This window comes from Ezakiella sp., from assembly GCF_034180565.1.
Lineage (GTDB): Bacteria > Bacillota > Clostridia > Tissierellales > Peptoniphilaceae > Ezakiella.
The window spans coordinates 57,672-115,342 of sequence record NZ_JAXFOB010000008.1 but is presented as its reverse complement, the minus strand read 5'-3'; the positions used below and the strand labels follow the sequence as shown (position 1 = coordinate 115,342).

Sequence of the window (57,671 nt, the reverse complement as noted above, 5' to 3'; positions counted from 1 at the left end):
AATGTTTTGCCTGATCTTCTCAACTTTACGGTTTCTGTTGCTACAACAATTGTTTTATATTTTATATTAAGACACTTTCTTTTTAAACCGATACAAGAACTTCTCCAAAAGAGAAAGGATTATATAGATGGAAATTTACGTGAAGCAGAAAACAATCTTGCTGAATCTAACAAAATCAAAGATGAATACCAAAAGAAATTGCTTTCATCTAAAGAAGAAGCTAGAGACATTTTAAAAGATGCACGTAAAAACTATGATAGTATTGTATCTGAAGCTAAACAAGATGCATTAAGCGAAAAAGAAAAAATTCTACAAACTGCTGAAAATGAAGCAAAATCAATGAAATCAAAAGCTTTGTCAAGCTTAAAAGATGAAATCATAGAGATTGCAATCGGTGCGGCAAAGGATTTATCCGGTGAAGAGGTTAATTCAAAGAAAGCTGCTGAATTCACAGAAAAAAGATTGAACTCTTTAAAGGATTCAAAATGGCAAGAATAGGATTAACATATGCAGAAAGTCTTTTTTTATTGTCTGAAGACAGAAAAGAGACTGAAAAAGTTTTTGAAAATTTCAAAGGTTTTATTGACGCAATGAAAGAGACTGAGGACATTAAGAAGTTCCTATACAGTCCAATCTTTTCAAAAGAAGATAAAAAAGATTTGCTTGATAAGCTTTTAAAAGACGAGTCAGTTACTTTCAAAAATTTCCTTAAAGTCGTTGTAGACAAGGGAAGAGAAAGATATTTAGATGAAACTTTTAGTGAATTTAAAAAACTTTATCTTGAAAAATCAAAGAAGGTTATTGCAAATGTGGAAACTGCATTTGAATTATCAGATGCTCAAGTTGAAAAAATTAAGCAATTTATCCTTAATAAAACCGGAAAAGAAGCAATTGTTGAACAAAAGATAAACAAGAATCTTATTATGGGGGTTAGAATTTTTGTTTTGGGACAAGAAATCGACTTATCACTAAAAGGTTCTTATGATAGATTAGAGCAAAATTTAAAAAATAGAATTGAGGTGAGTGGATAGTGAATCTTAGACCGGAAGAAATTACTTCCGTTATTAAACAAATGATTGACAAATACGACGATGATATTTCCACCTCTGAAGTTGGTACTATAATTGAAGTAGGGGACGGAATCGCAAGATTATACGGTTTGGATAACTGTATGGCGGGCGAACTGCTTGAATTTGAAAACGGAGTTTATGCGATGGCTCAAAACCTTGAAGAAGACAATGTCGGTTGTGTTCTTCTTGGAAGCGACGCAGATCTTAAAGAAGGTACTAAAGTAAGAAGAACCGGTAGAATTGTAGAAGTACCGGTTGGAGATGAATTAATCGGCCGTGTTGTGAATGCCTTAGGACAACCTATTGACGGTAAAGGTGAAATTAAAACTAAGAAATTCAGACCAATTGAACAAAAAGCACCGGGTGTAATAGAAAGAAAGAGCGTCAGCGTTCCTCTTCAAACAGGAATAAAGGCAATAGATTCAATTATTCCTATAGGCCGCGGTCAACGTGAACTTATAATCGGGGACAGACAAACCGGTAAAACTGCAATTGCCGTTGATACTATTATCAATCAAAAAGGCAAGGATGTTATTTGTATTTATGTAGCAATTGGACAAAAGATGTCCACAGTTGCCGGAATCGTAGATACTTTGAACAAATACGGAGCTATGGATTACTCGATTGTTGTTAATGCAAGTGCGAGTGAGCTTGCACCTTTGCAATATATTGCTCCATATTCAGGCGTTGCTATGGCAGAAGAATTTATGCACCAAGGCAAAGATGTTTTGATTGTATATGACGACTTATCTAAACACGCTGTTGCATACAGATCTATGTCATTGCTTTTGAGACGTCCACCGGGAAGAGAAGCATATCCTGGAGATATTTTCTATCAACATTCAAAACTTCTCGAAAGAGCTGCAAGACTTGATGATAAATATGGTGGAGGCTCAATAACCGCACTTCCAATTATTGAAACACAAGCGGGCGATATTTCAGCATACATTCCTACAAACGTTATTTCTATTACAGACGGACAAATTTTCCTTGAAACAGAATTATTCTTCTCAGGTCAACGTCCGGCTGTAAACTCAGGACTTTCTGTTTCACGTGTAGGGGGTAGCGCTCAAATTAAAGCCATGAAGAAAGTTTCGGGCGGTATTAAACTTGAACTCGCTCAATACAGAGAATTGAAGTCTTTTGCACAATTCGGTTCGGAACTTGATCAAGATACACAAAACAGACTTAACCATGGTCAAAAAATATTGGCAGTTTTAAATCAACCTCAATATTCACCAATGGACGTAAGCGATCAAATTTTGATTCTTTTTGCAGTTACAAAAGGTTATTTGGCAGATGTTCCGGTAGAAAATGTTAAAGAATTTGAAAAAGAATTTATAAATTATATTCATGATAAACATAGAGCTCTTCTAGAGAAACTCGACGAAAAGAAAGAGCTTACTGATGATATTTTAGATGAACTTGTAGAAGCGATTAACACATTTAAAAATAATTATAAATTTTAGAGGTGTATAATGGCTGAACAGATGAAAGATATAAAAAGAAGGATAAATTCAGTTTCAAGTATTAGGCAAATAACAAACGCTATGGAACTTGTCAGTACTTCTAAGATGAGGAGAGCTCGTCTTAGGCTTGAATCTACCAGGCCTTATTATACCACTGTTATTGATAATATAAGAGAATTATTAACAGTAACCAAAGGCACAAAGACACCCTTAACAGTTAAAAGGGAAGTTAAAAACCGCCTGTATGTTGTTATTACCGGCGACAGAGGTCTTGCCGGAGGTTATAATAGTAATTTACTCAGATATGCGGAAGAAAATATAGTTTCTAAAGAGGATAAGATAATAACTATAGGTGTTAAAACCTACGATTATTTTAATAAAAGAGGCTATAATATATACGATAAATTTTTTGGAGTCAGTGAGGATTTCACTTTTACGGACGCAAAGCATGTTGCAGAAATTGTTTTAGATTTATATAAAAAGAAAGAAGTTGATGAGGTTTATCTAATTTATACAATTTTCAACAGTGCACTTAGTCAAAATCCTACATCTTTAAGAATTTTACCGGCTGAATTTACCGAAAATGAAAAGCAAGAAAAACTAAAGAGTGATGGATACAACGATTTGATTGTTTTTGAACCATCGCCTCAAGTTATGCTTGATTATTTGGTTGAGGAATTTGCCGCAATATCCATATACGGAGCGTTAATCGAAAGTTCATCCAGTGAACAGGCTGCGAGAATGCAGGCTATGAAGAGCGCTACGGATAACGCAAACGAGATGATAGATGATTTGAGTCTCAGATACAATAGAGCAAGACAAGCTAATATCACTCAAGAATTAACTGAAATTGTCAGTGGTGCAGAGGCTTTAAAGTAAGGAGGGCATATGACAGAGAATATCGGGCATTTGAGTCAGGTTATCGGACCTGTTATCGACATAAAGTTCGCAGATAAGATGCCAAATCTTTTAAATGCTATAAAGATAAAAAATAATGATGAAACCATAATTGCTGAAGTCACACAACACATTGGAGATGATGTAGCAAGGTGTATTGCGATGAGCTCTACAGATGGTTTAATTAGAGGAATGGAAGCTATTGATACAGGAGCTCCTATAACTGTTCCTGTTGGAGATAAAACTCTTGGAAGACTTTTTAATGTTCTAGGAGAAACTATAGACAATGAAGCTCCAATAAAAAAGACACCTACGCTTCCTATTCATAGAGAGCCGCCGGCATTTGAGGACCAAATACCTGCTAAAGAAATTTTTGAGACGGGTATCAAGGTTATAGACCTTATCGCTCCATATTCAAAGGGTGGTAAGATCGGTTTGTTCGGTGGTGCAGGTGTTGGTAAAACAGTTCTTATTCAAGAGCTTATAAATAATATTGCAACTGAACACGGCGGATTGTCAGTTTTCGCAGGTGTCGGTGAAAGAACAAGAGAAGGTAACGACCTTTATTATGAAATGAAGGAATCGGGAGTTATCGATAAAACAGCTTTGATTTTCGGTCAAATGAACGAACCACCGGGAGCTCGTATGAGAGTTGCTCTTTCGGGTCTTACAATGGCTGAATATTTTAGAGATGAAAAGAAACAAGACGTTCTATTGTTTATCGATAATATCTTCAGATTTACTCAAGCTGGTTCTGAAGTATCAGCTCTACTTGGACGTATTCCTTCAGCTGTTGGTTATCAACCTACGCTTGCGACCGAAATGGGACAATTACAAGAAAGAATCACATCCACTAAACAAGGTTCTATTACATCTGTACAAGCTGTTTACGTTCCTGCGGACGACTTGACGGACCCGGCTCCGGCAACGACATTCGCTCACCTTGACGCTACAACAGTTTTGTCAAGATCGATTTCGGAACTTGGAATCTATCCTGCAGTTGACCCGCTTGATTCAACCTCAAGAATTCTTGACCCAAATGTTGTAGGTGAAAGACACTACAATGTTGCAAGAAGAGTTCAAGAAATACTACAAAGATATAAAGAATTACAAGATATTATTGCTATCTTGGGTATGGATGAACTTTCCGATGAAGATAAGATTACAGTTGCAAGAGCTCGTAGAATTCAAAGATTCTTATCTCAACCGTTCAGTGTTGCAGAACAATTTACAGGCATAGATGGTAAATATGTTCCGCTTCAAGAAACAATTAAGGGATTTGAAGAAATCTTGGACGGTAAACACGATGATTTACCTGAAAGTGCATTTTTATTTGTTGGTACTATAGAAGAAGCCGTAGAAAAAGCTGAAAGTATGAAAGGTTAGAGTATAGCTATGCAATTTTATTTAAAGATTGTATCCCCTGACAGATTATTTTACGATGGCTATGTTGACAGTATTGTTGTAAAGGGAACAGAGGGAGACTTTGCAGTCTTGCCGAATATGGCTCCGTTTGTAACAAAGGTCGCTATCGGAAAATTAAAAATAACAGTGGACAAGAAAGATAAATATGCAGCTATAAGCGGTGGTTATATAGACATTAGAAACAATAAAGTCACTATGGTGGCAAATGCTTGCGAGTGGCCTGAAGAAATTGATTCTGAAAGGGCTGAAAAAGCAAAAGCAAGAGCACTAAAGAGAATTGAAAATAAAGAAGGCGATATTCTTAGAGCTGAAATTGCTCTAAAGAGAGCAATAAATCGTCTTAGCATTTCAAAATAGACTCGAAAAATCGAGTCTATTTTTGTAAAATACAAATTAAATATAAAATTATTATTAGAAGTTTTTTGCAAAAAATCATATAGAAAATATTAAAAACTATATAATATAATTCAAATCAAGCCAATTTAGCCATCATTATTTCATTTTTATTAATATTAATACGAAAAAGAAATAATATAATTAAATATTCTTAATAAACGCCGAACCACGCAACATTCAATGCTTACAGAAATTATTAATTCTTTTTAACATTCTTACGGTCGTTTTATCCATATTTTTCGTTTTAGATTTGGTATAATAATACTAGTCGATAAATTGGAGGGCATTATGAACATCGGAGAATATGGACTACAAATTAATAATATCATGCATAACAAACCTATTCTTAAAGAGTCCGGACGGAAAGTAGAAGCCTGTATTGATTTATTTGATGTGGGGTCATCTGTCACTTGTTGCACTGTTGAATACAATATATATAGACATTTTATTAAGGATTTTACAAAAGTTTTAAGAAACTATGGAATTGGCGAAATGAGTGCTACAAATATTTCTCATTATTTACATGAAGACATTAATCGATTTGATTTCTTGATAAATTTTTATGGATTCAAAAAAGGCTCGTTTGATGTTGATGCTATAAATGACCTTGAACAAATTGCACTAGATGAGCAAAAATTATGCGATTTACATTATAAAAAGTATTTGTACGAATTTGAAGGCGAAGATTCTAAGGTTAGAGAGTTAAAAAAACATTTATTTAATAAAGTCATGGACAATGATTTTATTTCAAGGGATAAGAAACAAATGTTAGATGATTTCTTAAGAAAAACATTAAAACCTTCGATTATGGATATTAATAATAAGTTGGCGACACAATTTGTTATTATAGACGGTAAAATTATTCCTGAAGAAGATTATTTAACAAACAATCAATTGTTTAATATTTATCTTGATGTAAAAAAATTATTTGAAAAATATATTGACAATCAATACTTTGATTCGTATTTTAAAGCCGTCAACAAGATGGTTTTAAATAGATACAAATAATTTAGGAGGTTCTAGAGATGAATAAAAAAACTTTAGACAAAAAAGTAAAAGCATTCACACTTTTGGAAGTTTTAATTGTACTTGTAGTAATTTCCATTTTGCTGCTTGTCGGACTTCCGAGCTTGACAAAGTTCACAAACTCAGCAAAAAAAAGAGCGGACGATCTTAACATGATGACTATTAAAGAAGCTACGGCTTTATATCTTGTAGAAGATGCGGACGCTCAAGCGAAGACCGGAAGTTTTACCGTAAACACGAGTGAACTTATAACAAAAGGATATCTCGATGTTAAACAATTAAGTAAGGTTTCGGAAGGCGATAAAGCAGATGCGTTAAAAAGTCCGCTTACAAACAAGGCTTATACTGTAACTGTCAATGTACCTACAGGAAGTGGAGATGCTAAGCCATTTATTGAAGTATCGAACGGAGAAACTTCAAAAGATACCGGTACTACAGGAAGTGGTACACAAGGTAAATAGTGAATAATATGTATTTGTTTTCAAGAATTATAATAGCTGTTTTGCTATTAATTGCATCTCTTGAAGATTTTAAAAACAGTTCTATAAAATTGAAATTACTTGTCGGAATTGTATTTTGGCAAGTCGTTTCTTTTTTTATAAATTTTATTAACGGTTACAAATATTTACTATTGGAAAGAGTAATTTTAGCTTTAGTTGTTCTTCTAATTTATTTTTTGTTTATTAGAAAAAGAAATTTATTAGGAGAAGCCGATGTTATATTTGTTTCTATGCAGCTTATATCTTTAAGAGCGAACGACTTTTTGATATTTTGGTTTTCTCATTTAATTTTGGCATTTATATTCAGCCTATTATTTTATAAAAAATTTCAGGGAAGAACGCCGATGTATCCTATATATTTTTTGTCTGAGTCAATATTGATTCTAGGGAGATTGTTATGAATAAAGAAGAAATAATTTTATTGACCAATAATTTTATATCTTATTATGAAGATGGACTGAAAATCTATAATCCACCATTTTCTTTTGTTGACCAAAAAGGGGAGTTTATATATGATAAACTCAGCATTTTAATAAATAAAGTGGTAAAAAAACTAAATAAGAAAAAGGTGTTTTTATATTACATAGACCCTGATATGAAGGTGTTATTTCCGACCAGTTATGACGAAGTAAAAGAAATTTCTGCCATAGCCAATAAGACTGATTTGGATAATTATTTATACAAAAAAGTGGATACTGAAGAATATGAGGGTAGAATTTTAAGCCAAAATGATTACAAAGCTATAGTCTGCCGCAGCAAGAGAAATAATAGTATATTGTCTAAAGTTTCAAAAGAGATGCCGGCAGATGTTTTATTATGCGACCTTTTAGAGGTTTGTGCCTCTGCCGTACAAAAAAACAATACTACAGACGCATATTTATTTTTTGGAGATCAAGTTTATTTTTATTATCTTTTTAGAGCTGGCGAGTTTTCAAATTTTTCATATAAGAACAGATTGACAAATATTAAAGACGATTCATTTGAAGATGAAAATAATACTTCTGTTGAGATGGGGGATTTGGGCACGCTTCTTTCAGTTGTTGGGCATATAAAGTCTGAACTGAAATCCACTGAAAATGCAAATTTTAATTTTATGGCATTTGAAAAAAGAGCGGATAATATTGAAGAATATTTAAATACATTGGCTTTCAAGAAAGTTAATATTTCAAATGATATTTTTGAATTTATTTCAAATGAATCTTCGAAAAATCCATTGATATTATTTAATGAGGAAAAAGAAAAAACAAGCAAAAAAACAAACTATGGTATGATTTTGTATTACATTATTCCTTTTACGATTCTTATTTTTACTGCTTTTAAAGCTATAAAAGTGGAAGAAAGATATAATGCTGTTAAAAATGAATATACAACACTTTCAAATGAATATGAAGAAGTTCTTTCAAATTACAATTCTATAAATGAAGAAAATGAAAAGATTAAAAAGTTTAATGATTCATATAACGATGTTAAAGAGCAATATAGTTTTGCGGATGCAGATAATATCAAGTCAATTTTGAATGAAATTTCAGAAAAATATTATATAAATGATGTAAGTGTTGATGGTGAAATTATTTATATTACTATCATAGCGGATGACGGACTCAAAATAGATAATTTTGAAGTCGTTAGAAAAACACCATATAAAGATGGTTTTCTTTATAAGATGAGGTCAAAAAATGATTAATTTTAATGAAGATTTAAGTTTTAAACAGATATTAAAAATCATTATTCCGATAATTGCCTTGATTGCTTCTCTTGTTATTTATACATTGTTCATCAAACCGAATTTAAATCAAATAGGAATTATGGAAGATAGCGTAAAAGAAAAAAATGAGGAAATAGAAGAGCTGAAGGAAAACGCAGATGATAGTGTGGAATTGGAATACGACACGGCGGAAGAAATTGCGTCATATGATGAATTTATTGACTATTTTACAGGAGAGTTGATTAATAAAAAGTTTAAGTACGGAAATATTGCACCGAAACAACTTGATAATGATGAATTGATATATCCATATGCTGTCGATACAAAGTTGGTTTTAGATGACATTAAAGATTTAGATAGTGTACTTGATAATGCGTCTCACAATTTAACAAGTTTTTACGTATTAAAAACAGATGATAGTTGGGAAGCAAATTTTAAAAATATATTTTTAATGGACAAATACTATGGGCTTAGAAATATTGTTATTGATAATGTGGGAATAGAGTCTCATGAAGAAATTGTAGAAGATAGCGACAACAAAGAAGACGATGATGATAAAGATGAAAAAAATGACGACGAGAAAGAAGAAAATAAAAGCACAGTCTCATCTTCCTCAAGCGGCGCAATAAGAATCAAAGAAAATAAAGAAATCTATACGGAATTTGAGTTTGTAGATTTTAAAAAGGAAGACTTTTTATTTTCGCCTATAACAGAAGGAGTAACATATGACTTTTTAAAAAGAGACGATAGCTCTTTTGAGTCTATAATTTTGAACGCATACAATTCATCTGAAGAGGATGGGGAATTGGAAATGGCATTTGATTATTTTGATAGAATTGTTTGGGTTACCGATTCAATAGTTTCATTTGATTTTGATTCTCTTGCCGGCAGTTTTCCGGATTTAAAGCTTGAGGTTTTGGATTCGCACTCAAATATTATAAATTTGGAGCCGGATTTTAAAGATGGGAAAGTTTTTTATAAATTAAACAATTTGGAATTCCCGGTATTTATTAAAGGCTTTAATTTGGAAATAGGAGCTGAATCAAGGAAGCATTTTTCAGTCTCAAATGGGATTATAGCGATAAAAGATGAAGTTTTAAGTAAAAAGCCATGGCTCAATCAGATTTATTCGGTTGCAACTTTAGATGCAAGGACAGTGGATTCTTTGATGAAAATTTACAACAATAAAAACAAAGAGGAATTTATAAAGCTGAATAATATAAATACAGACTCTAATATATATAACCCATCATATTTTATGAAAACGGAATATCCTTATGAGATTTTCAAAAAAGATTAGAGCATTTTCGCTGTTGGAAGTTTTAATATTTCTTTTTATTATTTCAATACTTGTGGGAGTAATCGCTTTTGGATACAATTCTTATAAAAATTACCGTGAAAAAGCGGCAGTTCGAAATGTTGTAAGTAAATTAAATTTTGCAAGGAAGACTGCAATATCTGAATTCACAACTGTCAGGGTTTATATTTCAAAAGACAAGACAGAAATTTTCATGACATATAACACTGACAAAGGGCAAATTAAAAAGAAAATAGCAAGTCTTCCATATCCTATGATTGCAAAAAGCAGCACCGGTATTCGTTTTACAAGAACCGGAGCAACTTCGCAGGCGGGCACAATCTATTTATTTGGAATGAACAAAAATAAGTATACTATTACTGTTGAGCCGGTAACGGGAAAGGTTAATTTGTTATAAAAGATGAAAAGCAATGTTAAAATTAGAGGGTTTGCACTTGTTGAAATTATAATTACTATAGCTGTAATATCCATATTTATAGCATATTTTGGCGTTTATTCTAATTTTTATAATAACAATATTAGAGAAACAAAACATAGAAGTAAGGTTACAGAAGTTGCTAGAGAAGTAATTGAAAAATCATCCTCAAATGGACAACTTGTTGATTTGGAGCAAATAAATAATAAGCACAATATTCAAGTAAATGTTGATAAATTAGAAGAAAAAAACAGATATATAAAATATGAACTTACTTTAAAAGACGATGAAGGAAAAGAGTATAAGTATGTATTTTCAATTGACAAAAGGAAAAGAGCGAAAAATAAAAGCGTTTAGTATCTTGGAAATTATTATTGTTTTAACAATAATTTCAATATTAATATTTGCTTTTTATTCATCAAGCAATAATCTATTTGTCAACTTGTTTAAGATAAATGAAATTGAATCAAAAAATGTGAGGCTTTCATCAGTAGGAATGTATATAAGAAATTATGCGGAAAAAGCAGATTTGATTTTTAAAAATAAAAATCTCGGCAACGTAATTATGTTTTGCAATAAACAAAGTAATGGAAAGTATGATTACTTCTTTTTCAGGTTTAAGAGTAATTCTGTTTATTATAATGCCGGAACCGATTATGGATTCAGTCCGGATAAGTTGAGCAAGAGATTTTTAAAAAACATTAGCAACAATAGAAACAGAATAGATTCAGATATTTCCGAATTTGAACTTACAATTGAAGATGACACTCTGAAAATTTATTTGAAAAATGATACAGATGAATTTGTGGATTATTTGAGGATTTTCAACTATGAAGAATATTAGAGGATTTATTTTATATGGAGTTATTTTATTTTTACTAATAATATCAACTCTTGTAGTATATTTGATAGAAGACACAAGTTTAAACAGACAAATTACAGAGAACTACGATAAAGAATATCAAAGATATCTCGACTGTTATTCGCTTCTTTTAGAAAATCTCAATGACAAAGAAAATGCAGCTGAGTTAATTTATAATAGAAAATACAGCAATGATAGTTCATATATTTTTGCAAAAGACAATATAAAATTCAGTGTTTCAAAAACTTCGGATAATCGGTTATTTTTAAATATGATTGATGGAGATAAATTTATTTATGCAGCGGAAATAGATATGATACCCGGATTTTTTTATTCCCCGAGACCATATTTACTTATAAACGAATTTGAAGAATTTAATATTCCGGATGAATTTAAAGAGGTGCTTTTAAGCGGTGAAAATCTGAATTTTATAAACGACAATTTTTTATCTATTTATGAATTTCAGAATAAAAACATTCGCATTTCATATGATAATGAATGGATATATATATTCGACGAAGAAACAAATGAGCAAATTAATAAAATTGCAAATACGGAATTGTTATATCTTCATTTCAATGGCTGCAAGATAAAAATTGAGCCAAACATTAATCATAGCGTTTCTATAAAGCCGCTCATTGTCTCCGATGGAGATATAGAAATTGGAGATGGAGTTGTTCTAAGCGGTTCGTTAATAACGACCGGCGATATAGTGAACAACGGTTTTAATTCTAACGGTAAAATAATTGCAAACTCAATTACAAATTTGGATAGAATTGAGCGAAACGATGTAAGAAATATTAAGGTAAGAATGCTTGAAAATATTAAAAGCCTTTCTTCTCTTGATATTAAATCATTTCACTAAAAAATTTATTGAAATATTGAAAATTTTTAAATTTTAGTGTATAATATATCTAGAATTGACTGTTTGATAGGTGGTTGACATTTATTGAACATTATCGTATAAAGGCTCGCAATCTAAAATTTAACACTGAGCCTTAATTTGAGGAGGTAAATATGATATCAGCAGGTGAATTTCGCAAAGGCGTAACTTTTGTAATGGACGGAGACGTCTATCAAATTTTAGATTTCCAACACGTTAAACCGGGTAAAGGTGCAGCCTTTGTAAGCACAAAGATTAGAAATGTTGTAAAGGGTGGAACTCGTGAAATGAACTTCAACCCGACAGAAAGATTTGAAAAAGCAAATATTGAAACAAAAGAAATGCAATACTTATATCAAGACGGGGATTTGTATTATTTCATGGACACAGAAACATATGAACAACTTCCGCTTGGACACGATGAAGTAGAAGAAGCTTTACAATTTATTCGTGAAAACGACAATGTTCTTGTAAGATTCTTTGAAGGAAAACCTTTTGAAGTTGAAGCACCTAACTTTGTTGAACTTGAAGTTACACACACTGAACCGGGACTAAAAGGCGATACATCAGGAAGTGCATCAAAGCCGGCAACTGTTGAAACAGGATATACTTTACAAGTTCCGTTATTTGTAGATAACGGTGACATAATTAAAATTGATACACGTTCAGGAGAATATTTATCAAGAGTATAGGAGGTTAATTAAATGCAAGATTTAGTTAAAAAGGTTGCATATTTAAAAGGATTGGCTGAAGGATTTAAACTTGATGAATCGAAAGACGAAAACAAGTTGTTATTTGGAATTCTCGATTGTCTTGAAATGGTTTCAGATGAAATAAATATTCTTCAAACAGATTTCAATCAATTGGAAGAATATGTAAATATGGTTGATGACGATTTGTCAGATCTCGAAATGATTTTTGAAAATGATGATATTTGGGATGATGACGATTTCGATGACGACGATTTCGATGACGACGATGATTCCTATGCTGATTACAGCGATGATTGGTTGGACGATTGGGACGAAGACCAAGACGATGACGACGAGGACGATGATTTTTAAGGAGAGATTGATATGGATAACAGTATTCGCATAGGTGAAGGCAAAGTTACAATTACTGAAAATGTAATTGGGAATATTGCAATTATTGCTGCAGAAGAAATAGAAGGGGTCTCTAAAATCACTAAAAATGTCACTGCAACAATTACAGATATTTTTTCTAAAACTAAACAAGCCCAAGGCGTAAAAGTTGAATCGACTGAAGGTGAGGTAGTTATTGAAATATCATTAGAATTGGTTTATGGTTCTATGATTGAAGAAGTGTCCAGAAAGGTGCAATCTAACATTAAATTGAATGTTGAAAGTATGACAGGTCTTAATGTTAGGGAGGTCAACGTTATTATTACAGGCCTCACCGTAGACAAGAATGCTTTAGATAAGAAAAATTAATTCTTAGAATACTATAGACTGACTCAAATTAGATATTATCTTTTGAGTTGGTCTATTTTTTATAGAGGTAAAAATGGATAGAATTTTACAACGTGAACTTGCAGTAAAAGTATTATACGCAATGGATTTGCAAAATGATTATAGTGAAAATATTTTTAATAATTTAATAGAAAACGAAGGCTTTGAAGTTGATAAATTGCCGTTTACATGTGAGCTTGTAAATGGCTTTAAAGATAATTATTTTAAAATAAATTTTATAATAGAAGAAAACAGCGAAAATTATCCGATGTCAAAACTTCCACAAATAGATATTTCTATAATTCGAATTGCTCTGACTGAAATTTATATTTTAAATCAGCCGTATCAGGTCGCTATAAATGAAGCTGTGGAAATTTCAAAGAAGTATTCTGACGAACTAAATTATAAATTTATTAATTCGTTTTTAGGAAATATTGTTAGGACAGATAATGCGTAGTTTTTCTGTAAGCGAGATAAATAAATATATAAAAACAATTGTATTTAGTGATATTTTCCTTCAAAATGTTAAAGTCGAGGGGGAAGTTTGCGCTTTTAAAGAGCCATCAAAGAGCGGCAATTTATATTTTGAGATAAAAGATTCCGATTCGAGAATAAAATGTCTTCTTTTTGATATGTATGAACAATTTTCAGAAGTTCCTTTTAAAGAAGGGGATTTAGTAACTCTAGTTGGAAAGATTGATGTTTATGAAAAAAACGGCACATATCAGTTGATTGTAAATAATATTTCTATTGACGGAGAGGGTTCTCTATATAAAAAATTTTTGGATTTAAAAGAAAAGCTTTCGGATGAAGGTGTTTTTGAATTAACCAAAAGACCGATTCCTACTTATCCTAAGAAGATTGGAATTATTACATCTGACAGAGGAGCGGCTATTAACGATGTTTTAAATACGATAAAGAGGAGATATCCTTTTGTCAAGCTATTATTGTATTCTGTACAAGTTCAGGGAATTAATGCTGTTAGAGATATTATAGAAGCATTTGATTATTTTGACGAGACGAATGTAGATATTGTTCTTTTGACAAGGGGAGGCGGAAGTTACGAGGAGCTTTCTGTTTTTAACGATGAATCGCTCGCAAGAAGAATTGTAAAGAGCAAACATCCGACTGTTTCCGCAATCGGGCACGCCGAGGATTTTTTTATCAGTGATTTTTGCGCTGATAAGAGATGCGATACACCAACGGCTTCTGCTGAAGAACTGACTCCTGATATAAGAGAGGTTAGACGCCAAAACAAAGAACTTAACGATAAACTGAACGCTCAAATGGAAAGGGCTCTAAAAAATGAATCCAGGCTTTCAAATTTGATTGAGAAAAATATTGCACAGCTAAGTCCTAAAAATAAATTTTACAAACTTCAAGATTTAATGCACGCAACGAACAAAAGACTGGATATAATAATAAAAGGCGCAATAAATAAAGAAAAGAATAATTTGTCTTTCTATTTGGATTCGTTCAAGGGAGAAATCTCAAAGAAAATTGACGAGGGTGTTAATTTGCTTGAAGGATATGAATACAGAAGTGAGTCTTCGATAAAATTTAGAATCGAAAAGGATAAGCTAAGACTCGATTCTCTTCAAAAGAGACTTTCTTCGAGTGATTTAAATAAATTGTTTGCAAGAGGTTTTTCTGTTACTTATAATGACAAAGATATTCTTCTAAAAGATTTGAAGGAAATTAATGTTGGCGATATAATTTACACAAGAGTTGGAGACAGGACCATTGTTTCCAAGATTACGGAGGTTATAGACTAATGGCGAAGGAACAAAATAAAGATTTTTCATATGAGAAATCCATTGAAAGGATTAATGAACTGCTCGACAAAATGGAAAACGACGATATTTCTTTAAGTGAGAATATGGAATATTTTAAAGAGGCTAAGTCTCTTATAAAATTGTGCAATGAATATTTATCGAATATGGAAAAAGAATTTGAAGTGATAGTTGCAAACGATTATAAGGAAAACGAGCTTCAAGATGAAGATTTAGATTTTAATTCGGACGAATTTTAAAAATGAATAAAGTAATTTTAAAATATAGCTCAAATATAGAGTCTTTTGAAAGTTATCTACAAAAATATATTGATTCAAAAGAATATCTCTCAAGAGAATTGAAAGATTCCATAAATTATTCAATCTTTAGAGGTGGAAAAAGGATAAGACCGATTTTTGCTTTTTTGACTGCACAGTCTTTAAATTTTGAGCCTATTAAAATCTATCATTTTGCTTCCGTGATTGAACTTATACACAATTATAGCCTTGTTCACGATGATTTACCCGAGATGGATAATGATGATTATAGAAGAGGCAAGGAAAGCACACACAAAAAGTATGGAAATATGATTGGATTATTGGCGGGAGACGCGCTTCTTAGTCTTGCGAGTGAAATGGCTTTTGAGGACGATTTTAATTCAGGGAAAAATGAAAAAATAGAGGCCTATAAATTTATTTTTAATATGGCGGGATCATCCGGCATGATTGACGGGCAAGCTTTTGAAAACAGCGCTAAAACTATAGACGATTATAAAAATGTCATCATCAAAAAGACGGCTAATTTGTTCAGAGCCTCTATTACAGGAACGGCAAAATATCTTGGCGCAGGAAGAAAGACTATAGATAAACTTGACGAACTTGCACTTTTAATTGGTGAATCATTTCAAATATTAGATGACTTTACGGACCATGAGAATGATGAGTTTTATAAAAAACACGATATAAATATTTTGAATCTTATAAATGATAAAAAAACAAATATAAAGGCTTTACTTAATGATTTGTCGAACGAAATTGATACTTCTTATTTTGATGAGCTTGTCAATTATTTGTTTTCTGAAGAATATATAAAAAATGAGGCTTGATCTTTATTTAAGCACCGAAAATGAGATGACTCGCTCGAAAGCAAAGGACCTTATAAAGCGAGGCAGAGTTTCGGTCGATGATAATATAATAGAAAAGCCTTCATTTGATGTTACAGATAAAAACATTATAAAAATCATTGATGAGGAAAATATATATGTAAGTCGAGCCGGCATTAAACTCGAAGCTGCAATTTTAAACTTCGATGTAGATTTGCATGAAAAAAGCTGCCTTGACATTGGCTCAAGTACGGGCGGTTTTACGGAATGTCTTATAAGATTTGGCGCTAAAGAGGTCTACAGTGTAGACGTCGGCAAGGACCAATTCCATGAAAGTCTTAAAGGGATTGATAAAATTCATCTTTTCGAAGAAACTGATATAAGAGATTTTTCAAAGAAAGGCTTAGTTTTTGATATAATTGTATGTGATGTGAGTTTTATTTCAATTGAAGCAATTATTGACGATATTGCAAAAATGAGCAAAGAAAATACTGAAGTTATAGTTTTAATAAAACCTCAATTCGAGGTCGGAAGAAAAGGCGTAAGTAAAAGAGGTATTGTTTTGGATCCGTCAAAACATTTAAAGGCTATAGAGAATGTAAAAAATGCGTTTGATATGCATGGATTTAAGTTTTGTGGTATAATAGAATCACCAATAAAAGGGAAAGCCGGCAACAAGGAATTTCTTGCAAGGTTTCAAATGTAGTTCATTGGAGGGTGCGGATGCTTTTAAATTTAAAAATTAATAATTTTGCACTTATTAAAGAATCGGATATTATGTTCACGAAAGGACTCAATATTCTTTCGGGTGAAACAGGCGCCGGTAAAAGTATAATCTTCGAAGCTTTGTCAGTTGCTTTGGGAGAAAGAGCAAGTAAATCTATGATAAAAACCGGAACGGATCATTCCGTTATCGAAGCGGTATTTAGTTTAACAGATGAGCTAAAATCTCTATTGAGTGAAAAGGGGCTTATCAGTGACATAGATGAAGAAACGGTGATAATAAGAAGAGATATTTATCTTGATTATCCGACTGTTTCGAGGATAAACGGTTTTTCAGCAACGCTTGCCGACTTAAAGGAGATAAGCGCATATTTATGTGACATTTATGGTCAATATGAGCATCAATTGCTGCTCGACAAGGACAACTATCTTTCAATTATAAATAAAGCGACAAGAATAGAGTATAATCACGAATATGACAAGCTTGAGAACGAATTAAAGGATATTTTTATTGAGATTAAGGATTTGACGAGCTCCCTTAAAAACTTTCTCGAAAAGAGCAGTAATTTAGATTCAGAAATTGACTTTTTAGAATTTCAAATTAATGAGATAAATGAGATAAACCCTGTTCCGGGAGAGATGGACGAAATCAAAGATGAACTTAAAAAACTTCAAAATCAGGAATTGATTCAAGAAACTCTTTCGAATGTTGATAACAACTTGAGAGGAAGCGATGAACAGTTTGAAAACAATGACGTTCTTGCAAAGCTTGGTGAGTCTATCAATAATCTTGAAAGGATTTCAAATTATATGTCCGATGTTGGCGGTTTGATTGAAAGAATGAAGACATCAATGTATGAATTGGAAGATATTTCAAGTGTCATTTCAAGCTATATCGGAACGGATTATGACGAGTCAAGAATTGAGGAGTTGAGTCTTAGGCTTTCGAAGCTTCAAATGCTTGAAAAAAAGTACGCCACGGATATTGATGGTGTATTATATAAGAAAGAAAAGCTTGAACTTGAATTAAATGATTTAAAATATTTGGATGAAAGAATCCAAGAAGTAAGGGACAAGATTAAGCTTAAAGAAGACGAATACAATGTTGTCGCAAATAAGATTTCAAATTTAAGAAAAAATGCGGCGGAAAAGCTTGAGAAAAATCTTTCGGATGAACTTCATGAACTCGATATGCAAAACAGCGTGTTCAAGGTCGAGTTCAGCGTTTCAAAACCGACAGAAAAAGGAATTGACGATGTTGAATTTTTAGCAAAAACAAATAAGGGTTCGTCTTTTAAACCTATAAGAGAGATTATTTCAGGTGGTGAAATGTCGCGCTTTATGCTTGCATTTAAGAATGTTTTATCGGATGCAAATAATTATAAAACTTTTGTATTTGATGAAATCGATGCAGGTCTATCCGGGAAAGTTGCAAACACGGTCGGTAAGCGGTTGGAAAAATTGGCTGAAAAACGCCAAGTTTTAATTATTAGTCATTTGCCGCAAATTATAAGCAAGGCTGACAGCCACTATAAGATAACAAAAAAAGATATCGGTGATGAAACGGTTTCTTCTATAAAGAAATTGAATGAAAATGAAAGAGTTGAAGAGATTGCAAGACTTTTGAGCGGAGACACTATAACTTCTGAAACTCTTAAAAATGCAAAGTTATTGTTGGATGAAAAGAGGTAATATAATGGATTATACTGAAACGACTATTAAGTCTGAAAATATTTATGATGGAAAAATTATTAATTTAAGGGTTGATTCTGTTGAGCTTCCAAATAGAAAATATTCAAAAAGGGAAGTCGTGGTTCACGGTGACGTTGCTGCCATTATAGCTATCAGAAACAATAAAATTGTTTTGCTTAAACATTTCAGAAAGCCGGTCGAAGAAATTCTTATAGAAATTCCGGCGGGGGGTGTTATGAAAGGTGAAACTCCTATTGATGCTGCCGCTCGTGAACTTGAAGAAGAAACAGGGCTAGTTGCAAAGAATTTAAATTATTTAATTATGTCTTACTCAAGTCCGGGATATACAACAGAAAAAATGCATTTCTTTATAAGTGATGAAATTGAGGTTTCAGAAAAAGAAAGGGATGAAGAGGCAATCGAAGTTTTCGAAATGACTCTTGAGGAGATGAAAGAAAAAATTGATAGTCTCGAAATTAAAGATGCAAAAACTATAATGGCATACTTTTTAGCAAAAGAGTATATTGATGAGAATAACTGATATAATTTCAAAAAAGAGAGACTCTCTTGAACTTACAAAAGATGAACTTGATTATTTTGTAGGCGAAGTTGTTCATAATAATGTTCCGGATTATCAAATTTCTGCTTTTCTTATGGCAACATATTTAAACGGGATGACTGCGGATGAAGCATCCAACCTAACAAATGCAATGGTTGAAACAGGAGAGGTTTTGGATATTGAAGGAGTTTCAAAATTTTCTTTCGATAAACATTCAACAGGTGGCGTTGGAGATAAAATCACATTGATTTTAGTTCCGATAATTGCATCGCTCGGTATTCCGGTTGTGAAAATGAGTGGGAGAGGACTTGGTATAACGGGCGGAACTCTTGATAAACTCGAGAGCATTCCGGGATTTAATATACATCTTTCAAATGAGGAAATATTAAAACAGTCAAAAGATGTAGGCGCCGTTATTTGTGCACAAACATCATGTTTGGCACCGTCTGATAAAATATTCTACGAGCTCAGAGATGTTACTGCAACCATTGACAGCATTCCGCTTATCGCGTCATCAATAATGTCGAAAAAATTGGCTATAAAAAATAAAGCGCTTATTATTGACTTAAAAGTCGGCAAAGGCGCATTTATGAAAAATATTGAGGATGCGAGAAAACTTGCAAACTTAATGAAAGATATTGCAATAAAACATGGTAGAGAATGTAAAATTCTTTTGAGTGATATGGATAGTCCTATCGGATATACGGTTGGAAATTCCCTTGAGGTTATAGAAGCTATTGAAGTATTATCCGGCAAGAGCAAGTCGAGTTCTTATGAAATTACAAAGTCTATAGCAGTAGAGGTTTTGGGACTACTTAAAAACATATCCAAAATGGAAGCCGAAAGAATGATTGATGATACTATTTCAAGCGGAAAAGCTTTTGAGAAATTTAAAGAACTTGTCAAGTCGCAAGGCGGAGATGTTTCGTATATAGAAGACACTTCAAAATTTAATCTTTCTAAAATTGCGGTTCAAGTAAAAGCGGAGTCGAGCGGATATGTTTATTATGATGCATTAAAATTTGGAGAAATTTCATTAATTTCCGGTGCAGGCAGAGAGAAAAAAGAAGACGAGATTGACTATGGAGCAGGCATATATTTCAACAAGACAAACGGAGAGAAAGTAGAGAGCGGAGATATCTTGTTCACTATATATTCAAACCGAGACAAAAATGAAATTTTGAATGAAATTGAAGGCTCTTATAAAATTTCAGAGTCGATTATAGAAGAAAAAATAATCTATGAGGTGATTTAATGTTTGACAAAACATTTTTAATAAGTATGGTAGCGCTTTTGGTTGCTATCGTTTTGCACGAGTTGGCACACGGACTTGTCGCATATTTTTTTGGAGATGACACGGCGAAAAGGTCCGGAAGGCTCACCTTAAATCCATTTAAACATCTTGATATATTTGGACTTATCAGTCTTTTTGTATTTAAATTCGGATGGGCGAATCCGGTTCCTGTTGACACGGGAAAACTGAAGAATTACAATGTCGGAATGTTTTTTGTAAGCATTGCAGGGATAGCAACAAACTTTATATTGGCATTTGTAACTGCAAAAATTGCAAAGGATATATCATTTAGCAGCGAAATAATAAGAGATTTTGTTTTTTATTTTATTGTTTATAATCTAAATCTTGCATTCTTCAATTTAATTCCACTGCCACCACTCGATGGATCTAATATTATTTTGTCTTTTTTTCCAGAACATACAGCTTATGAAGTGCATAGATACAATAGATATACGCAACTTATACTGCTTGTATTAATCATTTCCGGGGCAGTTTCAAAATTCCTTGGAATGGTTATTCAACCTGTATTTTTGTGGATGGTATCATGAATTCCATAGATATAAATATTGAAACATATAGCGGTCCGTTCGATTTATTACTGGACTTAATAAGAAAAAATAAAATTGATATCTATGATATTCCGATAAATGAGATTACATCGCAATATCTTGATTATTTGAGTAAAGCGTCGGCTTTAAATATTGAAATTCGAGTTGAGTTTTTATATTTGGCGGCAACTCTAATAAATATAAAAACAAAAATGTTACTGCCGAAAGATGTTGATGACGATGAAAATCTTCAGTCCGATCTTGTCGAGCAATTGATTTTGTATAGTAAATTTAAATTTCAATCCGAAGTTTTAAGAAAGCTTTACGATAAAAACAAGCTGAGTTTTACAAGATATACAGATTTGAATTCGTTTGATATAGGGACGGATTTTAAAGTTGTTGGAAGCACTTATAGACTAAATAGTTCTATTAATAGGCTATTAAACGGGTCATTTGAGGATGAGTCTTCAGACTCGCAGACTGTAATTTTTAAAGACAAGTACAAAGTAGATAATCTGGCTCAGTCAATTATAGAAGACATAAATAAATTGAGTAAACTCGATTTTAGCAAAGTAGTCAATAAAAAGGAAAAGAATTTTATAATAACGGCATTTTTGGCGGTGCTTGAGCTTTTGAACCAAGGGAAAATTAACTTTTATCAGGAAGAAAATTTTTCAGACATATATTTGGAGAAGAAATAATGGACGATGTATATTTAAAAAACTCTATAGAAGCTTTGATTTTTGCTTGGGGGGATCCGATTGAAGTTAAGGAAATCGCCAATTTTTTTGAGGTCGAGATTTCAAAAGTTAATAAAATTATAGAAGAATTAAAAACGGATTATCGCGAGAGAGGAATAAGACTTCAAGTGGCAGGCGGATTGGTTACATTCAGCACAAATCCGGAATATGGAGAGTCTATAAAATCATTCGGGATTCAAGTATTGAAGAAAAATATTACAGAGGCAAATATGGAGACACTTTCTGTTATTGCATACTTAGGACCGACGACTAAAGCAGTTGTCGACAATGTAAGAGGAGTTAATTCCGACGGTTCGATCCAAAATCTTTTAAAAAATGAACTTATATATGAAGTTGGACGATTAAAAGCGCCGGGAAAGCCATTTGTATATAAAGTGACCGATAAATTTTTAATGACTTTTAATATTGAGAGTCTAGCTGATTTGCCGCCATTAATGGACAGGGACGAGATAAAGGAAAAGCTAAAATTCACAGAAATAAAAGATGAAGATATAGATTTTATGCTTGACGATGAAGAGGAAGAATAGATATGAGTGAGATGAGAATAAATAAATATATTGCAGCGTGCGGATACGCATCAAGGAGGAAAGCTGACGAGCTTGTAGAAAAGGGACTTGTCACTGTTAATGGCAAGGTGATTGATGAGCCGGGTTTTATGGTTGATGTTGAAAATGATGCTGTAAAAGTTAAAAATAAATTATTAAAAATTCAAAATGCGGATTTATATTATGTTTTGAATAAGCCGCTCAATTACTTATCTTCAAATCAAGATCCTCATTCTAAAAATTTGGCAAGGAATCTGATTCATTACAAAGGGCATTTGTTTAGTGTTGGGCGTTTGGACAGTGATACTTCAGGACTTCTAATTTATACGAATGACGGAGACTTTGCAAATATAATGACACATCCTTCGTATAATATAAAAAAGAGATATGAAGTAATATTAAATGGATATTTAAAAGATGATATTAAAGAATCTATTGAGGAAGGCGTCTCTTTAGAAGACGGCAAGACGAAAAAATGCAGAATAGAGATTAAGAAAAGAACCTCGAACTCAACAAGGCTTCATATAATTATTTCCGAAGGTAAAAACAGGCAAATAAGAAGAATGTTTGAGAAGTTCGGTTTTACAGTTGTTGAGTTAAAAAGACTTACTCATGGTAGAATTGCTCTTGGAGAAGTCAAGGAAGGGAAATATAGAGTTTTTACAAATGATGAACTTGCATATGTAGATGAACTAAAACGCAAACATTTATAGGTGGAACATGGAAAATAACAATTTAGAAAAAATAATAGATATTCATTATTCGAAATTGAGTAGAATGCAAAGAAGAATAGCTGATTTTCTTCTAAATTCTTCAGACATTCCACTTGATATGACAGGGAAGCATCTTTCAAAAATGCTAAACATCAGTGAATCTACCGTTGTGCGATTTGCGCAAACTATTGGACTTACAGGATATCCGGAGCTGGTTCTTTTAATAAATGAATATATAAAGAGTACAAGGACTTCGATTGAAAGGCTTTCGTTAAATAACGAAGAAAGAAAAGTTGATGGAAATTTAATTTCAATTGACGAGGAGATTGCAGCACTGCGAAAAGTAAGAGAGCATATAACAAATGAAGAGATAAACCGTGTTTCGAACGAGTTAAACAATGCAAACAGGATTTTTATATTAGGTTGCCGGACGTCTCATTATCTTGCTTCTTATTTTAATTTTTATTTAAGTCTTATAAAAAAGAATGTGTTCCTTTTGGGAGAAAAAGAAACTACTATCATTGAGGAATTGGTTGATATAGAGGAAAATGATATTGTCTTTACAATAAGTTTTCCAAGATATACAAGAGCTTTGAACGATATTTTTAAATATGTAAGTTCAAAAGGAGCAAAACTTATTTTGCTGACAGATAGTGAGAACAATCCACTTGTAAAATTTTCTGATATAAATCTTATAGTGCAAAATAATATTTTATTTTTTGTGGACTCGCTTGTTGTTCCGATGGCTGTAATAAATTCTATAATTATCGATTTGAGTTTAAAGAACAAGCAAAAAACTATAAATTCACTCACAAATATGGAGCTTATTTGGAAAACATATAATATATTTGAAAGCAGTAAAGAAAATGAATGATTATAAAAATATTATAATTGGTGCAGGAGCGGCAGGACTTTTTTTGTCGGCTCTTTTAAATAACAGAAATACTCTTGTTTTAGAAAAAAATCCATATCCAGGTAAAAAGTTAAATATTACCGGGAAAGGTAGATGCAATATCACAAATAATTGCTCTAAGGAGGATATTTTTTTAGAGATTTTTACAAATGAAAAATTTGTTTATTCGGCTATAAGTGATTTTGACAACAAAATGACTGTTGATTTTTTCAACGATAGAAATTTAAAAACAAAAGTCGAAAGGGGAGGAAGAATTTTTCCTATAAGTGATAGAGCAAGAGATGTGACCGATTGCCTTTATAAAAACAACGAATGTATTTTTAAATTTAACAAATGCGTGAAAAAAATTGAAAAATTCGGGGAAAAGTTTATAATATTAACGGATAAGGAAAAATATACTTGTGAGAATCTTGTGGTTGCAACTGGTGGATTGAGTTATCCTACAACCGGTTCAACAGGTGATGGATATGAATTTTTAAAATCGTTCGGTCACACAATAATCGAGCCGAAACCGGCGCTTGTCGGAGTTGAGACGGACTCAAAGTTTAAAGAAAAGCTTATGGGTATTTCTTTAAAAAATATTGAATTTAAATTGATTCGAAAGAGAAAAGTGATAAAATCAGAGTTTGGGGAGGCTTTATTCACGCATTATGGACTGAGTGGTCCAACAATTCTTCGCCTAAGTCCTTTTGTAAAAAAAGGAGATGTTTTAAGTTTAGATCTTAAACCGGCACTTAGCGATGAAAAGCTACAAAATCGCATTCAAAGAGATTTGGACGAAGCAAGCACGAAAATGATTAAAAACTCTTTAAACCATCTTTTGCTTTCTAATATGGTTGAGCCGATTCTTGAACTTTCAAATATAGACATGGGAAAAAACTCAAATATTATAACTAAAGAAGAAAGACAAAGGCTTTCGAATGTTATTAAGAATATGAAGTTTAATGTGACCGCGAGAAGACCGATAAATGAGGCGATAATAACCGATGGTGGTGTTAAGGTTTCGGAGATAAATCCAAAAACAATGGAGTCAAAACTTGTGGATAATTTGTTTGTTATTGGTGAACTATTGGACGTAGCCGCAAACACCGGTGGGTATAATTTGCAAATTGCATTCAGTACGGCATATAAAGCTTATTTATATTTGGAGGGTTGAAATGATAGCTATAAGAGGAGCCACAACAATTGAAAACGACACTGAAGAAGAAGTTTTAAGTGCGTCAAAAGAGTTGATTGAGAAAATTGTAAAAAGAAATTCTCTCAATGAAAAAGATATTATTTCAATTATAACGACATGCACAAAAGATATAAGGGCGGCATATCCGGGTCCGGGAATCAGGGCGGCAAATATAGATGTTCCGATTCTTTCGATGCAGGAGATGGATGTAGAAGGTTCGCTTAAACATTGTATAAGATTTATAATACATGCTGAAATAAACGCTGTTCCGAAACATGTATATTTAAAGAGAGCTGTCGGACTACGGCCGGATTATAAGGAGGATAAATAATATGATTATAACACTTGATGGACCTTCCGGTTCAGGTAAAAGCACATTGGCAAAAAGACTTGCAAAAGTTATGAATTTTACACACATCGACTCCGGCTCTATTTACAGAGCTATCGCATATTATTTTATTACGAACGGAGTTACCTCTGATAATTATGAAAAAAGTTTAGAAGATATAAACATCAGTTATTCGAAAAACGGAGTTATGCTTGACGGGAAGAGGCTTAAATCCGAAATCAGAACTGTTGATGTGACGGAACTTAGCAGCAAAATTGCAACTTATCCTTTTGTAAGAAATTATGTAGACAATATTATTAAGGAAATTGCCGCCAATACGTCAGTTGTAGTTGACGGAAGAGACATTGGAAGTAGTGTTTTGCCTAATGCGGATTTTAAGTTTTATATAGAAGCAGATATACAGAAAAGAGCAGCGCGAAGAATTCTTCAAATAAAAAGAAAGAATCCGGAATCTGACATTGTGGTTTCCGAGGTGCGAGAAGATTTAAAAATCAGGGATGATAGGGACAAGAACAGAGAGTACAGTCCTCTTTGTATTCCGGAGAATGCAATTATAATTGATACTACAAACGATTCTGTAAAGGAATCGCTTCAAAAAATCACAAGAATAATTAGGGGTCTTGATTAAATGAAAGTTATAGTTTGGATTGTTAGAACTTTTGTTAAAATATTTTTTAGAATAGAACTTCACGATATGGATAGAATTCCATCAGAAGGAAGAGTTATAATTTGTCCAAATCACAAATCAAATTGGGACTCGGTTTTTTTGTATTTATTTTCACCACGTCACATACATTTTTTGGCAAAGAAAGAGCTATTTAATAACAAATTATTAGCAAAAATTTTATATTCGCAAGATGTTATACCTGTCGACAGGGAAAAGCCGAGTCTAGCAACTATTAAAAAATGTATAGAAGTTTTGGAAAATGACGAAGTTTTAGGGATTTTTCCGCAGGGGACAAGACTTGAAGAGCTTCGTGAGAGCGATGTAAAAAGTGGTGTTGCTTTAATTGCGTTTAAAGCCAATTCAAATGTTTTGCCTGTAAAGATTGTTTCGACTTATAGGATATTTTCTAAAGTGGATATTTATTTTGGAGAAGAACTTGAGCCGAAATTAGATGAAAGTTTATCTCAAAAAGAAAATTATGACGCTTGGAGTAGAGAAATAATCAGACACATTAAGGAGCTTGGATAATGAAAGTAGTTGTAGCCAAAGAACTTGGCTTTTGTTTTGGTGTAAAAAGAGCATATGAGCTTGCAGTATCAAATGCATCTTCAAAAACTGCAATCATTGGACAACTTGTTCACAATCAAGATGTTCAAAATAATTTGTATGAACATGGAATAAAAGATTTTGAAGAAAATTGCAGTTGCGATAAGATTATTTTGCGAAGCCATGGCACAATAAAAGAAGAAAAAGAAGAATTATCGAAAAGATATGAACTTATTGACACAACTTGTCCTATTTTATTAAATATTTATAATAAAATGATTGAAAAAGAAGAGGAAGGCTACACAAATATTATTTTTGGAGATCCGAATCATCCGGAAGTTATTGCTACAAAATCTCAGGTGAAGAATTGTATTGTAATAGATTCACCGGAACAAATTGAAAGCTTAAAAGAGGATTTATATTTTGTTACAATGCAGACGACTTTAAATTATGATAAAGCTGATTTATTAACTAAGGTGATTTGTGACAAATTCGGAAACAAAGTTAAAGTTTTTAATTCAATATGTGGAGCATCTTCTAAAAGACGTAAAAGTTTGATAGAGTTGATGGATGAAGTTGAAGCTATTATAATATTAGGCTCCGAGAACTCAAACAACACGAAGGAGCTTTGCAATATTTTAAAAGAAAAAAATTTTCCATATTATTTTGCAAATGATGTTTTTTCGCTTGATTTATCTTCGATTTCAATGTATAATAGTATTGGAATCTCAGCCGGGGCATCTACTCCGGACTGGATTATTAAGGAGGCTGTTAGAGTGTTAAACGACATTAATAACAAAGATAGTATTGATCTCGGTGAGAACAATGTAGCTTCGGATAAGATAGTTGCAAAAAATGACCCAATAGAGAATCATGAATCTAATAAAACAGATGCAAATATTCCATCTAAAGACACAGTAACAGATTCTTTTAACCACAATGAAAAAGGAGAGTCAACTATGATTAACGAAAACGAAAAAGTTTCAACCGAAACAACAGAAAATGCGTCTAACAATGCAGTCAACGAACAAGACCACGCCGAAATGATGGCAAAGATTGATGATACATTCACACGTATCAAAAGAGGACAAATTGTCCCAGGCACTGTACTTTACGTAACTGAAAGTCAAATTATGGTTAATATTAACTATAGATCTGACGGAATTATTGACAGAGATGAACTACCAACAGATCTAACCGATCCAAGAACAGAATACAAGGCTGGAGACGAAATCGATGTTTACATTGTTAAAGTCGATGACGGTGAAGGCAATGTAGTTTTGAGTCTAAGAAGAATCAAAGATGTTCAAGCTTGGAATGAGTTAGAGGAAAAGTTTGAAGCAAAAGAGCCGATTGAAGTTTTTGTAAAAGAACAAACAAAAGGCGGATTAATCGTTGAGTATAAGGGTGCGCGTGCATTTATGCCTGCAAGCCATTCTTTTGATAGATTTAGAAGAGATTTATCAAGTCTTGTTGGTGAGACTGTAAAAGTTGAAATTATAGATTTTGATAAATCTAAGAGACGTTGCGTTGTTTCAAGAAGAGAATTGGAAAAAGCTAGAATTCAAAAAGAACAAGATGAATTTTGGTCAGGTGTTGAAGAAGGTCAATTAAGAAAGGGCAAAGTTATGCGCTTGACTAACTTCGGTGCTTTCGTAGACCTCGGAGGCGTTGACGGATTAATTCACATAACTGATTTAGCTTGGAACAGAGTAAGAGATCCAAAAGAAGTTTTGAGCGTAGGCGATGAAGTTGAAGTTTTAGTATTAGGATTTGATAGAGAAAAGAATCGTATTTCATTAGGACTAAAACAAACAACCGAAGATCCATGGGAAGTATTCAAGAAGAATAACAAAGTCGGAGATGTAGTAAAAGGAACAGTTGTTTCTATGCCGGAATTTGGTGCTTTCGTAAGATTAGCCGAAGGAATTGATGGACTTATCCATATTTCACAAATTTGCAGAGAACACATTGAAAAACCTTCTGATATCTTGAACATGGGACAAGAAGTTGAAGCAAAGATTACAGACATCAAAGATAATCAAAAGATTTCATTGAGCATCCGTGCTTTAACCGAACCTGAAGAAGAAAAACGCGAAAGAAAACCAAGAAGAGAAAGAGCACCTAGAAAGTCATTTGATGACAATAGAAAAGAAGAAAAGGTTGATACAAATCCTATCGACAATCCATTGATTGATAGCGAAATTCTTGGAGAATTAAAAAAGATGGCTTTAAATTTAGATGACAACGCATCAGAAGGCGAAGCTACAGAAAATAGCGAAGAATAAATTTTAACGAATTTAATAAAATGAATAGCTGCCTTTTTGGCAGCTTTATTCTTATTTAAGGGTGATTTACATTGAAAGAAAAGTATATTATAAAAACATACGGCTGTCAGATGAACGAGCATGATTCTGAAATTTTAAAATATGATTTGGAAGATATGGGATATGAGCCGACGGATGAAGTTGATGATGCAAAAATTATTATTTTTAATACATGTGCAATTAGAAAAAATGCAGAAAATAAAGTATACGGAAATTTAGGGTGGCTCAAGGGCAACGAAAAGTATTATGACAAAATAATTTGTATTTGCGGTTGCATGATGCAATCTGAAGAAATTCGAAATGAAATATTAGCTAAATTTAAAAATGTAAAAATTATATTCGGAACAAATAATATAGATAATTTTAGAAATTTACTTGAAAAACATCTCAAAACCGGAGAAAGAATTGTTGAAGTTCTAGAAAAAAATGAATATACCGATAAAACTTTTGATGCAGTCAGACCTTTTAAATATAAGTCATTTGTAAATATTACTTATGGATGCAATAATTTTTGCACATATTGCATTGTGCCTTATACAAGAGGTAGAGAGACTTCAAGGACTGTGGAAGATATAGTTGATGAGGTTAAGTTTTTGGTTCAAGACGGTGTGAAAGAAGTTATGCTTCTTGGACAAAATGTAAATTCGTATGGCAAAACTTTGACGCCTAGAAGAAGTTTTACTGAGCTTCTTATAGAGCTTAATAAGATTAGAGATTTAAAGAGAATAAGATTTATGACTCCGCATCCGAGAGATATAACGGATGATTTTTTGGAGCTGTATGGAAAACTTGACAAGCTTATGCCCCAACTCCATCTTCCGATTCAGTCAGGCTCGGACAAGGTTTTAAAAGATATGAACAGGCACTATGACACTGAAAAATATATGTATATTGTAGACAAGGTGAAAAAGATTAGACCTGATATTTCGCTATCGACAGACATTATTGTTGGATATCCGACGGAGACGGAAGAAGATTTTGAAAAGACTTTGGATATTGTAAAAAAGGTTAGATACGACAGTGCATTTACATTTATTTTCAGCCCAAGGCCAAACACACCTGCTGCAAAGCTAAAAGAAATAGATGAGAACATTGTTAAAGATAGATTCAATAGATTGACCGATTTGATGAATAGTATTCAGCTCGAAAATCATGAAGGTACAATTGGAAATCGATATGAGATTTTGGTTGAATCATACAATGAGAGAGAGCACACTCTCGAGGGTAGAAATCCTTATGGACGCCTTGTCGTTTTTGATGGGGACAGGGAAGATATCGGAAAAATTGTTGAGGTAGAAATAGAGAAGATTAACACTTTTACAAGTTTTGGACGGATGGTTTAATGAGTTTATTTGAAAGCATAGACAAAGAAAAGTTAACGCCGATGATGAGGCAATATGCATCCATAAAAGATCAGGCATTGGATTCTATTTTGATGTATAGAATCGGTGATTTTTATGAAATGTTTTTTGACGATGCAATAGAAGCTTCGAGAGTTTTGGGGCTTGCTCTCACCGGAAGGGACTGCGGTCTTGAGGAGAGAGCGCCGATGTGTGGAGTGCCGCATCACGCATCGCTTACTTATGTAAAAAAGTTAATAGAAAACAATTACAAGGTCGCAATTTGCGAGCAATTGGAAGAGCCCGGACAAGGGAAGGCGCTTGTCGAAAGAGGTATAATAAAAATTTATACTCCGGGCACTATAATAGATACGGAGTATTTATCTGATGACGACAACAATTTTTTGGCTTCGATTTATGTCGACGATAATATTTCGATTGCATATGCTGATATTTCGACCGGGGAGCTTTATGTTTCGAATGATTTTGTGTTTGATTCTTTTAAGAGTATTTATGATGAAATAATGAGAATTCATCCGAAAGAAATTATTGTAAATGACGTTAAGTTATATTCAAAATTCAAAGAGCTCGGTTATTATACAGTTCTTAAAAATGAAGTTCCAAATTTTGAGGAAATTAAAGAAAAGATTTCCGAATTTACAGGAATAGATTATAGTGTGCACAAAAATGCCGGCAATTTAAAATTGTCAATTTTAAATTTATTTAAATATTTATTTGAAAATAAAAATGTAAATTTAAAACATATAGACAATATTATTTCGTATGACATTTCAAAATATCTTGAGCTCGACGAGAGCGCTATAAGAAATCTTGAGCTTTCAAAAAATATTACCGACAACACGAAGAAGGGGAGTCTACTTTCGATTTTGGACAAGACTATAACTTCTAAAGGTGCAAGAAGACTCAAGGCTATTATTGAAAGACCGTTAAAAGATATTCGCGAGATATCGTATAGACAAAATGTCGTGGAAGTTTTTTACAACAATCCCATTGAAGCGGAAACTATTAAAAATTTATTATCAAATACTTTCGATATAGAAAGAATTGTGTCAAAGATTTCTGAAAAATCCGCTTCACCACAAGATTTGTTGAATCTAAAAGAGACGCTTCGAATCATTCCGCTTATTAAAGATGAAATCTCGGCTCTCGGCTCAGAGTCTATGAAAAGGCTCTCGGACCTGGATGAACACAAAGAGATTTATACAAAACTTAAAGATGCAATAGCTGATGAACCGTCTATGTCAATAAATGACGGGTATGTCATTAGACACGGATACAACAGCGAACTCGACGAAATAAGAGACGACAGGACCGAAATTACCGACAAACTTATAAATTACGAAAATGAGCTTAGAGCAAAGACTGATATAAAAACTTTAAGGATAAAATACAATAAACTTGCCGGATATTATATCGAGGTTTCGAAGGGACAAACGGACAAGGTTTCTGATGAGTTTGAAAGAACTCAGACTTTAAAGAATGCAGAACGATATAAGACAAAAAAGCTTAGGGAGATTGAATACAATGTATTAAACTCCTCAAGCATTGCGCTTGCACTTGAAAAAACCATATATTTCGAGATGTTGGATTCATTTATGGAGTTCATTCCATCTTTGAAGAAACTTGCATTTGACCTTGCGGAAATTGACGTTTATATTGCTCTTAGTACCGTTGCAAGAGAAAACAGGTATGTTAGACCGAAATTCAACACCGAGTCGAAAATTGAGCTTGTTAACGCAAGACATCCGGTTATTGAAATGATGAACAATTTGGAAGAGTTTATTCCGAATGATGTGAATTTAAATATGCTCGACAGAGTTGCGATAATAACGGGACCTAATATGAGCGGTAAGTCCACATATATGAGAATGGTTGCGATTATACAGATAATGGCACAAATAGGCTCGTTTATTCCTGCGGATTCAGGTGATTTGAGTGTTGTGGATAAAATATTTACTAGAATTGGCGCAAGCGACTCACTTTACTCCGGAAAGTCGACATTTATGGTTGAAATGAGCGAAGTTAGTTATATATTAAAAAATGCTACAAAAAATTCACTTATAATTTTGGATGAAGTCGGCAGAGGAACGAGCACGTTTGACGGAATGGCAATTGCGAAAGCGGTCGTTTTATATATAACCGATAGAGTTAAAGCTTTCACTTTATTTTCAACGCACTATCAGGAATTGTCCAATCTGGAAGCGCTTTCAAATATCATTTTTAATCTTACGCTTAAAATTAAAGAAGAGGGAAATGACATAATGTTTTTGAGAAAAGTCACACCGGGCATAACGTCAAAGAGTTATGGTATTCATGTTGCAAAACTTGCAGGACTGCCGGATGAAGTTATTTCAAAAGCACGGAAATTCCAGAAGGATGCGGAAATAAATTATAGAAACGGAAAACAGGTCGATTTCTTAAACAACAGCTATGAGGAAGAACCGGCTGCGGTTGACAATTCACTTAGAGACTATATTTTGAGTCTTGATATAAATTCGATGACACCGATTGATGCAATGATGGAAATAAATAATATTATTAAAAAAGCGAAGGAATAATATGAAAAAAATTATTAAACTCGACAATAAAACAATTGAAAATATTGCTGCGGGCGAAATTATAAATCGACCTGTTTCAATCATTAAAGAATTGGTTGAGAACTCCATCGACGCCGGCGCAACGGATATTGTAGTTGAAATCAAAAGAGGGGGAAAAGACTATATAAGAGTTACCGACAACGGCTCGGGAATTTTTGATGAGGATTTACCTGATGTGTTTAAGAAGCATTTCACTTCAAAAATTACAAACTTCGAAGATTTGTTTTCACTTGATACAAGAGGTTTCAGGGGGGAGGCATTAAATTCTATTCAAAATGTTTCTGAAGTTTCTCTTACAACCAAGACACACGAAGAAAATTTGGGTCTTAATATCAAATATTCTTTCGGTGAATTTGTTTCAAAAGGGGAGGCTGTAACAAACTACGGGACTACTATTGAGTCTTCAAATCTTTTTAAAAATATGCCGGTAAGACGCGACTTTCTTGCGTCGGATAGAACTGAAGAAAATCAAATTATAGCTCTTATAGAAACCATGGCAGTCGCTTATTACAGTACATCTTTCAGGCTTATTTCAAATGGCAGAATTGTGATTAATACAAGCGGTTCGGGCAATCTTAAAACGACTATTTTGGAAGTATATGATTTAAACACCGCAACAAAGACAATAGAGCTCGATAAAACATTTGATGATTATAAAATCTATGGTCTTATTGGAAACAGCGACAATTCAAATGTAGGGAAAAACAAGTCTCTCTTGTTTGTAAACGGAAGAATCACGGAGAATAGAGAACTTGAGAAATTAATAGAGGGGATTTATTATGGTGTAATTCCAAAAAATAGAAGGCCTGTTTATTTTATTTTTCTTACAGTTCCAAAAGATTCAGTTGATGTCAACATTCATCCTTCGAAAAAGTTCGTTAAGTTTAATGATTTTGACAAGGTTAAATATTTGGTTGAAAGTTCAATTTATGAAGCTTTGAAATCAAATAAAGACGTTGTCAGTGCATCCACTGAAGAGAGTATTTCTTTTACCGTAGAAGATGAGGAAGAATTTAGTGATGAAGACAATTCTACAGATGTTCAAAAATTTGTGGAAGTCGAAGATACAGTTAAAAATTCACCTCAAAACATAAAAAGCAGCTTAAATATGGATTATGATGAAGTTAAGACTGCCGCTGACGACGGATATGATTATGAATTTGAAAATGAATCTAACTCAGATGATATTATAGATTCCGATTTTCAATTTGAAATTCCAAATATTGTTGTTAAAAAAGAGGAAGTTATAAAAAAGACAGAGACGAGTATTGAAGCTCTGCTTCCAATTGATGGAATGTGGAATTTTAATATTCCGCTTGGCATAGTTTTTAATAATTATTTTTTGATTGAGAACAAACCGAAGAATTGCATGATTGTCGTTAATATAAAAAACGCAATTGAGAGATCGTTGTATGATAAAATAAATTCTGACTACACAAATAAATCTGTTGGAACGCAAACAGTTCTTGAGCCGTTTGTTTACAACTATGACCGCGGCACTTTGGAAAAAATTGAAGAAAATATTGAGATTTTATCTAAACTGGGTTTTGACATCTCGATTATGGGCGAGAATACAGTTGTGCTTCGCGGTGTTCCGTCGCTTATAAGTGATAAATTTATTAAAAGCAATTTCGATGATTTGGTCTATACAATTGAAGGGGGCAAGAGTCATAAAAATATCACTGAGAAGTCGCTCATTTCAAGCTTGAGTAAAATTGCATCAAACAGCTCAAAACTTGTAAATGTAAATGAAATCAAAGGGATTTTACTTGATGTATTAAATTCGGAGAATCCTTTAACATCTCCGCAAGGTAAAAACATCTTCACAATTGTCGATGAAGATAGATTCATTGAGGGGATTTTACATGAGTAAACCGCACATAATTATCATTGCCGGACCTACGGCTGTCGGCAAGACAAGCACATCTATTGAACTTGCAAAAGCACTAAATACCGAGATTATTTCGGCAGACTCGATTCAAATATACAGAGGATGCGATATCGGAAGTGCGAAAGTGACAGATGAAGAGATGCAGGGGATTAAACATCACCTTATTGATATTAAGGAGCCTTACGAAAACTACAGCGTTAAGGAATATAGAGAAGATGCATTTAAGATAATAAATAACTTAAATGCAGAAAATAAAATTCCGATTGTTTGCGGTGGCACAGGTTTTTATATAAATTCACTGATTTATGATATGAATCTTGACGACAACAGCCAAGATGATGATGTTAGGAACAAATTATACGAAATTTTCGAGGAAAAGAGCATAGAATATTTGAGAGATGCACTTTTTCATATCGATAAAAAATCTTTTGATAGAATAAATATAAACGATACAAAAAGAAATATCAGAGCGATAGAGTATTTTATTTGTACCGGGAATAAATTCTCAGATACTTTTAATACCATAAGAAAAATTAATGAGGATATAACTTTCAGCTATTATGCACTGGAAATGCAAAGAGATTTATTGTATGAAAGAATAAATAATAGAGTCGATATAATGCTTGCGGATGGTTTGGTTGACGAGGTCAAACAACTTATGAGTAATGGAATAACAAAAGAAAATCAATCCATGCAGGCAATCGGTTATAAAGAAATCATAAAATATCTTGAAGGTGAGTGGGACTATGATTTTGCCATTGAAAAGCTCAAACAATTTTCAAGAAACTACGCTAAAAGACAATTGACATGGTTTCGAAACGATTCAAATGTAAAAATGATAGATGTAAATGAATTTGAAAATGTTTCACAAGTAGTGAAATTCATTGAAAGAGAGGAAAAAATTGAGGGATTTTTATAATTTTTATAATATTGATAAAGATATTGTTGACGAAATTGAGCTTGCAGAAACTAAAATAAAAACTCAATTTACGGAAGTTGATAAAATAGTTTTTCACAATCAACAAAAGGTATTGATGGCAATGCAAGATGCAAATCTAGGTTCGGGCGACTTTTTCTGGCCGACAGGTTATGGATATGCGGACCCGGGAAGAGATAAAACCGAAACGATATACAAAACAGTGTTTAACACTGAAGATGCGCTTGTAAGACCGTCTATTGCGTCAGGGACACATGCTATATATCTTGGACTTGATTCTGTTTTAAATGCGGGCGATGAACTATTATATATCTCAGGCATTCCATACGATACTATGCAAAAATCTTTGGGATATGTGGGAAATGAAAAAAATAATCTAAAATCAAAGGGTGTAAGTGTAAAATATGTACCGCTCGATGAAAATAATCAATTTGATAAAAAAGCTATATTGGATGCAATAAACGACAAAACAAAAGTTGTTGCCATACAAAGATCCACAGGTTATTCTCTAAGAAGAGCTTTTAATATAGAGGAAATAGGAGAAGTAATTGATTGCGTAAAAGCTCACAAGAAAGACGTTATTATTTTTGTAGACAACTGTTATGGAGAATTTACCGAATATGATGAGCCTACAGACGTCGGAGCAGATTTGATGGCCGGCAGCTTAATTAAAAATCCTGGAGCAGGAATCGCTTTTTCAGGCGGATACTTGGTTGGTAAAAAAGATTTGATTGAATGCGCTGCAAACAATTTGACAGCGCCTGGAATAGGGAAGGAAGTAGGGCTTACTTTCGGAACAACCAGATTTACCCTTCAAGGTCTTTTCCTCGCACCACACGTGGTCGGACAAGCGATGAAGGGCGCATATCTTATCGCACAGGTAATGAAAGATAGAGGCTATAAAATAATTCCGGATGAAACATTTTCGAAAAGCGATATTGTACAAACAATTATATTTGAAGACAAAGAAGCGCTTAAACAATTTACAATCGGAATTCAACAAGCCGGTGCTGTGGATTCATATGCAATTCCTACAGCTTGGGATATGCCGGGATATGAAGACCAAGTTATAATGGCGGCACCCGGATTTGTCGAAGGTTCAAGCATAGAGATAAGCTGTGACGCGCCGATAAGAGAGCCATATGCCGCATATTATCAAGGCGGAATAACATATGAACATGCAAAGATTGCACTGATGTTTGGACTTAGAAATCTAGATAAAAATTAATTGAAATTATTTTAACAATCATAAATAAAAAAAGATGAAGAACAGAAAAATCAAGCGACTTTTCTATTTTTCTTCATCTTTCAGATTGAAGTTACTGAGAGGATTGCTTTCAGTAGCTTTTTTTATGATTTCATTGTCAAGGTGTGTATAGATTTGCGTGGTTGCGACATTCGAATGACCTAAAACTTCTTTTAAAGTTAAAATATCAACATCGCCATATTTATACATCAAAGTTGCTGCGGTGTGTCTCAGTTTATGAACGGTATAATCACTCGATAAACCGGCTTCTTTAACGCGTTTTTCAATCATATGTTGCACAGCCCGATTTGAAATACGATTGTTTTGCTGACTTAAAAACAGTGCGTTTTTGTCTCTTTCATTTATAAGACTCTCATCAGGCCTTACGGTCAAATAGTCGTTTATTGCGGCGATAGTCGAATCGTTTAAAAAGATTATACGCTCTTTATTTCCTTTACCAACAACAGATGCGCTGTTGTCTTCGTGTATAGAATCAACATTTAGGCTTACAAGCTCAGACAGACGAAGCCCGCAGTTTAAAAAGACCATCATGATAGCAAAATCTCTTTTTTTGAGAAATACTTTTTTCTCCGTCTCAACGGTCTCTAAAAGCTTTGTAGCATCGTTTAGAGTAAGATATATAGGTAGACGCTTATCAAGCTTAGGATATTCGAGCTCATATGAAGGATTATTGGAAATAACTTTAATCTTTTCGTATAGATATTTATAGAAAGCTCTTATGCTTGCAACTTTTCTAAATTTTGCCGCAGAGCCATTTGAATCAACTCTGTCTTTAAATGCGATATAGGCATACATATCCTGAAGCGTAACACTTTCGAGATATTTGGCATCAATCGATTCAATATTTATATTATCAAAAGGAATGTCTTTTAAATTTTCTTTTCTAAGTCTAATAAATTTTAAAAAGCTTGCCAAGTCATAAGAATATTCTTTAACGGTATTTTTGCTATGACTCTTAACACTCGATAAATAGTCCAAAAAGTCAGTCAAAATCAGTGGTAGACCTGTTTGCACATCAATTCCCCCTTTTTGTCACAAAATAGTTATTTTGTGACATATTTTATATTTCTATTATACCCCTACTCCAAATAAATGTCAAGCATAAAATTGGAATAGATATAATAAAAATACAATTATAATTTTGCGCATTTCGACAAAATAAGAAAAATATAAATCTCAAAATTTAATTATTACAAAAGCAAATTTTATTATGAGTAAATTTTATCACATATGATTTATAATAAAAGATGTATCTATAATTTCAGATTATTATATTTATATATAAATTTTCAGATAACATTTCTGATTATAATAGGATTTATAAATTTAGGGTTTATTTATAATAAAAATACTATATCTTTATATAAAATCATTAAATATGACCTGCCCTATCAAAACTATAATAGCATAATTTTCTTAAGAATACATAAACAAAAAAGATTTATATTTAGCTTCTATAATAAATATAATACTCCATATATCAAATATAATACATGAAATTAGTTTATAACCATATTCTAGATTATAAAATTAATAAAAAATATAAATGATAATATGGCAAAAACATATATTTTTTCAATTTAAACTCATAAAATAAAGATAAATCTCTAATAAAATATTGCTTTTGTTCTATCTAATCAAATTTTATGTATAAAAATAGTGCCTACAATGGGCACTATTTTGCTAAATGAGATTTTCTAACCTCTTTAATTACATTAACTTTTATTTGACCAGGATATTGCATTTCTTCTTCAATTCTCTTAGCAATGTCATGAGCCATAACCGTCATTTCATCGTCAGAAACTTTTTCAGGTTTAACAAGAATTCTTACTTCGCGTCCCGCTTGAACAGCATATGTTTTTTCGATGCCGTCAAATGAGTTTGCAATTTCTTCTAGCTTTTCGAGACGTTTGATGTAACTTTCGAGAGTTTCACGTCTTGCACCAGGTCTTGCAGCGCTTATAGCGTCAGCAGCTTGCACAAGGAATGCTTCGACAGATTGAGCTTCAACATCATTGTGGTGAGCTTCAATACAGTGGATAACCTCTTTACTTATTTTATAACGTTTTGCAAGATTTACGCCAAGTTCTACGTGGGTTCCTTCGAATTCTCTGTCGATACCTTTTCCGATATCATGGAGCAATCCGCCCATCTTAGCAACTCTTACATTGGCTCCGATTTCCTCAGCCATCATCCCTGCAAGGTGTGAAACCTCAACGGAGTGGTCGAGAACGTTTTGTCCGTAACTTGTTCTGTATTTAAGTCTTCCCAAATACTTTTGAAGTTCCGGATTTATACCGTGTAATCCTGTTTCCAAAACAGCATTGTTGCCGGCCTCGGTAATAATCTTGTTGACGTCTTCTTTTGCCTTTTCAACAGTTTCTTCGATTCGCGCAGGCTGAATTCTACCGTCCTGAATAAGTCTTGTAAGAGAAAGTCTTGCAACCTCCCTCCTTATTGGGTCAAAACTCGAGAGCACAACGGCTTCCGGTGTATCGTCAATAATTAAATCAACACCTGTAAGGCTTTCCAAAACTTTTATGTTCCTTCCTTCCCTACCTATAATTCTTCCTTTCATATCGTCATTCGGCAAATCGACAACTGTGACTGTTGTTTCGTTAACATAGTCGGATGCGACTCTTTGAATGACGGAAGATAGAATTTCGCGTGCTGTTTCATCGCTTGCATCCTTGATTTTGTCTTCCATTTGTCTTATACGGATAGCCGTTTCCTGTGTCATTTCGTGATCAAGATCGGCAATAAGAATGTTCTTTGCTTCCTCACGTGTAAGACCTGAAATTTCTTCAAGTTTTTGTTCTTGCGATTTTACTAATTCATCTGCACGTAAATTTTTATCTTCGATATCTTTAATCTTTTGATTTAGCTTATCTTCCTTTTTTTGTAAATTGTCAATTTTTCTGTCCAGGGTTTCTTCGCGACTTATAAGTCTTTTCTCTGTACTTTGGAATTCTCTTCGTCTATCTTTAGATTCTAATTCGAGTTCATCTTTAGATTTTTGAATTTCTTCTTTAGCATTTAAGATTAATTCTTTCTTTTCCGCTTCCCCATCTTTTCTAGCTTCTTCAAGAATTCTACGAGCTTCTTCTTCAGCAGAACCGATAGCTTTTTCGGAAACTTTTTTTCGCAATAAATAACCTACAAAAATACCGCAACCTAAGGAAAATATGAAAATCAGAAAATAATAAACAATTGGCATATATTTTCTCCTTTCTATTTAGTTGTTTAGGTCCTATATCTATTGTAACGCTTTTTTAATTAAAAGTCAATTTAAAAATGGGCTTTTTAAATAAAATTTATACAAAATATTTATAAATACTATTGAATTTCAAATTCAATGTCTTCATCATCATCTGAATTAACATTTTCTTCAATTGAAGATTCTTCGATTAAACCGTTTTTTGTTTTAACAACCTTTGTAATGCCGTCCGTTTGTTCAAGTTCAAAACAACAGTCTCCTATTGCGGACAGATAGTCGTCGTGAGTAACCATAATAATTTGCCTGTCGTATTCTTCGGAGAAACCCTTAAGATATAAACCTACATTCGGTATATATTCCTTTGAAACATATTTAGCCGGCTCATCGAGTATTATTGGACCGAGGATGCCGTTTCTTGTAAGAATTTCAGAAATAGAAAGTCTAAGGCCAAGGCTGACCACGTCTACGATTCCCCCGCCTCTCGAATCCTGCGGTTTTGTAAGATTGTCGGTGTTGCCGTATTCGTCGGTTACATAGAACTCCATTCCTGTTGATTTTTGAGACATTTCATCTTTTATAATAAATCGAATATTTGTTTTAAAAACATATCGTAGACATAATGTCACTATATTTTCTATGATATTCTTCGATTGTTGTCTTGCATATTGAATTGCGTGATTTAAAAGAAGAATTGTTTGTGTGTAGAGTTCGATCGAATCATTTGCATCGGAGATTTTATTCTTGAGTTCTTCAATCTTTTTCTCAAGCATCTCTTTTTTTACTTCGTCGCTTATAATCTCCTTATTTGTTTCATCGATGAATTCTTTAATTTCATTAATTTGCATTGTTTTCTTTTATAAGTTGTTCGCAAATTTGAAGTTTTTCTTCGATTTCTTTTGCGATATTGTCGAGGTCTGCCTTTATAGTTTCAGGAGTTGATCCTGCATTTATAATCTCTTTAATGATTTCTTCTTTCTGAGCTTTTAAACTGTCAAGAGTTCCCTGTGCCCTATCTCTTTTTTGAGATGCCTGATCAAGCTCCTTTTTTATTTGATTTGCCCTTTCTTCATAGTTCATTTGTGTATTCCTTTCTAATTTTTTCTATATGTTCTTCGGTTATCATCGAACCGCACATTGGACAAATATTGCTCTTTTGTAATACTTCCAGATAAGAATTCAGCTTTTCATTTATTTCAATATCTAAATTATTGATAATATTTTCAGAATTTCTTATTTCTGAATTTTTTGAATAAAGTGAGTTATAAAGAGCGTTATACGTACTAAATTTATTGTCTAGATTTGTTACGTAATTTAAATATTTAGACAAGTTTTCGATAAATAATGGTTCTATGTCCTTTTCCACTTCGTCGACTGTTTTGTCTATAGCGACAAGTCTATTATTAAGATTTTGCAATAATTGAAATCTATTTAAAATATTTTCGATGTCTTTTGTAGTCTTATATATCTTCTCTAAATTTTTAGAGTCGTCTATAATTTTCTCATTAACCTTTTGCGACTCCTCTACCCTTTCAAGATTGCTGTTCATATTAGTGAGCAGATTAAATCTTCTAATCAAAGCGACTACATTTTCGAACTTTGGATTTGCATCTTCTAAGAAATTTGTATTGCGAATAATTTTCATATTTGTTTCATATAAAGCTTCATTATTTCTTAGATTCATAAACTTATTATAATAGTCAGCACCCTTTACTAAAAGAGAATTTAATTGATAGTATGTTTTATACGTTTCGTCTACAAATCCCAAGCTTTTAATTGTATTTTCTTCAGTTTTTATTTGCTCAATATTATTGTCCAATCGCTGATTTAAAATCGACAGACTTTCATTCATTTTATTTTTTTGAATAAGTTCTGTATATAATGTCTTCACTTTTTCAAGATTTTCTTTTCTCTCTTCAAGAGTATCATATTCTTTTATTTCCTCTTCAGAAGTTTTCAAACTCTCCTCTGAAGTATTTATAGTCTTTCTAAAGTCTTTAATATTTGAGTTGGCAATCTGAATCGCTCTGTCTATAATATTTACATTTGAAATTGCACCGATAGCTTTGGCCTTCTTTATGCTTGATTCCGAAAGGAGAAATGCGCCCTCGAGCTGTGTTTGATATGTTATAGGCGATTCGATTTTGTCGGCGATTTCAAACTTTCTAACTCCCGTAATTTCTTGAATTTCTTCGGGAACGGAGCTCCCGAAACCGGACAGTTTTTTCGGTTCATCAAAATCCGGATGGTTTATATGGTAGCCGTTAAATTTTTTGTTTCGGATTCTTTTAACGCTATAACCGTCGTGGTATATCAGTTCGACTGAGGCGGATGTTTCACCTGCTCTTATAAACGCAGTACCTTGCGGTTCATTAAAAAATACCCATCCAAGCGCACGCAAAATTGCGGTTTTCCCAACGTCTGAAGAACCCAATATAACATTTACATGCTCATCCAGATTTAATACTGTGTGCCTGTGAGATTGAAAGTTTTTGATAATAATTGTGGAGATTTTTCTATTATCATTCGATTTGCTCATTTTGCGCCTCCGTAACAAGTTCAATGGCTTTGTTTCTAACCTCTTCATCCAGACTTTCGGTTATATCAATTTTGTTTAAAAGTTCTCTTATATCCATAATCTTATCAAAATCTATTTTCTCAATTTCATATTTCTGAAGTTCAAGTCTTTGATTTTCTTCCTTATCTCTTAAAATCGCTTCCCTATCGAGTACTTCCTCGCCCGGTTTAGCTGATTTTAAATAAAAGTCCTCAATCTCGATGTCTTTATTCTTCTCGAGTGTAACAATAGAGACTTTCGGTTTTCTTTTAAGCTCGATTTCCGTTGCGGAGACTCTTGCCACAGAGCCGGGATTATAAAAATACTTTTCATCGACTTTTTGGCATGAAAAACCGGTGTGATAATGACCGCAAAGTGTTAAATCCGCCTTTGTGTGTTTAATGTCATCAATCAAAGTGTATGAGATATTTTTAAACGGCTTTGTAAGAAGCATTCCATGAGCAAAAAGAATGTCAAAATCTGCAAGCTTTTCTTTAACTATATATTTTTCTCTTCCAATATCTGTATCTAAATCCCCGTTGTAAGATGCGGAGTAGAGAGCAACGGACACATCGTCAATACTGAAAAGAACAGGTGACGTGTCACTCATAATCGAAAGGAGTCCAAAGTCATCAAGAAGCGGCAATGCAGTTCTGTTTAAACTTTCGACATTGTAAGCATAAATATCGTGATTGCCGGGTACAAAAAATATAGGTCTTTTAAATGATTGCATTATTTTTACAAAACGTCTTATAGTTTGAATCGGAACGTCCGGTCTATCAAGGAGATCACCTCCATGAACGTAAAAATCAACATCATTATCAGAACCTATATTTTTAATTTCTTGAAATTTTTCCAATAAAGACTCTACATAATTATCTTTTCGTTTACTGGGAGAATTAGCCCTGATGTGAGTATCTGTAAAGTACAAAAATTTCATATTAAATTAGACCTATTTTTCTTCGCTTTCCGCCACGTCAACATCTTCTTGGTCCATCACTTCATCTTCTCTGTTGAGATGACTCATATAATTTTCCTTCGGAATAGGTCTTAAGTTGTAAATCTCTCTTATTTTAGAATCTATTTCATACATGCTTTCAGGATTTTCTCTGAGCCAAGCTTTCGAGTTTTCAGCACCTTGCCCGATATTTTCTCCGTTATATGAGAACCAGCTTCCTGCTTTTTTTATGATATCATTTTTAACTGCGACATTAAGAATATCTCCTTCTTTTGAGATTCCTGTTCCGTACATAATATCAAATTCAGCAGTTTTAAATGGAGGAGCGACTTTATTTTTTACAACCTTTGCAACGGTTTTTGAGCCGATCATTTCATCGCCTTGTTTTATAATTTCTTTTCTTCTGATTTCAAGTCTTACAGTTGAATAGAATTTAAGAGCTCTACCGCCTGTTGTTACTTCAGGATTTCCGTATCCTCCGACTTTTTCTCTGACTTGGTTAATAAAAACACATGTTGTCTTTGAAATATTAATAGCTCCCGTCAATTTTCTCATAGCTTTACTCATAAGTCTTGCGTGTGCACCGACTTGAAGGTCGCTCATTTCACCGTCGATCTCGACTTTAGGTACAAGAGCAGCAACAGAGTCAATTACAATGATATCAACAGCACCACTTCTTACAAGCGATTCTGTAATTTCAAGAGCTTGTTCACCATAGTCCGGTTGCGAAATGATAAGTTCATCGACATTAACTCCCAAATTTTTTGCATATGCAGGGTCAAGAGCGTGTTCTGCGTCGATAAATGCAGCAGTGCCGCCGAGCTTTTGAACTTCGGCGATCATGTGTAAACTTACAGTTGTCTTACCGCTACTTTCAGGACCGTAAACTTCAATAATTCTTCCCTTTGGAATTCCACCTATTCCAAGAGCTATGTCAAGATCGATACTTCCTGTAGGAATAGATGCAACTTGCATTGAAGTTTTGTCCCCAAGCTTCATTATCGAACCCTTACCGAATTGTTTGGTTATTTGCTCCATTACCTTCTCTAAAGCTTTTTCTTTTTCACTCATTATATTAATCCTCCATTAATTATTTTATATACTTTTTCCAGTGCTATTTTTGTGGCGGTTTCTCGAATAAATTCCCTTGTGTTGTCAATATAAAACTCTTTATAAATAGTTCTTATATCGCCGCCTTCTCTGAATGCGATTCCAATAAAAAACTTTCCTGTTTCCGGGTCGTCACCTGGTCCCGCATATCCTGTAGTTGCGATTGCGATGTCTGAGCCTGTAGTATTTAGGGCGCCAAGCGCCATCTCACATACAACTTCTTTTGAAACGACAGTGTACGCGTTTATGGTTTCATCCTTAACTCCCAAAAATTTTTCTTTCGCCTTTATCATATATGTCACAAGTCCCGCAACAAGTACATTTGAACATCCGGGAATGTCTGTGAGAGATTTAGCAATATATCCACCTGTAAAACTTTCCGCGGTGGATATTGTCAAATTTCTTTCTATTGCAGAGTCGACAACTTTTTTTGAAAGATTATATAAGTTTTTCTTCACCGTTTCCTCCGAAAACAACTGAAACATTGTCTTTAATATAAACGATTAAAGATATTACCGCCAAAACTACACTGGCATAAATTGTATAAATTCCTATATTTAGGAAATTGTTCAAATACGGCACATTGTTTGAAAACAAAACTATCAATATTCCTATTAATTGAACTACTGTTTTTAGTTTTCCCCAAAAGTTTGCAGCAATTGTTACACCGTTTTGCGCTGTCATCAATCTGAATCCGCTGATAATAAATTCTCTGAAAATAATTATGATAACTGAGACAGCGGAAATAATTGATTGTTCAACAAAAATTGTGAGTGCGCTTAAAACCAAAATTTTATCCGCAAGTGGGTCCATAAATTTTCCGAAAACTGTAATTTCATCATTTTTTCTGGCAAGATAACCGTCAAGGGTATCTGTCAAAGCTGCAATTGTAAAAACTATACCGGAAATATATGTCTCTCTGTAAATATAAAATAAAGCTATAAATACAGGCACAAGACAAATTCTTAAAACGGTTAATTTATTAGGCGTATTCATGTTAATTTACCTCCTCGGCATAAATGTCATATTCGTTATTGTCTTTTACTATTATATCATAAAAGTCGCCTATATTTAACATTTTATCTGATTTTATATAAACTAAACCATCGATTCCCGGCGTATCCATATAAGTTCTACCGATGTATGAATCCTCTTCCTTATTTTCAATTAGAGCCTCATATTTGTTGCCGATTTTTGAATGCAATTTTTCAAATGAGATTTTGGATTGCAACTTCATAATCTCATTCCATCTTCTCACCTTTTCTTCTTCTGAAACTTTGTCTCCAAGTTTATATGCAGGTGTGCCCTCTTCCAAACTGTATTGGAACACTCCGACTTTATCGAGTTTTGCATCTTCTATAAAAACCTTTAGTTCATTAAAAGCTTCATCCGTCTCATTAACAAATCCGACGATTAATGTTGTTCTTATGATAATATCCGGAATTTCGCATCTCAACTTTTCAATTAAATTATATGTCTCAGCTTTTGTTATTCGTCTACCCATAAGTTTTAAAACGTCATCGTTTATGTGTTGAAGCGGCATATCTACGTATTTGCAAACTTTGTCGCAAGTTTTCATCGCATCTATCAGCTCGTCATTAAATCCTTCCGGATACATATAAAGAACTCTTATCCACGTGATTTCTTCAACCTCATTTAAAACTTTAAGCAATCTTGCAAGCGATTTTTTACCGTATATATCCATTCCATAGTCGGTTGTGTTTTGGGCAATTAAAACGATTTCCTTTGTGCCGTTTTCCGCAAGATATCGAACTTCATCCAAAATATTTTCAATAGGACGAGAGCGCATTTTCCCACGCAGTTCCGGAATAATACAATATGTGCAGTGATTGTTGCAACCTTCGGAAATTTTAACGAATTGCGTGGTTTTAAAATCGACTCTCTTTGAATACTCGACATATGGGGAATTGATATTTCCAACATATGCCTCTCTTTTCCCACTCTTCATATCACTGAAGATTTGATTTATCTTTTCGATTTCACCGGTTCCGATTATAGCATCAAGCTCCGGAATTTCATCAAGCAAATCATTCGGATATCTTTGACCGAGACATCCTGCAACTACTAAAAATTTAAGATTTTCCTTTTTCAGTTCGGCAAGCTCGAAAAGCGTTTCAATTGATTGGGTCTTTGCATCAAGAATAAAACTGCAGGTGTTCACAACAATTATGTCTGCAATCTCAGGGTTTTCGACCACATTGTATAAGTTCTTATCCAAAATAGAAATCATTACCTCTGTGTCTATATCATTTTTCGAACATCCGAGAGTTAAAAAATATACATTGTCTTTATTCTTCATCTTTGTGTAACACCTCATTCAATTCATTTAGAGAAACAAGCACACTTCTAGGCTTGCTTCCTTCACTCGGTCCAACTATCCCCATCGCTTCCATCTGGTCGATAATTCTTGCTGCCCTGGAATAGCCGATTCTTAATTTTCTTTGTAAATACGAAATACTTCCTTGATTGTCCTTGACGACAAGAAGTGCAGCATCTTCAAAGAGTTCGTCTTCAAATTCGTTGTCTACACTCGACTGTGCGCCGCCGGACTTTATTTCATCTTGAATATTTGTATTGTACTGATTTTCGTAATTGTTTTCTTTTATATATTTTACAACTTGTTCAATTTCATGGTCTGAAACAAACGGACCTTGAAGCCTTACAGGGCTCGATTGAGACCTGTGAAGGAAGAGCATGTCACCTTTTCCTAGAAGCTTTTCGGCGCCCGCCATATCGAGAATTGTCCTTGAGTCAACTTGCGAACTTACTGCAAATGAAATTCTTGATGGAATATTTGCTTTAATCGTCCCGGTGATGACGTCGACAGACGGCCTTTGCGTTGCGACTATTATATACATCCCCGCTGCTCTAGCCATTTGAGCAAGTCGTGAAATGCTTTCTTCAACTTCTTTTCCGCTGACAAGCATCAAATCCGCAAGTTCGTCTATAATAATAACGATTTGTTTCAATTTTTCCATCGAATCGTCGAGTTCAGCTTTTTCGTTATATCCTTTTATGTCGCGCGCATTGTTTTGAGCAAAAAGCGCATATCTTTTTTCCATTTCGGTCACCGCCCATTGAAGTGCGGCGCTTGCTTTTTTTGCATCAGTAACAACCGGAATCAAAAGATGTGGAATGCCGTTGTAGACTGAAAGTTCAACAACTTTCGGGTCAATTAAAAGAAGCTTTACGTCTTTCGGCTCCGCTTTATATAAAATACTCAAAATTATCGAGTTTATACATACACTTTTCCCCGAACCAGTTGCACCTGCAATTAAAAGGTGCGGCATATCGGCAATTGTTGTGATAATATTTTTACCTTCGATATCTTTTCCAAGAGCAACTGAAGTCTTGTCCTTTGAATCTTTGTATTCGTCGGACATAAGCATTTCTTTTAAAGACAAAACGTCTTTTTCGTCATTCGGCGTTTCAATTCCAACCCTACTCTTTCCGGGAATTGGAGCAACAATTCTGATGTCGCGGCTTTCAAGCGCAAGACACAAATCGTCCTGTAGATTTACAATTCTTGATATCTTAACTCCAACAGCGGGCTTGAGTTCATAAACAGTTACCGTAGGTCCTCTGTTTATATTTTCAACTGTGACGTCAATGCCGAAACTTGCCAAAGTCTTTTCGATGATTTTCGCTTTTTCATTGAGTAGAGATGTATTGATATTTTTAATCTTCTTAGAATTTTTTAAAATAGAAATCGGCGGAAATTCGTATTTTTGAATCGCTTCATCGTTTGCGTTTGTGTCAATCATTGTGATTTGAGCGGCCTCTGTATCTTCGTTTGTTTTAATTTTTTCTTCAAAAAGTGGGACCTCAACTTTTTCCTGCGGTTCTTCTTTTTCGATTTTAGTTTCTTTTTCATCTTCGGGAAATTCGTTATAAGTATTTATAAGTGGCGCTTTTCTCTCAGGTTCTTCAGCGGAAACGTTTTCATCTTCAAAAGTTATATCCTTTTCAAAGTCATTCTTTACTCTTGAGACATCTTTTGTTTTATCGCGCAATGCTCTGTCCGGGTTAACAATCGGTCGTCTTTCTTTAATTTTTGTGTACCCGTTTGAAATTTTTTCTTCGATTTTATTTACACATACTTCCGTCCCTTCGACGAGTTGTTCTTTCTTTAGATTAAACATCGAGAATAGCTCAACTAAAAGTATAACTGCCAGGAATATAAATAGTCCTGTATCGCCCAAAAACGCCCTTATAGGATGCGAAATAACCGCTCCTATATATCCACCACCTTTAAACTCCGATGCGATTTCAAGAGTGTTACTCATGTGTCCTTTAAAATTATCAAAAGGCACGCTTACTCCGTCCATAAATACCATAAACAGAATCGATAAAATCAAAATATGAACTATATATGTTTTTTTCTTTTCGCGAAGTTTTCTAAAAAGAAGCACAAATGAAATAAGCATTATTGTGAAAGGCAGAATTTTTCCGTACCATCCGAAAAGTCCCTTCAAAAATGAACTTACAAATTTACCGACAATTCCGGTGTTTTCAAATGTCATAAATAGAATGAGAAAGAAACTCAGTAAAAAAAGGCAAATACCCAAATAAATAAGATTTTGCTCTTTTGATAATGTATTTTTATTATTCTTTTTTATAGGTCTTTTTCTTCTATTTGTTGACATAAAATCACCATCACTTTATAAAAAATGTTATTATTGCTATTACAAGCAAATATGCTGAAAAATATTTTAGTTTGTTTTTATTTATTAAATCAAGTAAAAACTTGAGAGAGAGCACGCCGACTATAAATGAAACTATGACTCCGACTATTAAGGGAAACGAAAAACTTGCACTTTCTCCAGCCTTTACCACATCGCGTATACCGAAGATGAATGCTCCGAATGTTGCGGGAAGGCTAAGTAAAAATGAGAACTTTGCAGCTTCAGATTTTTTTATATCGATACTTGTTGCAGCAAAAATTGTAGAGCCGCTTCTTGAAATGCCCGGTAAAATTGCAAGACCTTGCACCATACCGATGCCGATTGGTCCGAAAATATTTACGTCATAAATGTTTTTAGTGCCGTTAAAATAGTCTGTAAAATAAAGCAAAACTGCAGTTATAAGAAACATGAAACTTATAAATTTCATATTGCTGTAAAAACTTTCGAAAGTGTCCTTAAACGCGACCCCGATTATTGCTGTCGGAATACTTGCGATAATAATATAGAGCGCTATTTTTTGGTCGCCGTTTATTTTTTGTCTATCCTTTTTAAAGAGATTTGCGATAAGATTAATAAATTCTTTTATAAGATTTAAAACATCTTTTCTAAATACAAATAAAACGGATAAAAATGTGCCGAAATGAAGCATTTGGGCAATGAAAAGCCCGGGTTCCTCGAATCCTAAAACTCTTTCTAAAACTGCGAGATGACCCGAACTTGAAATCGGAAGAAATTCGGAAGTTCCTTGTATAATTCCCATAAGTATCATTTTTAAAAATTCAATCATACGCCGGAGGAGCCGAATCCCCCTTCACCCCTTTCCGTGGAAGACAATTCTTCATCTACAACAAACTCGATCGGCTCATATTTATTAAGTACCATTTGAGCGATTCTGTCTCCATTTTTTACAACGAATTCATTTTGACCGAAATTGACCAAAATTACGCACAGTTCACCTCTATAATCGGAATCGATTGTTCCGATACCATTTGCCACACCGATGCTGTTTTTAAGAGCAAGACCCGATCTTGCCCTCACCTGAATCTCATAACCCTTTGGAATCTCAAGATAAAGCCCGGTAGGAACTAACTTTACTTCTCCGGGCTTTATTTTGATGTCGCTTGGAACGAATGCACGAATATCCATTCCGGCGGCTCCGCTTGTTTGATATTCAGGAAGCGCATTATTACTTTTGTTAATAATTTTGACTTCCATTTAATCACCTTTAATTATTTGAATTTTTTTCTCTGTCTTCGTGGCGTTTTGAACGTCTCGGACCTTGGTTGTTTCTATGATTGTCGGAGCGTCTGTTTTGATTTTTGTTTTCGCCCTCTTCAAGACCTTCAGGCTTTGGAAGAAGTGCTTTTCTTGACAAATCAATTCTGCCTTCATCATCGATTCCGATAACCTTTACTTCGACTTCGTCGCCGACTTTATATACATCTTCAACTTTATCTATTCTCTTGTAGTCGATATTTGAGATGTGTAGGAGACCTTCCTTGCCGTTTAGAACGTCCACAAATGCACCGAATTTCATAAGTCTTGTAACTTTACCGGTATATATTTCTCCGACTTCAACATCTTTTGTAATATCGAGCACCATTTGTTTTGCAGCATTGCCCATTTCGGAATCAGCGCTTGCAATGAGTACTGTTCCGTCGTCTTCAATATCAATCTTAACGCCTGTCTTTGCGATGATTTGGTTAATCACCTTTCCTCCAGGTCCAATGACATCTCTAATCTTATCAGGGTCGATGTTGAGCTGAATAATGCGAGGTGCATATTTTGAAATTTCAGCTCTCGGTTCGCTTATTGCATCGTGGATAACATCAAGGATTTGCATACGCGCTTTGTGAGCAGCTGCAAGTGCCTCTGAAAGAACTTCGCGGCTTACACCCTTGATTTTAATGTCCATTTGTAGAGCAGTGATACCGTCTCTTGTTCCTGCAACTTTAAAGTCCATATCTCCCAAGTGGTCTTCGAGACCTTGGATGTCTGTAAGAATTGCCATCTTATCACCGGCTTCGTCAGTGATAAGACCCATAGCAATACCTGCAACAGGTTTTGTAATTGGAACGCCGGCGTCCATAAGAGCTAGCGTTGAACCGCAAATACTTGCTTGAGATGAACTTCCGTTTGAACTTAAAACTTCGGAGACAACTCTGATTGTGTATGGGAAATCTTCTTGACTTGGAATTACCGGCACAAGCGCTCTTTCGGCGAGTGCTCCGTGTCCGATTTCACGTCTTCCCGGTCCTCTTAAAGGTCTTGTGTCGCCGACTGAAAACGGTGGGAAATTATAATGGTGAATATATTTCTTTTCATATTCATCGTCCATTCCGTCAATAATTTGTGCGTCTGAGCCGACTCCGAGGGTTGCAATACTTAAAACTTGCGTTTGTCCTCTTTTAAAGAGACCTGAACCATGTGTTCTAGGTAGGATACCTGCTTCTGCTGAAAGCGGTCTGATTTCGTCAAACTTTCTCATATCAGGTCTGATGTGGTCTTCCAAAATTTCACGTCTTACTTCGTTATAAAGAAGTTTGTCGATTGAAGCGCTTATACTTAAACCGTCTTCAGGGAAACTTTCAGACATTTCAGATTTGATTCTGTCTGTAACTTCGTCTGTCAACTTTACACGAACGTTTTTGTCTGCATTGTTCATTGCATCGTACAAATCTTGTCCGTATTTTTCTTCGATTGCGGAATAAACTTCAGGATTTATCACAAATGGTGCAAATTCTTGTTTTTCTTTGCCGACTTCTTCTTTTATTTCATTTATAAATCTGCAGATTTTTTTGATTTCTTCATGTGCCGTCATTATTGCATCGAGCATTTCATCTTCGGAAACTTCGAAAGAACCTGATTCGACCATCATGATAGCTTCTTCGGTTCCTGCAACCGTAAGATTGATGTCTGTTTTTTCAAGTTCTTCTTTTGTCGGGTTAATAATATATTCCCCATCAATATATCCCACTTGAACGGCACCTGTCGGTCCTTCAAAAGGGATGTCCGAAATTGTGAGCGCAATTGAAGAGCCTATCATTGCTGTGATTTCAGATGATGCATCCGGATCACTTGAAAGAAGGCTTGCAATAATTTGCACGTCATTTCTATATCCTTCAGGGAAAAGCGGTCTTAGCGGTCTGTCAATAAGTCTTGACGTCAAAACTGCGTGTTCACTCGGTCTTCCCTCTCTCTTTATAAAACCTCCCGGAATTTTTCCGGCGGCATAATATTTTTCTTCGTAATCAACACTCAAAGGGAAAAAGTCAATACCTTCTCTCGGTGTTTTGGAACTTGTTGCTGTAACAAGAACAACGCTATCTCCATATCTTACCATACAAGCTCCATTGGCTTGTTCTGCGTATTTACCGATGGTAACGGATAGCTCTCGACCTGCCAGGTCGAATTTAAATATCTTCTCCATATTTCCTCCTTAATTCTCATATTTATTATAACACAAATTGTTAAAAATACCTAATTTTTAATAAAAAAAAGATTATGAAATATATCTTTTTCATAATCTTTATATTAATATCTGGCATTTATATAGTCATCAATGAGGCTCTTTCTCTTACCCTCAATAAAGCAATTATTTTCTTTTAAATTGTTCAAAAGCCAATCTGCAGTTGAATGAAAGATAGCTTTGTCGTAATCCAAAAACACAATTTCATAAAGCTTGTCCTTTAAGAACTTACTCTTTGATTTCACATAATACGCTTCAACATTTTCGTATTCAACTAAATTCAACATATACGATATATCCAGGTTCTTTTTGTGATATTGGTCGTCGGATTTGTGTCTATAGCTAAGAGCTACGCGAGGATGTTTCCCACGTTTTTCCAAATCTATGGCGACACTTCTGTAATATTTCGCCATAATGTTGTAGTATTGGTAATTGAAAATGCCCTTTTCCATTGAATTGACCCTTGCAAACGGAGTTGCTCCGATTCGTGAAAGAAAATCATAATTTTCCCTTATAAAAGTCGGCTTGTCCATATCTCCATTTTCAAGTTGCATGATTAAAAAGGATCTATTTTCAAAGAAACTTTCAAAAAGACCCTTTTTTCTGTAATACATATTTTAGTCCTTTCTAATAGACTATTTTACCTCAATTGCGTTTTCCTTCATTTCTTCAGGAACTTCGTCTAAACTAAAATCAACGTTTATATAAATTTCACATTCAGATCTCTTTGCAACAATTTCGAGTTCGTTGTAAACAGATGAAAGATTTTCAGCTTTGATTGGAATGATTTTGTAGATACTGTCTACGTAAATTTTTTCCAAATCGAAGTCCATTGCAAGCATACCACTCAAGAATCCGTAGAGTTCCGGAAGTGTTTCAACGCCATAGTCCTTTGCGTTTATAAGTCTTACTTCATGTTTCAAAGTGAAGATGTGTTCATCATCAACATCTACAAATGCGATGTTTCCGTTACCGGATTCGATTTCCTTGTTTGCTTCTTCAATAAGCCATCTTGTCTTTCCTGCTCCCTTAGCACCCAAAATAAATTTTACCATAATGACCTCCTCTAAATCTGAGTTATTTCTCTTTTATATTAAAGTAATACCCAATTGGTATAAGAATTAAACAATTATTCTTCGTCTAATTCTGCTCTTTCTTCAAACTTGTCGCAAACTTCATCGAGTTCGTCTTCGTCTTCAATCACGTCGAGAGTGAAAGCACCGTCTCCGTCATCTGTATATCTGTAGATGTAAACCAATTCTTCTTCATTGTCATCAAGAGGTAAAAGCACCATATATTCTTTTTCCCCTATTGCGAAATGGTCAAGTACAGCACATTCCGATTCTTTATCATCCTCAAAAGTGATGTTCACAGTATCATATTCTACCATTTCATCTTCATCATGGCAGTCGCATCCGCATCCGCAAGTGCATTCATGTTCATCATCATGATGATGTTTTTTGTGTTCGTCCATTTTAAACCTCCAAGATTTTATTTGTATATGATATATACCACTACAAATCTATTTTTATGCAAATTTTTACAGTTTAAATTAAATTATTCAAAAATTAATTTAAATCAGTGAAAAATTAAAATACATATCCAAATCGATTATATCATTGGCGATGATTTAATTCAATCAATAATGATATAGTTCTTTGTTATAAAAAGTTATTTAAATTTAGAGTCCACTCTACTTGTCAAAATTTTCTATAATAGACTTTTTTATTTCTTCCAAGTCCCACAAATCGATTACTTCGCCCATGGACTTAATAATTTTATTGTGGACATCGGAGATATTTTTTTCAGAAACAATTTCAATCGAGCTGTTTTTAACAAAATCATCGGAGATATAATTCATTAAATAGCTGATTATATCGGATTTTATTTTTTCACCGATCTCTTGGTTTGCAAGCGCAACAAGTATGACCTCGTAATATTTATTTCTTATAAAGGTCAAAAGTTCGCTTATAATTGTCGAAGGGTCTCCTTCCTCAATGTCAAACAAAATTCTGAAAAAAAGACTCCAGTTGAAATCTTTTCGAATGATTTCTTTTAAGCGTTCCCCGATTTTCTTTGTAAACGGATCGGAATAAGAAATTTTTTCAGGAAATTCAACATGTTCCTGAAAATCTATAGTTTGGCTCTCTAAAAATTTCATTCTTTTTAAAAGGCGCAAAAATTCAGACATATATACCTCTTCTCCGCCGTCAATCTTCATAAATAGATAGTCTATAATGGCGTCGCAGGAGCTTCTGAAGTCGACCGTAAAGCCGAGGTCGTGGCGAAGCTTTTTGTAGTATATATCGTGCAAATTTTTAGAAAGTATAACTTTCACTCCATTTTTCACGGCATCCTGTGAATTGTTTGCGCTGTCATTTATGTGATTGTAAAGAAGCATGAGCTCCCTGTCAATCATTTCAAGATTTTCCTTGATAGAGCCCATAACGTCAACAATAAAACGCTCGGTCAAGCTATAGTTGAAATTTTTATAAAGAATTTTATGGTCAATATCGCCCCAAAAAACATTTACAAGGCTCTTTATTTGAAGTTCAAAACAATAGTTTATATCACCGTCGATATATTTGCCGTCGATTTTATAAATCCCGAATCCGTTCTTTTGGAGAGTCGGTTGTTTTTCGTTCATATCCAGGAAAATATGGTCGTTTAAAAATGAATGATAGTACCCGTTTTCAGATTTCACTCTAAAAAGATTTGCTATTTCATTACATATTTTTCTTTCGTCATCGATAAATCTGCACTCGATTCTTACGCCTATGATATCCGAGAGATGGCTCAAAAGCATCTCCGGAGTACCATAGCTCAGATAAAGATTGTTTCTTAAAATCTTTTCTTTAAGGCTGTCTTCAGCTTTTACACGAGTTTTAACATCGATGAAATGGTCTTTTGAAAAAAATGTTTCAGAAAAAAATGTGTCCAGTTCTTTTTCTATTTTTTCAAGTTCACTTGATTTTTCACTTAATAAATTTGCCGTGTCTTCGACAAATTCAAAAATATCGAGTTGCATTTTAGACTAAAATTTCAACCTTCGTTTTTTTCTTCAACTCTTCGACAACTTTCTTGTAGTGTTCAAGCTGTTTTTGTCTCATGAGTTCTTTCTTAGCTTCTTCTCTAACCATATCGTCATCAGGCTTTTGAACAGAGTTGATTTTGTTGAGTTTAATTACGTGATATCCGAATTCTGTCTTTACAGGTTTTGAAATTTCGCCTTCTTTCATATTGAAAACGGCGTCTTCAAATTCCTTGACCATTTGACCCTTTGTGAAATCGCCCAAGTTTCCACCGTTTTCTTTTGAAGGACATGTGGACATTTCTTTTGCAACTTCTTCGAATGATTTTTCTTCGAGCTTTTTGATTGCTTCGTTTGCTTCTTCTTCTGTTTTAACCAAGATGTGTGAAGCATTGACAAAAGGTCTGTCGAAATCGCTCTTGTGTTCTTCTACAAACTTGTCAATTTCTTCTTTTGAAGGTTCAGCTGCTTCGTTTATAACCTTTTGATAAGCATAACTCTTTAACAAATTGTTCTTTGTCATTTCAAGAGTTTTTGTAAAATCTTCGTCGTTTTCATAATTCTTTTCTTTTGCAAGATTTAGCATCAATTCTTGATTTACAAGTTCTTCGAGAATTGTTTTAAATCCGTCCGGTTGGTTCATGAAATGTCTAACGATGCCTTGGTCGATTGATTGCAAAAATAACGCGAAATCGCTATTTTTGATTTCCTTATCTCCAACTTTTGCTATTACAATGTCTTGTGTTTCTTGTTTTTCTGTCATTACTTATCTCCTTTTTTTATTTCAAATTTTATTTCCTTGTCGTTTAATTTTGTGGCTTCCAAATTGTCCAAATTTTCAAATGAAACATCTATTGCAAGTGTTTCGTATTTGATTGTTTCCATATATGTTTCGAGGGCTTTTTTGACCTCGTCGTCACATTCCACTTTGATTTCAATTCTGTCCGAAACATCCAAGTCCAAATTCTTTCTTTCTTGTTGAATCTTTGAAACGAATTCACGCATATAACCTTCGTCTAAAAGTTCTTTTGTTAGATGAGTATTTAAAAGCACATATAAATCGTTTTCAAGTTGAACGTCATATCCTTCTTTTGCATCAACTCTGATTTCTACGAATTCTTTGTCGATTTTATAGTCCGTTCCGTCAAGCGAAATGTTCATCGTGTTTGTTTCGATTTCTTTGACAAATTCATGTTTATTGACTTCTTTCAAATATTTAGCAAATTTTGAAATGTCTTTACTCATAACAGGACCGGCAACTTTAAAGTTCGGCTTCAAATCGAAAATCATAAATTCGCTGACATCGGATTCATAGTCGATTTCTTTGATATTTAGTTCTTCTTTTATCAGTGAATCCAAATCCCCGATAATTTCTTTGTATTTGTTGTCGACAACGATTGATTCAAGCGGTTGTCTAACTTTGATATTTACCTTTTCTCTTGCTGATCTT

The 57,671-nt window shown here is 33.7% G+C and carries 60 protein-coding genes (2 of these 60 cut by a window edge); 40 read left to right on the top strand and 20 right to left on the bottom strand.

The genetic code is table 11. From position 1 onward, the window contains the following. The 40 genes from atpF to SPI61_RS01495 all read left to right on the top strand — a co-directional run. Positions 1-498, top strand: partial view of a F0F1 ATP synthase subunit B gene (atpF, locus tag SPI61_RS01690; protein ID WP_321136416.1) — the 3' portion only. It extends 15 nt beyond the left edge of the window; only the last 498 of its 513 coding nucleotides appear in the window; the start codon falls outside the window, past its left edge; its stop codon occupies positions 496-498. Next, on the top strand, positions 486-1,031 hold the full coding sequence (gene atpH, locus SPI61_RS01685; RefSeq protein ID WP_321136415.1) for an ATP synthase F1 subunit delta: 546 nt from the start codon (positions 486-488) through the stop codon (positions 1,029-1,031). The genes atpF and atpH overlap by 13 nt, the downstream gene beginning before the upstream one ends. After that, positions 1,031-2,539, top strand: a complete 1,509-nt coding sequence (atpA, locus tag SPI61_RS01680; protein WP_321136414.1) for a F0F1 ATP synthase subunit alpha — start codon at positions 1,031-1,033, stop codon at positions 2,537-2,539. Before atpH ends, atpA begins: the two co-directional genes overlap by 1 nt. 9 nt (positions 2,540-2,548) lie before the next feature. Beyond that, positions 2,549-3,418 (top strand): ATP synthase F1 subunit gamma, encoded by an 870-nt coding sequence (gene atpG / locus SPI61_RS01675; protein WP_321136413.1) that lies wholly within the window; start codon positions 2,549-2,551, stop codon positions 3,416-3,418. A gap of 9 nt (positions 3,419-3,427) precedes the next feature. After that, complete coding sequence (gene atpD / locus SPI61_RS01670) at positions 3,428-4,822, top strand: F0F1 ATP synthase subunit beta (RefSeq protein ID WP_321136412.1); 1,395 nt, start codon at positions 3,428-3,430, stop codon at positions 4,820-4,822. 9 nt (positions 4,823-4,831) lie between these two features. Then, on the top strand, positions 4,832-5,218 hold the full coding sequence (atpC, locus tag SPI61_RS01665; protein WP_321136411.1) for an ATP synthase F1 subunit epsilon: 387 nt from the start codon (positions 4,832-4,834) through the stop codon (positions 5,216-5,218). A 327-nt stretch (positions 5,219-5,545) separates the two neighbouring features. Further along, positions 5,546-6,265, top strand: coding sequence for a hypothetical protein (locus SPI61_RS01660; protein WP_321136410.1), 720 nt, complete (start codon positions 5,546-5,548; stop codon positions 6,263-6,265). A gap of 17 nt (positions 6,266-6,282) precedes the next feature. Then, a complete protein-coding gene (locus SPI61_RS01655) occupies positions 6,283-6,744 on the top strand; it encodes a prepilin-type N-terminal cleavage/methylation domain-containing protein (protein ID WP_321136409.1) in 462 nt (153 codons plus the stop codon). Positions 6,745-7,180: 436 nt separating this feature from the next. Continuing rightward, positions 7,181-8,467: a hypothetical protein gene (locus SPI61_RS01650; protein ID WP_321136408.1), complete on the top strand. Its 1,287-nt coding sequence runs from the start codon at positions 7,181-7,183 to the stop codon at positions 8,465-8,467. Continuing rightward, complete coding sequence (locus SPI61_RS01645; RefSeq protein WP_321136407.1) at positions 8,460-9,788, top strand: hypothetical protein; 1,329 nt, start codon at positions 8,460-8,462, stop codon at positions 9,786-9,788. The genes SPI61_RS01650 and SPI61_RS01645 overlap by 8 nt, the downstream gene beginning before the upstream one ends. After that, positions 9,766-10,203 (top strand): GspH/FimT family pseudopilin, encoded by a 438-nt coding sequence (locus tag SPI61_RS01640; protein ID WP_321136406.1) that lies wholly within the window; start codon positions 9,766-9,768, stop codon positions 10,201-10,203. Before SPI61_RS01645 ends, SPI61_RS01640 begins: the two co-directional genes overlap by 23 nt. A 3-nt stretch (positions 10,204-10,206) precedes the next feature. Continuing rightward, positions 10,207-10,578: a prepilin-type N-terminal cleavage/methylation domain-containing protein gene (locus tag SPI61_RS01635; RefSeq protein ID WP_321136405.1), complete on the top strand. Its 372-nt coding sequence runs from the start codon at positions 10,207-10,209 to the stop codon at positions 10,576-10,578. A 4-nt stretch (positions 10,579-10,582) separates the two neighbouring features. Then, positions 10,583-11,065 (top strand): hypothetical protein, encoded by a 483-nt coding sequence (locus SPI61_RS01630; RefSeq protein ID WP_321136404.1) that lies wholly within the window; start codon positions 10,583-10,585, stop codon positions 11,063-11,065. Further along, positions 11,052-11,948, top strand: a complete 897-nt coding sequence (locus tag SPI61_RS01625; protein WP_321136403.1) for a hypothetical protein — start codon at positions 11,052-11,054, stop codon at positions 11,946-11,948. The genes SPI61_RS01630 and SPI61_RS01625 overlap by 14 nt, the downstream gene beginning before the upstream one ends. Positions 11,949-12,100: 152 nt before the next feature. Further along, complete coding sequence (gene efp / locus SPI61_RS01620; RefSeq protein ID WP_321136402.1) at positions 12,101-12,658, top strand: elongation factor P; 558 nt, start codon at positions 12,101-12,103, stop codon at positions 12,656-12,658. A 12-nt stretch (positions 12,659-12,670) separates the two neighbouring features. Next, complete coding sequence (locus tag SPI61_RS01615) at positions 12,671-13,030, top strand: CD1247 N-terminal domain-containing protein (RefSeq protein ID WP_321136401.1); 360 nt, start codon at positions 12,671-12,673, stop codon at positions 13,028-13,030. A gap of 12 nt (positions 13,031-13,042) precedes the next feature. Beyond that, a complete protein-coding gene (locus tag SPI61_RS01610) occupies positions 13,043-13,417 on the top strand; it encodes an Asp23/Gls24 family envelope stress response protein (RefSeq protein ID WP_321136400.1) in 375 nt (124 codons plus the stop codon). A 73-nt stretch (positions 13,418-13,490) separates the two neighbouring features. Further along, a complete protein-coding gene (gene nusB, locus SPI61_RS01605; RefSeq protein ID WP_321136399.1) occupies positions 13,491-13,892 on the top strand; it encodes a transcription antitermination factor NusB in 402 nt (133 codons plus the stop codon). After that, the gene (gene xseA, locus SPI61_RS01600) at positions 13,885-15,210 is read left to right on the top strand and encodes an exodeoxyribonuclease VII large subunit (protein ID WP_321136398.1); all 1,326 of its coding nucleotides are present in this window, start codon (positions 13,885-13,887) and stop codon (positions 15,208-15,210) included. Before nusB ends, xseA begins: the two co-directional genes overlap by 8 nt. Further along, positions 15,210-15,467: an exodeoxyribonuclease VII small subunit gene (xseB, locus tag SPI61_RS01595; protein WP_321136397.1), complete on the top strand. Its 258-nt coding sequence runs from the start codon at positions 15,210-15,212 to the stop codon at positions 15,465-15,467. Before xseA ends, xseB begins: the two co-directional genes overlap by 1 nt. Positions 15,468-15,469: 2 nt before the next feature. Next, the gene (locus tag SPI61_RS01590; RefSeq protein ID WP_321136396.1) at positions 15,470-16,312 is read left to right on the top strand and encodes a polyprenyl synthetase family protein; all 843 of its coding nucleotides are present in this window, start codon (positions 15,470-15,472) and stop codon (positions 16,310-16,312) included. Further along, positions 16,302-17,015, top strand: a complete 714-nt coding sequence (locus SPI61_RS01585; RefSeq protein ID WP_321136395.1) for a TlyA family RNA methyltransferase — start codon at positions 16,302-16,304, stop codon at positions 17,013-17,015. The genes SPI61_RS01590 and SPI61_RS01585 overlap by 11 nt, the downstream gene beginning before the upstream one ends. A 17-nt stretch (positions 17,016-17,032) precedes the next feature. Further along, positions 17,033-18,724, top strand: coding sequence for a DNA repair protein RecN (gene recN / locus SPI61_RS01580; RefSeq protein WP_321136394.1), 1,692 nt, complete (start codon positions 17,033-17,035; stop codon positions 18,722-18,724). Between the two features lie 4 nt (positions 18,725-18,728). Next, positions 18,729-19,265: an NUDIX hydrolase gene (locus SPI61_RS01575; protein WP_321136393.1), complete on the top strand. Its 537-nt coding sequence runs from the start codon at positions 18,729-18,731 to the stop codon at positions 19,263-19,265. Beyond that, positions 19,252-20,538 carry a thymidine phosphorylase gene (locus SPI61_RS01570; protein ID WP_321136392.1) on the top strand — a complete coding sequence of 429 codons (1,287 nt, stop codon included), beginning with the start codon at positions 19,252-19,254 and terminating at the stop codon, positions 20,536-20,538. Before SPI61_RS01575 ends, SPI61_RS01570 begins: the two co-directional genes overlap by 14 nt. Then, positions 20,538-21,125 carry a site-2 protease family protein gene (locus SPI61_RS01565; RefSeq protein WP_321136391.1) on the top strand — a complete coding sequence of 196 codons (588 nt, stop codon included), beginning with the start codon at positions 20,538-20,540 and terminating at the stop codon, positions 21,123-21,125. Before SPI61_RS01570 ends, SPI61_RS01565 begins: the two co-directional genes overlap by 1 nt. Next, a complete protein-coding gene (locus SPI61_RS01560) occupies positions 21,122-21,826 on the top strand; it encodes a segregation and condensation protein A (RefSeq protein ID WP_321136390.1) in 705 nt (234 codons plus the stop codon). Before SPI61_RS01565 ends, SPI61_RS01560 begins: the two co-directional genes overlap by 4 nt. Beyond that, entirely contained in the window at positions 21,826-22,413 is a 588-nt protein-coding gene (gene scpB / locus SPI61_RS01555) for an SMC-Scp complex subunit ScpB (RefSeq protein ID WP_321136389.1), read from the top strand. The genes SPI61_RS01560 and scpB overlap by 1 nt, the downstream gene beginning before the upstream one ends. 2 nt (positions 22,414-22,415) lie before the next feature. Further along, positions 22,416-23,144 carry a pseudouridine synthase gene (locus tag SPI61_RS01550; protein ID WP_321136388.1) on the top strand — a complete coding sequence of 243 codons (729 nt, stop codon included), beginning with the start codon at positions 22,416-22,418 and terminating at the stop codon, positions 23,142-23,144. 7 nt (positions 23,145-23,151) lie between these two features. After that, the gene (locus SPI61_RS01545; protein WP_321136387.1) at positions 23,152-24,018 is read left to right on the top strand and encodes a MurR/RpiR family transcriptional regulator; all 867 of its coding nucleotides are present in this window, start codon (positions 23,152-23,154) and stop codon (positions 24,016-24,018) included. After that, positions 24,011-25,213: an NAD(P)/FAD-dependent oxidoreductase gene (locus SPI61_RS01540; protein WP_321136386.1), complete on the top strand. Its 1,203-nt coding sequence runs from the start codon at positions 24,011-24,013 to the stop codon at positions 25,211-25,213. Before SPI61_RS01545 ends, SPI61_RS01540 begins: the two co-directional genes overlap by 8 nt. 1 nt (position 25,214) lies before the next feature. Beyond that, entirely contained in the window at positions 25,215-25,565 is a 351-nt protein-coding gene (aroH, locus tag SPI61_RS01535) for a chorismate mutase (RefSeq protein WP_321136385.1), read from the top strand. Between the two features lies 1 nt (position 25,566). Continuing rightward, complete coding sequence (gene cmk / locus SPI61_RS01530) at positions 25,567-26,211, top strand: (d)CMP kinase (protein ID WP_321136384.1); 645 nt, start codon at positions 25,567-25,569, stop codon at positions 26,209-26,211. Continuing rightward, positions 26,212-26,778 (top strand): lysophospholipid acyltransferase family protein, encoded by a 567-nt coding sequence (locus tag SPI61_RS01525; RefSeq protein ID WP_321136383.1) that lies wholly within the window; start codon positions 26,212-26,214, stop codon positions 26,776-26,778. Then, the gene (gene rpsA, locus SPI61_RS01520; protein ID WP_321136382.1) at positions 26,778-29,084 is read left to right on the top strand and encodes a 30S ribosomal protein S1; all 2,307 of its coding nucleotides are present in this window, start codon (positions 26,778-26,780) and stop codon (positions 29,082-29,084) included. Before SPI61_RS01525 ends, rpsA begins: the two co-directional genes overlap by 1 nt. A gap of 71 nt (positions 29,085-29,155) precedes the next feature. After that, positions 29,156-30,466 (top strand): tRNA (N6-isopentenyl adenosine(37)-C2)-methylthiotransferase MiaB, encoded by a 1,311-nt coding sequence (gene miaB / locus SPI61_RS01515; protein ID WP_321136381.1) that lies wholly within the window; start codon positions 29,156-29,158, stop codon positions 30,464-30,466. After that, the gene (gene mutS / locus SPI61_RS01510; protein WP_321136380.1) at positions 30,466-33,042 is read left to right on the top strand and encodes a DNA mismatch repair protein MutS; all 2,577 of its coding nucleotides are present in this window, start codon (positions 30,466-30,468) and stop codon (positions 33,040-33,042) included. Before miaB ends, mutS begins: the two co-directional genes overlap by 1 nt. A 1-nt stretch (position 33,043) precedes the next feature. Next, positions 33,044-34,954, top strand: coding sequence for a DNA mismatch repair endonuclease MutL (gene mutL, locus SPI61_RS01505; protein ID WP_321136379.1), 1,911 nt, complete (start codon positions 33,044-33,046; stop codon positions 34,952-34,954). Then, positions 34,947-35,891 carry a tRNA (adenosine(37)-N6)-dimethylallyltransferase MiaA gene (miaA, locus tag SPI61_RS01500; RefSeq protein WP_321136378.1) on the top strand — a complete coding sequence of 315 codons (945 nt, stop codon included), beginning with the start codon at positions 34,947-34,949 and terminating at the stop codon, positions 35,889-35,891. Before mutL ends, miaA begins: the two co-directional genes overlap by 8 nt. Further along, positions 35,875-37,137, top strand: coding sequence for an aminotransferase class I/II-fold pyridoxal phosphate-dependent enzyme (locus SPI61_RS01495; protein WP_321136377.1), 1,263 nt, complete (start codon positions 35,875-35,877; stop codon positions 37,135-37,137). The genes miaA and SPI61_RS01495 overlap by 17 nt, the downstream gene beginning before the upstream one ends. 63 nt (positions 37,138-37,200) lie before the next feature. Here SPI61_RS01495 and SPI61_RS01490 read toward each other — a convergent pair whose 3' ends face one another. From SPI61_RS01490 to ileS, 20 genes are all read right to left on the bottom strand, one after another. Further along, positions 37,201-38,190, bottom strand: a complete 990-nt coding sequence (locus SPI61_RS01490) for a tyrosine recombinase XerC (RefSeq protein WP_321136376.1) — start codon at positions 38,188-38,190, stop codon at positions 37,201-37,203. Between the two features lie 661 nt (positions 38,191-38,851). After that, a complete protein-coding gene (gene rny / locus SPI61_RS01485) occupies positions 38,852-40,393 on the bottom strand; it encodes a ribonuclease Y (RefSeq protein ID WP_321136375.1) in 1,542 nt (513 codons plus the stop codon). Between the two features lie 119 nt (positions 40,394-40,512). Next, positions 40,513-41,238, bottom strand: coding sequence for a hypothetical protein (locus SPI61_RS01480; RefSeq protein ID WP_321136374.1), 726 nt, complete (start codon positions 41,236-41,238; stop codon positions 40,513-40,515). Continuing rightward, a complete protein-coding gene (locus SPI61_RS01475; protein WP_321136373.1) occupies positions 41,228-41,470 on the bottom strand; it encodes a hypothetical protein in 243 nt (80 codons plus the stop codon). The genes SPI61_RS01480 and SPI61_RS01475 overlap by 11 nt, the downstream gene beginning before the upstream one ends. Further along, positions 41,460-42,929 (bottom strand): AAA family ATPase, encoded by a 1,470-nt coding sequence (locus tag SPI61_RS01470; RefSeq protein ID WP_321136372.1) that lies wholly within the window; start codon positions 42,927-42,929, stop codon positions 41,460-41,462. Before SPI61_RS01470 ends, SPI61_RS01475 begins: the two co-directional genes overlap by 11 nt. Next, on the bottom strand, positions 42,913-43,887 hold the full coding sequence (locus SPI61_RS01465; protein WP_321136371.1) for a metallophosphoesterase family protein: 975 nt from the start codon (positions 43,885-43,887) through the stop codon (positions 42,913-42,915). The genes SPI61_RS01470 and SPI61_RS01465 overlap by 17 nt, the downstream gene beginning before the upstream one ends. 12 nt (positions 43,888-43,899) lie before the next feature. Continuing rightward, complete coding sequence (recA, locus tag SPI61_RS01460; RefSeq protein ID WP_321136370.1) at positions 43,900-44,976, bottom strand: recombinase RecA; 1,077 nt, start codon at positions 44,974-44,976, stop codon at positions 43,900-43,902. Then, positions 44,976-45,473, bottom strand: a complete 498-nt coding sequence (locus SPI61_RS01455) for a CinA family protein (RefSeq protein WP_321136369.1) — start codon at positions 45,471-45,473, stop codon at positions 44,976-44,978. Before SPI61_RS01455 ends, recA begins: the two co-directional genes overlap by 1 nt. Next, positions 45,454-46,011, bottom strand: coding sequence for a CDP-diacylglycerol--glycerol-3-phosphate 3-phosphatidyltransferase (gene pgsA / locus SPI61_RS01450; RefSeq protein ID WP_321136368.1), 558 nt, complete (start codon positions 46,009-46,011; stop codon positions 45,454-45,456). The genes SPI61_RS01455 and pgsA overlap by 20 nt, the downstream gene beginning before the upstream one ends. 1 nt (position 46,012) lies before the next feature. Next, a complete protein-coding gene (rimO, locus tag SPI61_RS01445) occupies positions 46,013-47,335 on the bottom strand; it encodes a 30S ribosomal protein S12 methylthiotransferase RimO (RefSeq protein WP_321136367.1) in 1,323 nt (440 codons plus the stop codon). Beyond that, positions 47,325-49,682, bottom strand: coding sequence for a DNA translocase FtsK (locus SPI61_RS01440; RefSeq protein ID WP_321136366.1), 2,358 nt, complete (start codon positions 49,680-49,682; stop codon positions 47,325-47,327). The genes rimO and SPI61_RS01440 overlap by 11 nt, the downstream gene beginning before the upstream one ends. 10 nt (positions 49,683-49,692) lie before the next feature. Further along, positions 49,693-50,508 (bottom strand): undecaprenyl-diphosphate phosphatase, encoded by an 816-nt coding sequence (locus tag SPI61_RS01435; RefSeq protein ID WP_321136365.1) that lies wholly within the window; start codon positions 50,506-50,508, stop codon positions 49,693-49,695. Continuing rightward, complete coding sequence (dut, locus tag SPI61_RS01430; protein WP_034547016.1) at positions 50,505-50,936, bottom strand: dUTP diphosphatase; 432 nt, start codon at positions 50,934-50,936, stop codon at positions 50,505-50,507. The genes SPI61_RS01435 and dut overlap by 4 nt, the downstream gene beginning before the upstream one ends. Positions 50,937-50,946: 10 nt before the next feature. Further along, a complete protein-coding gene (locus SPI61_RS01425) occupies positions 50,947-53,151 on the bottom strand; it encodes a polyribonucleotide nucleotidyltransferase (RefSeq protein WP_321136364.1) in 2,205 nt (734 codons plus the stop codon). A 104-nt stretch (positions 53,152-53,255) separates the two neighbouring features. Next, positions 53,256-53,804, bottom strand: a complete 549-nt coding sequence (locus tag SPI61_RS01420) for a DUF6648 family protein (protein WP_321136363.1) — start codon at positions 53,802-53,804, stop codon at positions 53,256-53,258. Positions 53,805-53,825: 21 nt separating this feature from the next. Next, complete coding sequence (locus SPI61_RS01415) at positions 53,826-54,245, bottom strand: hypothetical protein (RefSeq protein WP_321136362.1); 420 nt, start codon at positions 54,243-54,245, stop codon at positions 53,826-53,828. 74 nt (positions 54,246-54,319) lie between these two features. Further along, positions 54,320-54,664, bottom strand: a complete 345-nt coding sequence (locus SPI61_RS01410) for a DUF1292 domain-containing protein (protein WP_321136361.1) — start codon at positions 54,662-54,664, stop codon at positions 54,320-54,322. A gap of 219 nt (positions 54,665-54,883) precedes the next feature. Continuing rightward, positions 54,884-56,218, bottom strand: coding sequence for a GTP pyrophosphokinase (locus SPI61_RS01405; RefSeq protein ID WP_321136360.1), 1,335 nt, complete (start codon positions 56,216-56,218; stop codon positions 54,884-54,886). 1 nt (position 56,219) lies between these two features. Next, a complete protein-coding gene (locus tag SPI61_RS01400) occupies positions 56,220-56,984 on the bottom strand; it encodes a peptidylprolyl isomerase (RefSeq protein ID WP_321136359.1) in 765 nt (254 codons plus the stop codon). Continuing rightward, positions 56,984-57,671: the 3' end of an isoleucine--tRNA ligase gene (gene ileS / locus SPI61_RS01395; protein WP_321136358.1), read on the bottom strand. It continues 2,432 nt past the right edge of the window; only the last 688 of its 3,120 coding nucleotides appear in the window; its start codon lies off the right edge, out of view — the gene reads right to left on this strand; its stop codon occupies positions 56,984-56,986. The genes SPI61_RS01400 and ileS overlap by 1 nt, the downstream gene beginning before the upstream one ends.

What these genes read in the sequence shown, in the direction of transcription:
- atpH (WP_321136415.1), top strand. Translation starts at nt 486, where the DNA reads ATGGCAAGAATAGGATTAACATATGCAGAAAGTCTTTTTTTATTGTCT.
- atpG (WP_321136413.1), top strand. Translation starts at nt 2,549, where the DNA reads ATGGCTGAACAGATGAAAGATATAAAAAGAAGGATAAATTCAGTTTCA.
- atpD (WP_321136412.1), top strand. Translation starts at nt 3,428, where the DNA reads ATGACAGAGAATATCGGGCATTTGAGTCAGGTTATCGGACCTGTTATC.
- atpC (WP_321136411.1), top strand. Translation starts at nt 4,832, where the DNA reads ATGCAATTTTATTTAAAGATTGTATCCCCTGACAGATTATTTTACGAT.
- SPI61_RS01660 (WP_321136410.1), top strand. Translation starts at nt 5,546, where the DNA reads ATGAACATCGGAGAATATGGACTACAAATTAATAATATCATGCATAAC.
- SPI61_RS01655 (WP_321136409.1), top strand. Translation starts at nt 6,283, where the DNA reads ATGAATAAAAAAACTTTAGACAAAAAAGTAAAAGCATTCACACTTTTG.
- SPI61_RS01650 (WP_321136408.1), top strand. Translation starts at nt 7,181, where the DNA reads ATGAATAAAGAAGAAATAATTTTATTGACCAATAATTTTATATCTTAT.
- SPI61_RS01645 (WP_321136407.1), top strand. Translation starts at nt 8,460, where the DNA reads ATGATTAATTTTAATGAAGATTTAAGTTTTAAACAGATATTAAAAATC.
- SPI61_RS01640 (WP_321136406.1), top strand. Translation starts at nt 9,766, where the DNA reads ATGAGATTTTCAAAAAAGATTAGAGCATTTTCGCTGTTGGAAGTTTTA.
- SPI61_RS01635 (WP_321136405.1), top strand. Translation starts at nt 10,207, where the DNA reads ATGAAAAGCAATGTTAAAATTAGAGGGTTTGCACTTGTTGAAATTATA.
- SPI61_RS01625 (WP_321136403.1), top strand. Translation starts at nt 11,052, where the DNA reads ATGAAGAATATTAGAGGATTTATTTTATATGGAGTTATTTTATTTTTA.
- efp (WP_321136402.1), top strand. Translation starts at nt 12,101, where the DNA reads ATGATATCAGCAGGTGAATTTCGCAAAGGCGTAACTTTTGTAATGGAC.
- SPI61_RS01615 (WP_321136401.1), top strand. Translation starts at nt 12,671, where the DNA reads ATGCAAGATTTAGTTAAAAAGGTTGCATATTTAAAAGGATTGGCTGAA.
- SPI61_RS01610 (WP_321136400.1), top strand. Translation starts at nt 13,043, where the DNA reads ATGGATAACAGTATTCGCATAGGTGAAGGCAAAGTTACAATTACTGAA.
- nusB (WP_321136399.1), top strand. Translation starts at nt 13,491, where the DNA reads ATGGATAGAATTTTACAACGTGAACTTGCAGTAAAAGTATTATACGCA.
- xseA (WP_321136398.1), top strand. Translation starts at nt 13,885, where the DNA reads ATGCGTAGTTTTTCTGTAAGCGAGATAAATAAATATATAAAAACAATT.
- xseB (WP_321136397.1), top strand. Translation starts at nt 15,210, where the DNA reads ATGGCGAAGGAACAAAATAAAGATTTTTCATATGAGAAATCCATTGAA.
- SPI61_RS01590 (WP_321136396.1), top strand. Translation starts at nt 15,470, where the DNA reads ATGAATAAAGTAATTTTAAAATATAGCTCAAATATAGAGTCTTTTGAA.
- SPI61_RS01585 (WP_321136395.1), top strand. Translation starts at nt 16,302, where the DNA reads ATGAGGCTTGATCTTTATTTAAGCACCGAAAATGAGATGACTCGCTCG.
- recN (WP_321136394.1), top strand. Translation starts at nt 17,033, where the DNA reads ATGCTTTTAAATTTAAAAATTAATAATTTTGCACTTATTAAAGAATCG.
- SPI61_RS01575 (WP_321136393.1), top strand. Translation starts at nt 18,729, where the DNA reads ATGGATTATACTGAAACGACTATTAAGTCTGAAAATATTTATGATGGA.
- SPI61_RS01570 (WP_321136392.1), top strand. Translation starts at nt 19,252, where the DNA reads ATGAGAATAACTGATATAATTTCAAAAAAGAGAGACTCTCTTGAACTT.
- SPI61_RS01565 (WP_321136391.1), top strand. Translation starts at nt 20,538, where the DNA reads ATGTTTGACAAAACATTTTTAATAAGTATGGTAGCGCTTTTGGTTGCT.
- SPI61_RS01560 (WP_321136390.1), top strand. Translation starts at nt 21,122, where the DNA reads ATGAATTCCATAGATATAAATATTGAAACATATAGCGGTCCGTTCGAT.
- scpB (WP_321136389.1), top strand. Translation starts at nt 21,826, where the DNA reads ATGGACGATGTATATTTAAAAAACTCTATAGAAGCTTTGATTTTTGCT.
- SPI61_RS01550 (WP_321136388.1), top strand. Translation starts at nt 22,416, where the DNA reads ATGAGTGAGATGAGAATAAATAAATATATTGCAGCGTGCGGATACGCA.
- SPI61_RS01545 (WP_321136387.1), top strand. Translation starts at nt 23,152, where the DNA reads ATGGAAAATAACAATTTAGAAAAAATAATAGATATTCATTATTCGAAA.
- SPI61_RS01540 (WP_321136386.1), top strand. Translation starts at nt 24,011, where the DNA reads ATGAATGATTATAAAAATATTATAATTGGTGCAGGAGCGGCAGGACTT.
- aroH (WP_321136385.1), top strand. Translation starts at nt 25,215, where the DNA reads ATGATAGCTATAAGAGGAGCCACAACAATTGAAAACGACACTGAAGAA.
- cmk (WP_321136384.1), top strand. Translation starts at nt 25,567, where the DNA reads ATGATTATAACACTTGATGGACCTTCCGGTTCAGGTAAAAGCACATTG.
- SPI61_RS01525 (WP_321136383.1), top strand. Translation starts at nt 26,212, where the DNA reads ATGAAAGTTATAGTTTGGATTGTTAGAACTTTTGTTAAAATATTTTTT.
- rpsA (WP_321136382.1), top strand. Translation starts at nt 26,778, where the DNA reads ATGAAAGTAGTTGTAGCCAAAGAACTTGGCTTTTGTTTTGGTGTAAAA.
- mutS (WP_321136380.1), top strand. Translation starts at nt 30,466, where the DNA reads ATGAGTTTATTTGAAAGCATAGACAAAGAAAAGTTAACGCCGATGATG.
- mutL (WP_321136379.1), top strand. Translation starts at nt 33,044, where the DNA reads ATGAAAAAAATTATTAAACTCGACAATAAAACAATTGAAAATATTGCT.
- miaA (WP_321136378.1), top strand. Translation starts at nt 34,947, where the DNA reads ATGAGTAAACCGCACATAATTATCATTGCCGGACCTACGGCTGTCGGC.
- rny (WP_321136375.1), bottom strand. Translation starts at nt 40,393, where the DNA reads ATGCCAATTGTTTATTATTTTCTGATTTTCATATTTTCCTTAGGTTGC.
- SPI61_RS01480 (WP_321136374.1), bottom strand. Translation starts at nt 41,238, where the DNA reads ATGCAAATTAATGAAATTAAAGAATTCATCGATGAAACAAATAAGGAG.
- SPI61_RS01475 (WP_321136373.1), bottom strand. Translation starts at nt 41,470, where the DNA reads ATGAACTATGAAGAAAGGGCAAATCAAATAAAAAAGGAGCTTGATCAG.
- SPI61_RS01470 (WP_321136372.1), bottom strand. Translation starts at nt 42,929, where the DNA reads ATGAGCAAATCGAATGATAATAGAAAAATCTCCACAATTATTATCAAA.
- SPI61_RS01465 (WP_321136371.1), bottom strand. Translation starts at nt 43,887, where the DNA reads ATGAAATTTTTGTACTTTACAGATACTCACATCAGGGCTAATTCTCCC.
- recA (WP_321136370.1), bottom strand. Translation starts at nt 44,976, where the DNA reads ATGAGTGAAAAAGAAAAAGCTTTAGAGAAGGTAATGGAGCAAATAACC.
- pgsA (WP_321136368.1), bottom strand. Translation starts at nt 46,011, where the DNA reads ATGAATACGCCTAATAAATTAACCGTTTTAAGAATTTGTCTTGTGCCT.
- rimO (WP_321136367.1), bottom strand. Translation starts at nt 47,335, where the DNA reads ATGAAGAATAAAGACAATGTATATTTTTTAACTCTCGGATGTTCGAAA.
- SPI61_RS01440 (WP_321136366.1), bottom strand. Translation starts at nt 49,682, where the DNA reads ATGTCAACAAATAGAAGAAAAAGACCTATAAAAAAGAATAATAAAAAT.
- SPI61_RS01435 (WP_321136365.1), bottom strand. Translation starts at nt 50,508, where the DNA reads ATGATTGAATTTTTAAAAATGATACTTATGGGAATTATACAAGGAACT.
- dut (WP_034547016.1), bottom strand. Translation starts at nt 50,936, where the DNA reads ATGGAAGTCAAAATTATTAACAAAAGTAATAATGCGCTTCCTGAATAT.
- SPI61_RS01425 (WP_321136364.1), bottom strand. Translation starts at nt 53,151, where the DNA reads ATGGAGAAGATATTTAAATTCGACCTGGCAGGTCGAGAGCTATCCGTT.
- SPI61_RS01420 (WP_321136363.1), bottom strand. Translation starts at nt 53,804, where the DNA reads ATGTATTACAGAAAAAAGGGTCTTTTTGAAAGTTTCTTTGAAAATAGA.
- SPI61_RS01415 (WP_321136362.1), bottom strand. Translation starts at nt 54,245, where the DNA reads ATGGTAAAATTTATTTTGGGTGCTAAGGGAGCAGGAAAGACAAGATGG.
- SPI61_RS01410 (WP_321136361.1), bottom strand. Translation starts at nt 54,664, where the DNA reads ATGGACGAACACAAAAAACATCATCATGATGATGAACATGAATGCACT.
- SPI61_RS01405 (WP_321136360.1), bottom strand. Translation starts at nt 56,218, where the DNA reads ATGCAACTCGATATTTTTGAATTTGTCGAAGACACGGCAAATTTATTA.
- SPI61_RS01400 (WP_321136359.1), bottom strand. Translation starts at nt 56,984, where the DNA reads ATGACAGAAAAACAAGAAACACAAGACATTGTAATAGCAAAAGTTGGA.